Origin of the sequence: Bacteroides sp. AM16-24 (assembly GCF_003471885.1) — a bacterium.
In the GTDB taxonomy this organism is placed as follows: Bacteria; Bacteroidota; Bacteroidia; order Bacteroidales; family Bacteroidaceae; genus Bacteroides.
In genome coordinates, this window is sequence record NZ_QRKI01000001.1 from 173,014 (window position 1) to 230,684 (window position 57,671).

The following is a 57,671-nucleotide window of genomic DNA, read 5'->3' on the forward strand; positions in this document are numbered from 1 at the left end:
ATGCTCAGATAGATGAAACAGGTGGACGCATATACTTGCTTCCGTGGAATGCAAAATCTTTACTGGCTTATGACTTGAAAGGACAAGCTGTACAGAGTATTCCATTGCCTGGTTTGGTGCCGAAAGGTGTCTTCAAGGCAAATACAAAGGATTCCCTTTTGTCTGTATTCCTTCTGCCTTTTGATTATTTGCCGTATGTGGCATGGACTCAGAAATTCAATGGAGAAATACAAGATACGATACGTTCACGCCATTTAGCCATCAAACCGGACTTTAGCAATGAAGTGTATAGCAATAAAAATGGTGCAGACTTTGATGTTTCTCTTTTTGTATTTTGGGAACGTCGTCCGGACAGTCTTTATCACTATGCCAACGGGCGTTTGAATCCTCGTTTCACTATGGATTTTGCTAAGAAAGAAATCCCCATTCATGATTACAAGGAATTGCCGCGTCATTTCCTGGGAAGTACATCTGTAGAGAAGCAGCTGGATGAAAATAATTTTACTACAGAAGTGCCAGCTGATTTTATTATGGATAAAGAATCTTTGAAGGGCGCTTTCTATAAAGTAGAGAATGATTATCTGGGTAATTTGCCGATTCCCTGGTTTCCATACAATTGTTCAAATGGATATTATACAGCTAATATGGAGCCTGTGACTTTGAAGGAAACATTGGAAAAGTATCTGGAAAATGCTAAAGATATTCCGGCTACCGACCGGGAACGCATGCAGAAACTGGCAGATAGTATTCATGAGAATGATAATAACTATATTCTGTACGCTAAGTTGAAATAATAAATGAAACACTTACTTTACATTATATTGCTGTCTCTATTGTTTTTCTCTGCCTGCAAGTCGCGGGCAGAGCAGAAACAGCAGGAGTCGAACGATACGATTGTTGCAGAAACTCCAAAGATGATACAAGATGCTCCTCTGGTGGCTGGATGTGTAACTTTAAAAGACGAGGACTTCGGAGAGCTGATCGAATTGGCTGGTACCCACCAAATATTAGATGAAGAAGGTCCTGTTTTTAAAATGTCAGAACCGGAGATGTTGATTAGAGATGGATATTTCCTTTTACAAAATCGTCCTGCTATGTCTTATATCCGCCGCCAGGATGGAACGGTTGAAATAGTGAAACCGGCAGATGAAGGTCTGGACTGTTTCTTCCACTGGTATCGTTTACCGGATTTCCGTTATATCACTTCTTTCGGAATAGGAGGAAATGGACCTAATGAATTTAACTTTCCTCATTTGGTATCTTCAGGTGTGTCTGCTCCCGGTACGTATGTTTATGAAACGGGTACTATGCAACTGTTTGAAACTGATACGACGGGTGTATTGAGAGCTTTCCCTTTTACCTTTAAATCAATCAAAGGTGCTTCTTATTCAGACCGGCAGATATGTGCAGTTTCCCGGGATACTTTCTATTATGCTGATAATGTGCCGAGGGGAAAGGCGATAATTCGTACTGTTTATCAGGGAGACAGTTTGCAAACGGAGCAAATATATAATCTTGCTTTTAGTAAGAAACATCGTTCCTGGAGTCCGTATATCGGTGATTTTATAGTCTCTCCTTCCGGTAACAGGATGGTATATGCTTATAAATATTTTCGTAAAATCCTGGTAATGGATACATCTGCTCAAACTGTACGGGATATTACTTTTGATGTTGACGGTGTGGAAGCCAAGAATGATGTACTTACATTAGGCCCGGATAATGTGACTTATTATTGGGGAATATCTGCTACTGACGATTACTTCTTCCTGACTTATAGCGGACGTACTCCACTTCAGGTATCGCGTGAAAACGGTAAAGGTGATGGATATATCTTTGTGGAACAATATGATTGGGGTGGTAATCCGGTAGCCCGTTATAAACTTGACCATTGGGGCAGGGTGATATCAGATGGGAAGTTATTATATCAGGTGTGTTATATGTATGACGATCCACTTTTTCTGTATACATTGCCCGGAAAAGAATAAAATAGGTTTGCAAGATAAAGGACTAAAATGATTCATCTCTGAAAAATACTTTTTATATTTGCAGCCGTTATGGCGAAGTATATATTTTTATTTTGCATATTGTTAAGTGTATTCCTTGTATCGGGATTCGAGTCTGTATCCAATGATATGAAGGAGTACAAAGAACTTCGTGTAACAGAACTGCAACAGAGTAGACCAGAATGCAACTTATCCAATGTGAATACAGAGCAATGTAAAAAGATTGTTTATGGAGGAGAATATGCAAGTAAGGCTATTGGCAATATAGCAACATCTGTTTCACGTAGTAATATTCCTTCTTCACAAGTCCTGAGATTCAATGCATTTTCTGTTGTAGCCAAGATTGTTAAATCTATAAAAGTTTTACTTCCTGAAGAAAAGAGGTTTTCTTTTCCATATTATCTTTCTCTTACTCAATATTCCAGTAGATATTATATCTATGCTTTAAGGCGTATTATTATTTAAATCTTCCTTCTCTTATAAGGCATTCTGTGCTTTATATTCTCTTTAATTATATCAATTCATATATATTTCTGTCATAAGGAGTAGCGGGAGAGCTATATTTATGTTGCGGAATATGTATATACTTTATTTCCAATAATCAATATGTAATGGAATTTATATTAGATTTTATTCTCCACATTGATCAATACATGATAGATATTGTGCAGGAATATCATACCTGGACCTATGTAATATTGTTCATAATCATTTTTTGTGAGACAGGGTTGGTGGTTACGCCTTTTCTTCCGGGAGATTCATTACTTTTTGTGGCGGGAGCTATAGCTTCGTTACCTGGAACACCGCTTGAAGTAAATATCCTTGTTCTTATCTTGTTTTTTGCTGCTGTGTTGGGAGATTCTTGTAACTATATGATAGGGCATCTCTTTGGGTGCAAGCTGTTTAATAACCCCAATTCCAGAATATTCAAGCAAAGTCATCTGGATAAGACACATGAATTTTATAAAAAATATGGTGGCAAGACTATAATCATAGCAAGGTTTGTTCCCATTGTGCGCACTTTTGCCCCATTTGTAGCTGGAATGGGGAAGATGCATTATTACTATTTCATGGTATACAATTTGATAGGGGGAGCTGCCTGGGTAGCGCTTTTCTGTTATGCCGGGTATTTCTTCGGAGACCTTCCGGTGGTGCAAGAAAATCTTAAATTGCTGATTGTAGCAATTATAGTAATTTCCATATTACCTGCCATGATAGAAGTGGTACGAGCAAAAATTAAATCAAAGAAACAGAAATAGTCGAAAACATTTAACTAAACTATCTGTTTCTAATTATATATGCCTTATAATTTGAGGTTTCATATCTTTTTATGTAACTTTATATTTTTAATCACAATAAACAGTTTATGCCATGAAATTCTTTATTGACACTGCAAATTTAGACCAGATCAAAGAAGCCTATGATATGGGCGTTCTCGATGGAGTAACCACCAACCCTTCGCTTATGGCGAAAGAGGGCATCAAAGGAGTAGATAATCAGCGGAAACATTATGTGGAAATCTGCAACATCGTACAAGGTGATGTCAGTGCCGAGGTTATTGCTACGGAATATGAAGGTATGATTAAGGAAGGTGAAGAGCTTGCTGCACTCAACCCGCATATCGTAGTAAAAGTTCCCTGTATCGCAGATGGTATCAAGGCTATCAAATATTTCACTTCCAAAGGTATCCGTACCAATTGTACATTGGTATTTTCTGTAGGACAAGCTTTGCTGGCTGCCAAAGCGGGAGCTACTTATGTATCTCCGTTTGTGGGACGTCTGGACGATATCTGTGAGGATGGTATCGCACTGGTAGGTAAGATTGTGGAAATGTATCGGTATTACGGCTATACCACACAAGTTCTTGCGGCTTCTATTCGTCATACAGCACACATTATGCAATGTATTGAAGTAGGTGCCGATGTCGCAACTTGTCCATTGTCTGCCATTAAAGGTCTGCTTAATCATCCATTGACGGATTCCGGACTGAAAAAGTTCCTGGAAGACTATAAACGTGTAAACGGATAATAAAAATACTCTTATAAGCCTATCTTTCACGGTTTTCTTGAACAATATTCGCGAAAAATAGAATAAAACAACTATTTTTGTGCTCAATATAAATATAAAACAAGAAAAAGCTGATGAAAGAAAGGCTTATAGGATTGATAAAGACGTACATCCTTTTCGTCTGTATCTTTATATTGCAGAAACCGTTATTTATACTTTACTACAGTTCTTTGTATGCAGGTACTTCCTGGACAGATCCCTTCCTGGTTATCTGGAATGGTTTACCCATTGACCTCTCGCTGGCTGGCTATCTAACGGCTATCCCCGGATTACTTTTTATTGCGTCCGCCTGGACACTTTCCAAGACGCTCCGCAGCATCTGGAATGGTTATTATTTCTTCATTGCTATTTTACTCGCTGTCATTTTCATTGTTGATTTAGGTTTATATGAGTATTGGGGGTTCCGTCTGGATGCCACGCCGCTTTTCTATTTCTTCTCTTCTCCTAAAGATGCATTTGCAAGTATGAATATATGGCAGATGATAGGTGGAATAATAGCCATGATCGTATATGCATCCTTACTTTATGTCATTTTCCTTTGGGTACAGAGAGGCATTTGGAGGGGGCTGAAGTTACCTTATCGCCGCCTGTCCGTATCGGGTGTCATGTTGTTATTGACTGCCCTGCTTTTTATTCCTATCCGCGGTGGATTCACCGTTTCTACAATGAATACCGGTAAAGCCTATTTCAGTTCTAACCAGCGACTGAACCATGCAGCTATCAATCCGGCATTCAGCTTGATGGAATCTCTTTCCAAGCAAAAAGATTTCAGTAAACAATACCGTTTTATGGAAGCGGCACAGGCAGATGAATTGATGAAGAAGCTGGTAGATCCGCAGGTACTGGATAGTACTGTGGTAGTTCCTGATACTTTGCGCACAGCTTTATTCAAAACAGAACGTCCGAATGTTATTTTCGTCATACTGGAGAGTTTCTCATCCAAGTTGATGACTACTCTGGGTGGCGAGCCGGATATTGCCGTGCAGATGGACAGCCTGGCAAGTGAAGGAGTTCTCTTTACGAACTTTTTTGCCAATAGCTTCCGTACAGACCGTGGATTGGTATCCATTCTGAGCGGTTATCCAGCACAGCCTACCACCAGTATTATGAAGTACCCTCGCAAGACCCAGAATCTTCCTGCTATTGCAGGTAGCCTGCGTGATGCCGGATACCGTACCAAATATTATTATGGGGGTGATGCCGACTTTACGAATATGCGTTCTTACCTGATGTCTTCCGGTTTTGAAAGCATTGTTTCGGATCAGGATTTCTCCGTATCAGAGCGTTTAAGTAAATGGGGCGCACACGATCATCTTGTTTTCAATCGTCTGTTGGAAGATATAAAGGCTGAAGCGGCGGATACAACTATGGCAGATAATGCCCGTCCGTTCTACCGGGTATTGCAGACCTCCAGCAGTCACGAGCCTTTTGAGGTTCCCTATCGTCGTCTGGCGAATGATCGTTTGAATGCTTTTGCCTATACTGATAGTTGTGTAGGTGACTTTGTGAAGCGTTTTCGTGAATTGCCGCAGTGGAAGAATACGGTAATAGTATTTGTGCCCGATCATCTGGGAGCATATCCCGAACAATTGAATAATCAGTCGGTAGACCGCTATCAGATACCTCTGTTATTGGTTGGCGGTGCAATTAGCGAACCAAGACGTATTGATGTGTACGGTTCACAACATGATATTGCTGCTACTCTGTTGGCACAATTATCCTTGCCTCATCAGAAGTTTGTATTCAGCAAAGACATGTTGAATCCTGCTTCTCCTCATTTTGCTTTTTTTGCAGTTCCGGACCTTTTCGGTATGGTAACACCGGAAAACCTGCTGATATTTAACTGTGAAGCAGATGCTGTAGCAGTAGATGAAGGCACTGCGAAAGGAGGGAACTTGCTGCCGGGCAAGGCTTATTTACAGAAATTGTATGATGACATTGCTAAAAGATAAAACAAGATGATGCTATTAGACATTTTGAATCAGGTAGTCGATATTGATACTGATATATTCCTCTCCATCAACCGGATGCACAGTCCGTTCTTTGATTATTTTATGAGTGCATATAGTGGTAAATGGATTTGGGTGCCTATGTATGCTGCTATCTGGTATGTCATGCTGCGCAATTTCCACTGGAAAGTGACTTTGTTCTGTATGATTGGGTTAGCACTCGTCATTACCATTGCTGACCAGACAGGTGCAACGTTGATACGTCCTTATGTGGAGCGCCTTCGTCCGGCTAATCTGGAAAATCCGATATCCAATATGGTGCACATTGTAAATGGTTATCGGGGTGGGCGTTATGGCTTTCCTTCTTGCCACGCAGCCAATACTTTCGGACTGGCATTCTTTATCTGGTTCCTTTTCCGTAAGCGATGGCTCACCGTATTTATAATGGGATGGGCACTGCTGACTTGCTATTCACGCATTTACCTGGGAGTACATTTCCCGGGTGATCTTCTGGCAGGTACACTTATCGGATTGATTGCAGCATATATCGTATATCGCCTTTTTCAGAAAGTCAGCGGACATAAGACAATGGAAAAAGTTCCCCATATTTATGCTCCGATATTGGTTGGAGGATTAACAATATTGGGGATACTCATCTATTCCGCAGTAATGGTATTATAGATTAAAACTGATAATTTACCGTCGCCATGACTTCCCTCGGGCGTATATTCAGTCGCGAAGTATAACTTTGTGTGGCTGAATACGTCGTATAAGCATACTCTTTCTTGTTGAAGAGATTGTTGAGACTTGCTTCCAATCTCCATTTTTTTCTTTTATAGATAAGGGATGCATCTGCAAACACAGTATTGAGATGTGTATGTTCTCCTAAATCATTCCGGTAATGTTCGCCGGAAAGGCGCAGGTCTACTTGTCCAATGCTGAATGTGAGATGTAGCCGTTGTACAAAGTCCAGCAATGGGCTGAGGCGGGTATCGCTTCCTATCTTGCTACCGCCATACCCCAATGTCGCATGATATTCTGCTTCAAAGAGATCTGCGGGCGACCATATAATCTTAGGTTCTGCTTTCAGGTAATCATAACGGTAAGTTTGCAAAAGACTTTGTTGGTCGCTATCAGTCAGGCGCGTAAGTTGCTCCCCGTTGCTACGACTGAGCAGCAGGGTAAGAGAGGTTTTCAGATGCCAGTCGTATATGCCTTTGGACAAGGTACTGCTGAGGTTCCAGCTATCGCTGTGATTCGGCAGCTCACGTTGGGTGTAGACAATTGCATTTTCAGAAACACTTTGCTCAAAGAGGGTATTCCGATTACTGCGACTGTAGGTCAGCGAGGCTGTGACAAAGAATTCTTGCACGGTATTTTTATATTCACCATAGAGATTATAAGTCTGCGTAGTGCTCGTTGGAAAAAGGCCGTTACCGCTTCGCCAGGTACGGTAGTCGGTTTGGTAAAGTCCCGGATATAGGTCGGAGAAATCTCCTGCCGAACGTTTCAGGCTGCCATAGAGAGAGAACGTCCAATGGTAATCCAGTTTGTAACGCAAATACGTGGACGGATTGAATAATAGGAATGATCGTTGCTGTGAGAAGTATCGTTGTGCTTTTAGGGGCAGTGAAAGTGTAGCCAGCCATTTACCCCGTTGCAACTGGAAATAGGGGTTGAAATACAATGACAGGTTAGAGGCGTTGAAGTCATTAGGTTGTGTAGGCGGAATATACTTCATAGTAGCCCGTTCCCCTTGTATTCCTGCTTTGTATTGCTGGGTAAAGCCGTTGTACTTGCGCAGATATGCCGCACTATTATCTGTATAGAAACTGTGCTGATTGAATTTGCTTTTTCCTTCTTCAAGTAATAAAGATGCGGGCTGGTAAGCATACTGCGTTGCCGAGCGGAATTCCCAGGTACTATTTTCCCGGTTCCGGATAAGATTGAAATAATTTCCCGCACTCAGCCGGGAAGTTCGTAGAGTTTGTCTGAGTTCTTCCGAACGACCATGGTTTATTTCCCCATCCATTGTGAAGCGGTTGGATATATAGTTGCGATTGCTGTTATCTTCATAACGAAGTTCCAGATTGGCGGCATCACTTCTCAGGCGATAATGATAAGTTTCATCTATTTGTATGGTATCCGTTGGCTGATAATAGATTTGCGTATTTCCCCGTTGTTGCCGGATCACGTCATGAGTGTATCCAGCTTGCATACGTAAACTGCGATCTTCATTCCATTTGTACATCCGGTTGCCATTCAGGGTGTGCGTCTCATTAAACAATAAGCGTTTTTTATCCAACGGTGCACTGATGCCCGGCTGTGCTAGAAAACCGGAAAGTGGCACTTCCTGCCAACCGCTTCCTGTCAATATTGTCTGTTCGTTGCTGAGGTCCTTGCCATTGTTATTCGTCTTGTAATTGTAGACACTCTGCTTGCCTTTGCCCAGTTGAAGGGCATTCAGCCCGCCTTCCCATAAGAGTTTATCATTGTCATCGCTCCATCCGACGCCCAGTGTAGTGTTAGCTATCCATTGATCCCGCGCTTTCGGATCGAGTTTCAGGTTCAGAGCCACTTCTTCAGAGTTAATCTTTCCTTTCAGGGCCTTTACGGACTGACAGTTTTCCATGATTTCAGCCGTTTTCACAGCTTTGGCACTCAGGTTATTGTTGATCTGGTTGTAGCGTCCGCCAGTGACGTCCATTCCCTCTACAAAGTAGTGGTCGATGGCTTTCCCTTTGTACTTAACTTGTCCATTTTCATCGACATCCACGCCCGGAAGTTTCTTCAATACATCCTTGATATGCACATCTTTAGAGGAAGCAAACTGTGCCAGATCATATCTTACCGTATCTTTTCGGGTATTGATGCGTCCCGGACGTATCTGTACTTCTTTCAGCACAATAGCTTCCGGTTGTAGGCTGAGATTCAGGGTTCCTGCCGCATTGATATTTCGCATTTCTCTTTTATAGCCTAACAAAGAGATATTGAGTTGCAGCGTTCCGCTATGCTTCCACGGTAAAGAAAATTGCCCTTTAGCATCGGTTAGTGCATAGTCTATCATTGTGTTTCCGCGTAATACACTGATCATGACTGCCTCCAGCGGTAGATTGGTTTCTGCATCTGTTATCTTGCCCTTCAATGTCTGGGCGTGGGTAGACGACAAGAAACTAAAGAGAAACAGAAAAAATAGAATAGTAATTTTTTTATTCATACATTACAATAATTGATTATTTGGCAATCGAGGCTTGTTGTAATTTTTATACAAATACGGTGCTTTCGTAATTTGTTGATTATCAGTATGTAAAAAAGAGGTTATTTAAGTATACGACTGAATGGCATTCACTATACGACTGAATAGGGTTCAGTATACGACTGAAATGCATTCAGTATGCAACAGATTTCACGAACGATTACGGGTGTGGAGAAATATTATCGTTCCAACGGGTTATAAGGAACATTCTTCGGGTTCTTGGTTGCATTGCCATGTTCATCTTTTATAGTAACAGTGACGTTCGGCATGCTTCCGGTGATAAATCCTACCGGGTCGGCATAATAACGTTCGTGCACTTTGTTGTATGCTTTGCGGTTCATCGGTTCGTGCTTCTTTCCATCGAAGAGTATGGGTCTGTATGTGTGGCACTGTTCCATACCGGCAGCGGTAAATGAATAATGCCCTTCACTGTCTTCGGCTTTTAGTATCAGTCCGGGTAGTCCGCAAAGCTTCCAGGGACCTTCGCTGACGGGGATTTCTGCAGTAAACCATGCCGTCCATGTCCGGCCTTTGAATTGACATTCGGCTTTGCTGCAAAGGTAGGAGAGGACACTATCGTTTTCTGCCAGTATCTTCCACTGTGGATGTTCTTCCGCTTCTTCGCAACGCAGGCGTGTCATGCCTGCCACTTCGTCGAGGGTTGTTACTTTTCCACTGGGATAGCCTTTGAAGGTACGTTCACCCAATTTGCTTTGCCCATATTGCTTCAGGTGTTCATTGATGGTTTCCTGTGAGGCTTTGTTGGCAAAATCCACTGCCAGTACGGAGTCGCATACATACTTGGTGTAACTGTAGAATTTGGAGAGATTTTTGCCTACTTCCAGCATCATGGTTTCTTCCGTAACATTTTCCGGTTTCTCCGGATTGATGATGCAGCGCGTTTCATATTGCACAAGGAGTTGTGCTTCGCCGATGGTATCATTCTGTATTTTCGTTCCATCAGAAACAATAATTTGTGCCTTTGCTTGTGATGCGCATAGCATGGCGAGACACAGATTGAGGAAAATAATTCTTGCACTCATAGTTTTTACATTTTTAGAAGTTTGACATACTGCTTCCAGCGATTATTGTACTGCAAAACTATGCGGATTTTGCTTCAGAAGAGGGCGAAAGTTATTACTGAAATATTACGCGGCGTATAATATCTGCCTCGCACGTACTTATATTTGCAAGCTAACTTCTACCTTTGCCGGTACCAAATGAAGGTCCTTTTGAAAGAGGCCTTAAAAAGAGGAACAATTATGGAACGACGGATTAAGATAGTTTGGATATTCTCCATTGTAGCGATGCTGCTCATTACATGCGGACAGGCTTACTGGCTACGTAACCAATACCAGTACATGAATGATGAACAGATCAATGATATCTATGATCGCATCTTGCAGACTACCCAACAGTATGACTCTATCCGTGCTCCCCAGCCCAAGAAGGTGCTTAGTAGTAGTAATATGTTTTTCTATCAACTGAGTAAATCTATTGATTTGGAAGCGCGGACCACTATCGACGAATTAATTTTAGGGGTTCTGAAAGGACGGGAGCTAGAGAGCGTGGGACAGGTGAATATAGAAACCCTCAAAATAGAGCAGCAGGATTCTGCCAGTACGGATGATAAAGAGAGAGAGGCAAAGCGCAGAGAATGGGCATTGGCGTTAGATACCCTTTTGCCGGAAGAACGGATTATTGTGAAGGATTCATTCAAGATCAATATGTCCGATAAAGATGCTCCTAACTTGAACTCTATTATTAATCTTTATCGTTTAGAGTTGGATATACCTTTTGCATTGCAGCAATTTGATTCCTTGCTTGCCATACGTTTGGACGAACAAATGTTTACTACGCATCTGGTCGTTTCTGAAGATTCCACTTACCAGTGGAATGCCGAACTGAAGCGGCAAGGCACTTTATTCAATCCGTACATCGAAGTAAGCTATCCCTATAATCCCCTGAAACATCAGTTGCTTCTTGTTACTGTGAAGGTTTCGCCTCATGCAGTACTTGTGCGTATGGGGTGGCAGTTATCCGGCAGTATCTGCCTGATTTTCCTATTAGGGCTTTGCTTGCTGTTTCAGATAAAAACCATCCTGAAGCAACGCCGGATCGACGAATTGCGAAAAAGCTTTGTAAACACCATGATACATGAATTGAAACGGCCTGTACAGGCTCTGAAAATGTGTATTGCTTTCCTGAATGACAAGTCTTTGCGAATGGATGAGAAAGCAATGGACGAAGTGATCCATGATTCTATGTCCGAACTGGATAATCTGTCGGCCTATCTCTCAAAGTTGCGTGATATGACGCGTGCCGATGATGAACATACACAACTTTCTGTTCGTACGTTCGATATAAAAGCGAGTCTGGAAAAGCTTGTCCGACTTTGTCATATTCCGGAGGATAAAGATGTTTCTATTGAGACACATTTCAGTACGGAGACTTTGGTGACGGCAGATCCGGTACACGTTTCCAACATCATCAGTAATCTGATAGAGAATGCTGTGAAGTATTCAGGTACTTCTGTGCACGTCGTTGTAGATTGTCTTTTGCAAGATCATCAGTTGATGATACGGGTATCTGATGATGGTATCGGCATTCCGGTTTCCGAACAGAATCGTGTATTCGATAAATTCTACCGGGGCAGTAATCTTCCTGACCGCTCATTGCCGGGTATCGGTCTGGGTCTGAGTTATGTAAAATTGCTGGTAGAGGCACACCATGGGACTATCTCTTTAAATAGTCAGGCGGGTAAGGGAACGACAATAGAAATTAATATACCTCAATAAGATGAAACCTTTGAAGATACTTTTTGCTGACGATGATTTGAAATACTCAATGCTGCTGAAGCGCTTTCTTGAAAAAGAAGGTTACGAGGTAACTTATGCCGGGAATGGAAGCATTGCTATCGAGCAATTTCCTCTTGTGAAACCAGATTTGGTGCTACTTGATATTAATATGCCCGGTCACAATGGCTTTGAAGTTGCCGAACGTATCCGCGAGACGGATAAGCATGTACTCATATTCTTTCTTTCCGACCGTAGTGATAAGGCCGACCGTCTGCAAGGTTTCCAGCTTCGTGCGAATGATTATCTTGCCAAACCGTTTTATCCGGAAGAACTTATAGCCCGTATTCGTGAACGTTTCACTTCACAGCTTTCCGATACGGTGGAGGAGGAGACTTATCATTTCGGCCAGTCTGTCTTCAATTACAGTACCAATGAAATACGAACGGGAAATAATAAAGTGCTTATTACTTCCCGTCAGGCAGAGATTCTCCGCTTGTTGGCGAAGAACCTTAATTTGTCTGTAGACCGTGACTTGTTGTTGAATACAGTCTGGAGCAGTACCTCTTATGCAAACTCTCTGGCGCTGAACGTGCAGATTACTTATTTGCGCAAGGCACTTCGCAACGACTCTTCGGTGAAGATAGAATCGTTGATGAAGAAAGGCTATGTATTGAAAGGCTGACATGAATCAGCCTTTGATGACTGCAATCGGTGATAAAGTCGTACGAATCTGTACCAAGTCTGCTTGGTTAGCCATTAAGGCATTTGTAGTTCATTAAAAATATAAGGTGTCAAAAAGATAATATATAAAGGAAGTTTTATTGAATATTCCCTAACTATATGGATTGTTTATTTTATTTCTTCAATTCTTATTACACTTTCATTATTTCTGTAAAAAGTACCCTTCCACTTACCTGTTATTTCAATCCGTTCATTGGTTTCATCACCAATGAAATAAGCTCGGTATGTAGCAGTTACTTCACGTTTAATAATAGTAGCATCATAGTATAGAGTACAGTGTGGAGGCACTGTTATACTCTCCTCAACATGATTGTCGGAAAGATAGGCATACTCTTCAAGTGTAAAAGGTACTGTTTGTCCTCCAGAGAGATAGCGGAAATCATCAAAAATTAAGTTACCGGTAGGGATGCTTACTTCATTGACTGTTTGGTTCAAAAGTTGGAAGTATTTTGGATCATCATAATAAAATTGAGAGACTTGTTCATAGTCCATGGCTGGATCCATTGTAACAGTTATTGTAGATGAACTCCCATTTTCATAAATTTCCGGCGTTACATCTATTATTGTTTCTTCAACTTTATCATCATAAAGCATAGCCCATTGTATGCCATCAAATGTGTAGCTTGTATCTTTGATCTCATTATCATTGCTGCATGCTACACTACTGCAGAGTACTATTATTGCAAATAGTCCTGTCTTTAGAATTTCTTTAATTTGTGTCATATCTTTCAGTCTTTAGTTAGTCCATATTGTGAATAGAACTCCAAATGTATGATAATTATTTGGAATGAAGGCTGTTATTACTGTTAAAAGTTCAGCCATAGCTTGAAAGAAGACACTTTTTCTTCGCTCACCGTTATCTTATCCTTATGAGGAGGTTTCACGTGAAGTATTATTTTCCCGTTAAAATAGGGTGCTGCATGCACTATGGCATCAATACAGACAATAACCTGACGATTGGCACGGAAAAAACGTTGAGGGTCCAATTGTTCTTCAAGTCGGGTAAGGGAAAGGTCTATAATATGTTCCTGTCCGCTTTTTGTGACGGCAAAGGTGATCTTATTTTCTGAATAGAAATAGGCAATATCACTGACTTGCAAAGCCCAGAATTTATCTACTCCGGCAATGAGGAAGCGGGTACGGTAACTCTTTTCCTGCTTTTGCAGACTTTGAATCAAGTCTCCTATGTAATTCTCTTGTTTATAGTCTTTTCCTTTCAAGGTTTCATATTTCACAATGGCATCCAGTAGACGTTTCTCATCTACAGGTTTCAATATATAGTCTATGCTGTTCACGGTGAAGGCACGGATGGCATATTGATCATAGGCTGTTGTGAAGATAATCAATGAAGAAGGTTGTGCGGCAGTGAGGAAGTCGAATGAATTGCCATCCGATAGCTGAATATCCAGAAACAGGATATCCGGATGAGGCTGTGTCTTGAACCAGGCGATGGCATCTTCCACACTTCCGGGTAATACGGTAACCTCCCAGTCGGGACGCAACCGTGTGATGATAGAAGATAGCAGGCGGGCGGCGGGTACTTCATCTTCTATAATGGCAGCAGTCAGTTTACTCATAGATTAAAGGGACTTTTACAGTGAATATTTGGTTCTCGTTATTGATAAGAATGTCGGTACCTATCATTAGTTTGCAACGGTTCGATAGATTCTGCAGGCCTACTCCCGAACTTATGTCGCTCTTCTTGATATGTATCGGATTGCTGACCACCAGAAAGTGATCGGTGATGTATACCGTAATCTCCATAGGTTTATTGCTGTTGATGGAGTTGTGCTTAATGACATTTTCCACTAATAGCTGCAGGGTGAGTGGGGGAAGTTGATATTCCATAGCTTCGGTTGGTATTGTGATGTTGCAGGTGATACAATTGCCTAATCTGACTTCGTGCAGGAAAAGATAGGAGTGAATAAATTCTAATTCTTCACCTAATGTAATCAGGGTTTTATCCTGCGATTGAAGTACATAGCGATATACATCCGAAAGATTTCGTGTGAAGCGTACGGCATTTGCCGGATTATATTCTATCTCGGCTATCAACGTATTCAGACTATTAAAGAGAAAGTGAGGGTTCAGTTGATTTTGCAAGGCGGTATATCGGGCTGCGTTATTCTCTTTCTGTAATTGTGCTGCTTTTTGTTGCAGCCGGAGGGCGTTCTTAATGGAGCGATTGGCAAGTAACAATCCCAGGATAACAAGTTCTACCAACCACACCACTAATAAAATACGTACTCCTCCTATCTGGAAAGTGAATGGATTATCAGCTCTTCCTATTAACTTGGCAGTCACTAACAGACCATAATTCAGCAGTAGAAACAATAGCATTACAGATATATATACCGCTATGAACTTCCACTTCCAGCGCAAATTGTTGGAATATAGGCGGTTCATCCATGAACTGATACGAAGGGTGCAATATCCCAATATATTGAAAGTGGCAACGACAAAAAAGAATGCACCCGGTGTGTGGATTATATTCGTAACTTGCGGAGTCAGATTTGTATAATTAGCCAACAGCAGAAATGAGAAAATTCCCAATCCTGAAAAGAGTAGGCTGTATAAAAGAGTGTTCCACTTCATAAGTACAAAGTTACGAATTTCCACTTATCATTTATATTGGTTCAATGCTTTTATTAATGCCGAGTACTGTCCTTGTGCGGAAGCTTTGGCTTGTACATGGTTTATTTCAGCGTTTTGCCGGTAAGTCTGCGCTTCAATAACCTCTACAATGGATATCTCGCCTTCATTATAGCGTTCCATGGCTTGGCGTTCGTTTTCGTGAGCTTTCTTCAGCGATTGCTGGCTTAGCTGTACCTGACTTAATGCCTGTGACAGGGAGAGACGGGCAGTTTGTATTTCCAGATCGACTTTATCCTGAATCTGATTTAGATTGTCTCTTGCCATACCTATCTTTTGGTTGGAAGCCCGTTTCTCATTCCGTCGCTTTCCCCATTCAAACAAAGGTACGCTGATCTTGGCATACACTGCATAGTTGGGATCCAGATCGGCACGCAAGTCATAACCCGGAGAAGAATAACTGCCATCTACTCCTACATATAGCTGCGGCTTATACCTTGAATCGTTCAGCTTTCGTGAACTCTCCGCCATCTTAATCTGGTCATGAGCTATCTTGATTTCGGGACGTGGAATAGCAAGTGCCAACCGCGAACTGTCCGAAGTATCTACTTGTGGAATAATTGTATCTATAGGAGTAGCTTCCTCCAGAGGTAACCCGATCAGGGAATTGAAAGCCATTAATCCGGTATCAAATTCTTTTTGTGCTTGAAGCAATTGAAATTCAGCATCGTTTAGTTTCACCTCAGCCATTAGCAGGTCCTGGGGATTAACCAGCGAGACTTCCACCCGTTCACGGATTGTTTGAGTCAGTGAGGCAATAGAGTTCCGATAGTCTGCAACAATGCCTACGATCTCTTGGCGGGCTACGGTATTCCAGTATTGAATATCCGTTTGAAAACAGACTTCGGATAAGAGCTGTTCCTTCTGGTGTGAGGCCAGAGAGTGTTGATGCTGTGCCATGCGGATGCTTTCAAGTAAGTGCCCGCCTGTATATATAGGTTGCAGTAGGGTAAGGGAAGCGCCATATTTGGTATCGCGCCCTTGTATATGGAGTGGGTTATCCATACCCGGCAGGTTCAGGTTGAGTTCCAACGGATTTCCGGTATATTGAAAATTGGCATTGCCTGATAGTTTTGGTTTCAGGTCTGCACGGGCAGATTTCTCCAGTTCAATGCTGGCTGCCAGATTTTTCTCCGCCGCTTTCAGGTCGTGGCTGTATTCAAGAGCCATCGACCTGTATTTCTCCAGCATCGCACTTTGCTGGCCAAAAGCGAACGGATCACACAACGATAGAATAAAAAGGATATATAATTTCTTCATAATCTATTTCTTTTTTACTTGATAAAACAGTGAATAGAGTGCCGGAGTGACGAACAGAGTCAGCAACGTTGCAAACGTCAATCCAAAGATAATAGTAGCCGCCATACCACCGAAAGCCACGTCGAACAATAGGGGAACCATACCTAGGATCGTAGTAGTGGCCGCCATCAGTACAGGTCGGGTACGCGATACGGTAGATTCGATAATGGCAGTGTAGGCAGGTACTTCCGCCCGGCGTTGTACCTGTATCTCATCCAATAGTACAATCACATTTTTGATAATCATTCCTAGCAAACCCAGCCACCCGGCAATGGGGAAGAAGCCAAATTCAAACCCTGTCATCAGCATACCTACAGCAACACCGATCAGGGATAATGGTAGCACACACAGAATGATTAGCGGATCGCGGAAGTTACCGAACAAAGCAACAAGAATGACTACCAATGCAAGGAATGCCAACGGGAAGAATTTGGCTATGGCTTGCATGGCTTCGCGCTGGTCCTTGTATTGGGCGTCCCAGAAGAAAGTGTAGCCTTCGGGAAGCTGGATCGATTCTATTTCCTGACGAATTTCACCGTGCACTTCTGCCATGGTATGTCCGGCTTTTACCCCACACATAGCTGCCATGGAGAGTTGTCGGTTGTAGGTACGCATCTGCGGCCATTCCCAAGCAGTTTCAATCTTTTCGGTGACTTGCGACAAAGGAGCAGAGTTCTGCCCGTTCCATACAGAAAAGTCCCCCAATCCCTGTGCGTCGGTAATATCAGTATCTGCAGATTTAAGTTGTACGGGAACTTTCTTCTCATTGTCACGGTAGACTCCCACAGTCAGCCCGTCATTGATAGATTTAACGGACTCTATCATGGTCGACTTTGTGATACCCAATGCACCAGCTTTTACCGGATCATAGACAGGGCGGATAATAGGTGTCATATTGCCCCACTCATTGCGTGCATCCGCTACTTTGGGATTTCTACGCATAATCTCGATAGCCATACCTGCCAGTGAATCGAGTACTGCAGGATCAGGACCCAGGAAACGGGCTTCGATGACAGCTTCCGTCAGCGGACTCAGTTCGAATTTGTTCACCTTGATAAGTGGTCCCGGGAAAAGCGTACGAATGGAATCTTGCAATCTGGAGCGTAGTGCTTTGGTTTCTTTGGAAGACCGTGCTTTTACCAGCAATTGTGCATAATTGGATTGTGGACCGAAAGATACATTAGACAGATAATATCTGGGCGGCGTCCGTCCTATGTAAGTGGATATCATTTCTGTTTCTTCCTGATTACGAATATAATCAGCCATTTCCGAAGCAAAACGATCGGTTTCTGCAATATCCGTGCCTTCGGGTAACCATACGTCTAATGTAAAATAAGGTTTCTCCAGCGCAGGTACAAAGACTTTTGGGATGAACTTGAAACTCCAGGCGGAAACAACGAGTAATACAATCATCAGTCCTACTGTGGCATAGCGGTGACGAATAACGAAATGCAGCGCTTTTCGGAAAGAATCGTATGCCCGGCCTGAGAATAGTTCACTCTTTAATTCCGAAGGTCGCGGACGACGTACAAATTCCTGAATAAAGAATGGTGTTTGTGTCAGTGCAAATACCCAACTGAACATGAGTGATACACCGATAACAATTACCAAAGAGGATAACAATTCACCTGTGATATGCGGTGAATAATAAATAGGCAGGAATGTTAGGATAGCTATGACTGTAGCTGCCAATAGGGGTAAAGCGGTAGCAGAACATGCTTTCATGATGGATGTACGTTTTCGCATTCCCCGTTGCATATTCACCAGTGCAGAGTCGGAGACTACAATGGCATTGTCTACCAGCATTCCCATAGCAATGATGATGGCCGCCAATGACATACGTTGCAGGGCAATTCCCCCCGCCAGCATCACAATTAGTGTAGCAAAAATGGAGAATACCAATCCGCTGCCTACTAATAAACCATTCTTGAAACCAATAAAGAAAAGCAGGATGGCCACTACAGTAATAACAGATACTATCAGGTTGATAATAAAACCTTGATTGGCTACGGCAGACTCATGTCCTTGATCATAGATAGAGGTGAGTTCGAAATCTTCCGGTATGTTCTTTTTTAATTCTTTGATGCGTGTTTCAACCGCCTTTGCCATATCTACCACATTACCGGTAGGTACAGTGGAAATGGCAATGCCTACGGCTGGTTTCCCATCTATGCGCATCAGGTTGCTGGCAGGAGTCTGGTAACTTTCGTTGATGTCGGCAATATCTCCCAGACGGAAATGCTCTCCACTACGTGAAACAATGGTGAGTTGGCGTATCTCGTCCAGCGAATAGAAATTACCTGTGGACTCGATACGGATACGTCCTGTACCAGCCGTAATTCCACCTGCATCCACTACCTTGTTCTGGGCATTGAATGCATTGGCTATGTCCGCTGTAGTGATGCCACTGTGGGACATCACTGCCGGACTGACTACTACATCTATCGTAGGTGTTTGCGTTCCGTAGATTTCGATACGGGCAACATCCTTTACTTTTAATAACTCATTCTTGATAAGCTTTGCCTGATCTTCCAGTTCACGATAGCTGCGGCCTTCGCTTGTCAGTCCATAGAAAACACCCAATACATCGCCGAAGTCATCATTCACAACTGATGGACCGGCACCGGCGGGAAGCTTGCTTTGTGCATCTCCTACTTTACGTCGCAGTTTATCCCAAAGCTGTTGCATCTCATCGGCACGTGTCTCTTTCTTTACATATACGGTGATTTTGGAAAGCCCCGCACGGTTTTCCGTTTTCAGGTAATACAGTTCGCCTAAAGACTGGATGGCTTCTTCCAATACATCCGTCACTTGGCTTTGTACCTCTGAGGGAGAGGCACCGGGATAAGGAGTCAGTACCAATGCCTGTTTGATGGTGAAAGGAGCATCTTCCAGTTTCCCCATCTTGATGTATGAAAAGAGTCCGCCGGCAAGTACCAGTACCAACAGGAGAATGGTAACCGAGCGGCGTTGCAGGAAATATTTGATTAGTTTCATGATGCTTACTGTTTCATTGGGTTTTTACTTTCATACCATCCGACAGGAAACGCAGGCTGCTTGTGGCTACTATTTCACCGGGTTGTAATCCGGCAGTGATACCTGCATTGCCGTGTGGCAGTAAACTACTGACGGTTACTTTGCGTTGGCTGACTATGCCGCTTTCAGGATGGATTGCCCACACATAACTACCCACTGTGGGACGGTTGCATAAGGCTGTTTGTGGAATACAAACCAACTGGGTGGCAGTACTATCTGATAATTCCGGGAAAGTTTCTTCAAAACGCACCTTACCTGACATACCAGCCAGTAACCGGGCTTCCTTATTGGGCAACAGTGCCGTCACCAGATAAGAAAGATTGTTCTGTGTCGTTCCTTTGGAAACTTCTGCAATCTGCGCTTTTAACTTCATGTTCGGTTGTACGTCCAGGGTCAGTTGTACGTTTTGCCTGGGCTGAACACGGTAGGCAATATCTTGCGTCACGTATGCTTCTATTTTCAGTTGGTCTATATCGATAAATGTTAATACGGGCTGACTGGCTTTAACCTCCTGGAATTTCTCTACATAGACTTCACCTACATATCCGTTGAAGGGGGCTATCAGCCGGGTATCTTCCAGTTCGTTGACCGCTGTATCAAAAGCTGTCTTGGCAGAAGTATATTCCGCCCGTGCTTTCTCGTAAGTACTGGCAGAAAGATTGTTTTTCTGGTAAAGCGCACTGATACGTTCGTACTCTGCCTTTGCCTGGCGGTAGACGGCTTCGGCACGTTCACGTCGGATGCGATAATCCCGCGGGTCGATTTCTGCAATAATATCTCCACGGCGGTAATAGTTTCCGGCATAGACATCCAGCCGGTCGATGGGGCCACTGACACGGAAAGAAAGTTCTGTGGTACGGAACGGTTGGGTGATGATGGGGAACTCTTTGACAGTTTCGTTACTGTAGGTGCTGGCAGTAGCAGTTTTCACAATTAAAGTCTCTTCCTGTGAAGAAGAGTTATTGCTACAAGCGCCCAACAGGAGTCCGAGGCTAAGAATACTGATAAATGTTACGTTTCGGTTCATACTTTTTTCGTTTAATCCGGGAACGAAAGTAAACTGTTTCAGACAGATGTATCGGGACTTTTTTGCCGAAGCCGGAAAACTAAAAGATGAAGCCGGAAAAATGTTTCATTAAACAACCTGCCCCCTTTATCTGTTATTATTCTTAATAAGCAACTAAAATCGGAGGAATATATGACGACATTAGGAGGGTGGATGAATAAAACCCTTGTAGGTTGGGGAGTAGATCCCAAATTTGCGAATACATTTGATGAGACTATCATCGCCATATTGATTATTGCTATAGCTGTAGGACTAGACTATCTATTCCAAGCCATATTTGTGGGTGGTATGAAGCATTATACAAATCGTTCACCTCACCGTTGGAATACCTTATTAATGAAGCGGAAGGTCGTTCCTCACCTGATACATACCTTGCCGGGCATTCTGATTTATTTTCTGTTGCCCCATACTTTTGTGCATGGAGTAGAGCTGTTGGACTTGGCTCAGAAGGTGTGTGCCGTGTATATTGTAGCTGCATTAGCCTTTGCGCTGAACGGACTGTTACTGGTTTTTCTGGATTTTCATAATCAAAAAGACAATAGTAAGAATCACCCGATGAAAGGTTTTGTCCAGGTATTGCAAGTACTACTGTTCTTTGTGGCTGCTATCATTGCCATATCTATTCTTATCGATAAATCTCCCGCAACCCTTTTTGCCGGATTGGGTGCTTCGGCAGCAGTATTGATGTTGGTATTTAAAGATAGTATTTTGGGGTTTGTGGCCGGAGTGCAACTCTCTGCCAATGAAATGCTGCGTATCGGCGACTGGATTGCTTTACCCAACGGATCTGCCAATGGTATTGTGAAAGAGATCACTCTCAACACCGTGAAGATACAGAACTGGGATAACACAATTTCTACCATTCCGCCTTATACCTTAGTGAACGGTTCTTTTCAGAACTGGCGTGGCATGCAGGAGAGTGGTGGCCGGCGTGTGGACAAGAATATCTATCTGGACATGACCACATTGAAGTTCTGTACTCCTGAGATGTTGGATACCATTCGCAAGGAAGTTCCTTTGATGGCGGACTATCAGCCGGCGGAAGGGGAGGTGCCTACCAATGCGCAACTCTACCGCATTTACATCGAACGCTATCTTTGTAGCCTACCTGTTGTAAATCAGGATCTGGACTTGATTATCAGTCAGAAGGAAATGACAACTTACGGAGTTCCTATTCAGGTCTATTTCTTTTCCCGGAACAAGGTATGGAAAGAATATGAGCGCATTCAGTCCGATATATTCGATCATTTGCTGGTAATGGTACAGAAGTTTGATTTGAAATTGTATCAGTATTCGGATTAATAAATGAGCCGGAAATCTGCCCATACAGGCAGGTGATCGCTGTAACCGTTCTGGTACTTCATTCCGTAGTAAGTGCGGAATGGCTGTACACCGCCATACTTTTTATCATCCGTCAATAGGAAAGAAGGACGAAAGATATCGGCTTTGTTTTCACTGGTGCAAAAGTCTGTATCCGGCTGGAGAAGCGTGCCGGAGACAATGATATGATCCAGTAATCCCCATTCGCCTTGATATTTATAACTGCCGAAGTTTTTTTGTGTAGTGGCCTTACGGGCAAGCAAGTGATAGAATCTTTGTGGTTGCAAACTATTTTTGTCTTGGGGCGGTGCTTTTGCTGAGACTATTTTGCTGACCGATGCATTATCGGGATAATCGTTGAAGTCTCCCATGATAAGAATTTGCGGATGATACCGATGGAGGTAGATACTGTCTGCCGTAGCTTTCAATTGCCGGGCAGCATGTAGACGGTAAGGCTCGCTTTCTTTGGCACCTCCTGAACGGGACGGAAGATGAACTACAAAAACATCCAGTGTATCGTGGTTTAATAACATCCCGCAAACGTGTAGTATATCCCGTGTAGGGCGAAATTTCTTTTTACCGGATATATAAGGTATGGAGATTCCTTGATAGGAAATCAGTTTGAAACGGTCCCGTTGGTAAAGCAATGCCACATCAATACCTCGCTGGTCGGGTGAGTTGGTCGTCACATAGCGGTATCCGGCTTCCCGAAGAACCGAGCGCCGAGTCAGGTCGCGTAATACACTGTCATTTTCCACTTCACAAAGGGCAACAAGTGCAGGTGGAGTCCAACCGCCTGCGGCTGTGATGGTGCGGGCTATGTTATCCAACTTCATTTTATATTTCGTATAATTCCAGTGGCGTACTGCGTCGGGCAGGAATTCATAGTCGTTTTTTAGCGTATCGTGGCGGCAGTCGAATAAGTTTTCAACATTATAACTGACAACGCGAAAAGAGAGGGTGTCTTTTTTCGTTTGTCCGCAAAGGAAGACAAAAGGAGCGAACAGAAATGAAAAAGTAATATATAGTTTAATGTTCATTGAGAACCATTTTTAGTATGATGGTAAGATCATAGATTCATAACATCCTGCATCCGGTGCTACATCCTGTAGGCGGGAGTGTCCATTTCTGTCAATAGGGTAGGTGTTTGCATCTTCTTTTCTTCCCCAATTAATGGCTTTGGATTTTTCACCAAGATTAAGATTGTATTCCTGTGTATGGTTATCCATCAGCATGAAATTATCATCCTTCTCCCAGATAACATTGACTATCTTGTCATTCTCTTCTTCTATCGAGTTGATGAGGCAGTGTGAGAAGTAATAATTGAAAGCTATATTCTCATTTTTAGAGCGTCCTCCGTTAATTTCGTCCGTGCCCGAACCCGCGATAATACAATTACGGAAAATAGCCGATGAAAGCGGATATGCAGTATCATCCAGTTCATTCCGCACTTGCAATGCCACCCCTTTCCGTACATTCCAACTAAAGTAATTTGCCAGTGTACAGTGGGTAAATGTATAATCTCCCCCTAACAGGCTGACGCAGTTTTCTCCCGCATTACTGATCTCACTGTTTCCTACCACTACCTGACACGATGTCAACTCCAGTCCATTGCCCGATACTTGTCGTATGAGAGAGGATTCCAATGTCAACTTCCTGCGGTCTGTCATCGAAGAATCGCAACGAATGCCGAAACTACCACCGTGAATATCTGCATAAACCAGATGATTCTCATAGCTGGTTTTGTAAAAACGTAAGCCTCCCCATTGTCCCGGTAACCGGTCATAAGGAAGATAGGGGAACATCCGGTCTGTACGATCTCCCCGGAAAATAACCGGAGCGGAAAGGGTACCTTCTGCTGACAGGCGTCCGTGTATCTGCATTCCTGCCTTGCCGTGGAAATACAAGCGGGTGCCTGCCGCGAGTGTTAAGTGTACATCCGGGGCAATACTGATACTGTCATAAATCAGTATCGGACGTTGGGATGTAATCAAGGTATCTTTTTCAATTACTTTTCCCCGGAAAGTAAAAGCGTCTTGTGCATATGCCTGCAGCTTTACTTCCTGTCGGATGCCATTCAGTTGAAAAAGAATGGAGTCTTTTATTAATCTGATGTCGGCATTGTCTTGCTGATGCAGGGTCGCTTCTACAAAAATATACAAGCTGTCTTCGCCTGCAATTTCTATATCGGAGAATTGATTTTCCTTTATGCCATCCACATTGATGCGAAAACCGGATTTCCCGGCATCGGCAAGGACTATGGAAGATATTAACAATGCTTTCTTATTCGGGTTGTATACTTTCAGTTGACGGGTGGATGTGGGAATACCGGTGAGAACGGTATCCATGCATAGCGTATCTTGCGAGAAACAAAGTGTATGCTTCGGGTCGGACGAATAATCGTCCATGTCGTCACAAGCGGTAAAGGGCAACAGGAAAAGTACCGGGAATATATATATAAGGTATAGTGCTTTTGATTTCATACCGTACGTTCTGCAAGTTTTACTAAATAACGGTATTCCTGTCGCTTTATTATATCGTTCGCTTTAATCTTACTACCTTGATGAGGCGATGTTATATTGAAAGGAGTACATCGCTATAGGGCATTATGCATAAGATAGCATTTTGCGTTACGAAAGATGGCATCTTATGTTACACAAGATGCCATCTTATACATGCTTCCCTTTAACCATCCGTATAAGAGGAATAAGGGATGTAAGTTACTTCTTTACGGGAACATTAGCCAGAATCTCCAGCAAGTGTTTCCAGAATTTATCCACTGTAGGAATCAGCATCCGTTCATCGGGGGAATGTACGCCTTGCAAAGTCGGACCAAAGGATATCATATCCAGTGAAGGATACTTATCGAGGAACAGACCGCATTCCAGTCCGGCATGAATTGCTTTCACTTTAGCATCTATACCGAATAAACGTTTGTAAGATTCGACTGCAATTTCCAGTATTTCGGAGTGAGGGTTGGGCTTCCAACCCGGATAGCCGTCACCGAAACTAACTTTGGCTCCACTCATATCGAATACGGTACGTACCATATTGGCGATGTCTTGTTTGGAAGAGGCGGTAGAACTGCGCTGGCTGGTTTCGATGCGAATCACATTGTCCGGCTTCATCTTGACAGATGCAAGATTGGTAGAAGTTTCCACCAGTCCGGGGATGTCCTGACTCATAGCATAAACTCCGTGGGGACAAGCATAGAGGCTTTGCAGCAAACGTTTGGTGGTATCTTTATCGATAGCTTTCGCACAAGCATTTTCCGATTCTAAAACGAGCTGCAGAGTCGGATCGACTACGGCATACTCGGTCTGTACTTCGGCTGCGAATATATTCAGGTCGGCACGCAGATCATGTTTATTGTCTTCCGGTATAGCGATAATGGCGTGTGCTTCGCGAGCAATGGCATTGCGCAGATTACCACCATCGATTTCGCACAGGTACATATCGTACTTCCGGAAAGTCTGGCTCAGGAAGCGGTTCAGTATCTTATTGGCATTGCCAAGCCCCAGATGGATATCTCCCCCGGAATGTCCGCCTTTTAAACCTTTCACTTGTACCTTGCAACAGAAATATCCGGCAGGTACATCCACCTCTTTATATGTAAACTCTGCAACGGAGTCGATTCCTCCTGCACAGCCGATAAAGAGTTCACCTTCATCTTCCGAGTCGAGGTTCAGCAAAATATCCCCGTTCATGAAACCTTCTTTTAGGGCAAAAGCACCGGTCAATCCGGTTTCTTCGTCCACTGTAAACAGGCATTCCAGAGGTCCGTGCTGAATACTGTCATCAGCAAGGATAGCCAGTTCGGTAGCTACACCGATACCGTTGTCGGCTCCCAGTGTTGTACCTTTGGCTTTCATCCATTCACCTTCAATCACAGTCTCTATCGGGTCGGTGAGGAAATCGTGCTGCACATCATTGTTCTTTTCGCACACCATGTCGATGTGAGATTGCAGTACAACGGTTTTACGATTCTCCATGCCCGGTGTAGCGGGCTTTTTGATGAGGACGTTGCCAGCTTCGTCCACCAGCGTTTCCAACTTATGTTTCTCACCGAATGCTTTCAGATAAGCAATCATTTTCTCTTCCTTCTTTGAAGGACGCGGCACTTGGCAGATTTCATCGAAATAATGAAAAACGCCTGCCGGTTTCAGTTCATTCTTTTCCATATTAATTCCTTTATGAATGTTCGTATTTAACCTCTTATTGCTAAATATGGTTAAATCAATTGGCTATTTTATAACCGCTTCTCTTTTTTTATGGTAAAAAAAGCGGGTTAGTCCATACAAAGCCCTATATTTGCACCCACAAAAATAGAGCAAATTGAATGCAAAAGAAAATTTTATTTTCATTTTGCTGAAATGTAGCCTGTTTTCGTATTACAAAAATAGTAGAAATGCTCGATACAGTATTGATAAGTTTGTTAATAGTTGCTATTTGCATTGCATTATTAGGTGTAAAAGTCTTTTTTGTGAAAGGCGGAAAGTTCCCTAACGGGCACGTCAGCGGTAATAAAGCAATGCGGGAGAGAGGTATTGGGTGTGCCCAATCGCAAGACAGGGAAGCACAGAAAAAGCCGCGTTTTTCTATTGATGAACTGGAGAAAGCCTTAAATGATAGTATGAATTAATAATTTTAAAACTATATTTTTTACAAGTTATGAAGAGATTGAACTACCTCGTAAACGGTTTGGCTGCCCTTGCACTTATCGTTTTATTTTCTCAATGTACAGGTAAAGCTGAAAATCAAACGGCAACTACGTCAGGCCAAGCTTCAGGTGAACTTACTGGAATGAAGATTGCTTATGTTGAAATAGACACGCTTCTGGCACAATATAATTTCTGCATCGACCTGAATGAAGGTATGGTAAAGAAGAGTGAAAATGTTCGTTTGACGCTGAACCAGAAAGCTCGTGAATTGGATAAGCAGAAACAGGATTTCCAGACGAAGTATCAGAATAATGCTTATCTGTCTCCGGAAAGAGCACAGCAGGAGTACAACCGCATTGCCAAGTTGGAACAGGATTTGCAGACATTGAGCAACAAACTGCAATCAGAGTTGATGAGCGAAAACGAAAAGAATAGCCTGCAATTGCGCGATTCTATCAATGCTTTCCTGAAAGAGTATAATAAGACAAAAGGATATAGTATGATTATCAGTAATACAGGTTTCGACAATCTGTTGTACGCTGACAGCATCTATAACATTACGAAAGAAATCGTAGAAGGATTGAACGCAAGATATTCTTCTCCGGCAGCTAAGAAATAAAATAAGGTTTTCTAATTTTAGTAATGCTTTAATAATCGTAAAAGAAGAACTTGGTACATAAATGTCGGTTTATCTTCCAATTTATTATTAGTTTATTACTAAATCATTTTTCTCCTATTGGGAAAAAATATTTCTCTAACCGGAAAAATAAAATGCCCATTTATACCAGGTTATTTTTTAGTGTTACTTAATGAGATAAAAAATATCCCCTTGCATAAAGCAAGGGGATATTTTTTTACTTGCTGATTATTTCTTCACTTGAATAATATCGTAGTTTAGGTCGCTGACAGCTTCTTGCAGACTATCGTTAACCAAACGTAAAGTGGTATCGTTCACTACTACAAAGTAGACGGGAGCGTCACCATCATTCGGTGTCAGTTTGTAGGCTGTCTTCTGTTTGTTATCTACTGTTTTCTTGATGACTTGCTTCTTGCCTTTGGAAGTAAAGCTCTTATTTTTTCCTTGACCTTCCGCATCCAGATAAGTCGTAACCAAAGTATAACCACTTTCTCCGTCAGGACCTACACTGTCCACGCTCAATACGTATTGGATACCCGGGCCGTCGGCAGCAGGAAGAAGACCTTCGTATACGGCTACGGCAGAAGAATCATTCCCGGCAACTGTCAACACTCCTTCATCTACGGTGGAATCATTGTTCTGGGTTCCTTTTGATTGGCAGGATACCAATGCAGCTGCGATGGCTGCAATCATCATTACTTTTTTCATTGCTTTAATGGTTTAAGTTAATATATAATGCAAATTCACACTATTCTTCCTCTTCTTTTTTGATAACGAGTAGTTTATCCACTCGTCCACGATCCATGTCCACAACTTCAAACTGTAGGTTCTTGTAGTTGAACAAGTCTCCTGCTTTAGGTACCCGCCCGATGAGGAACATGGCGAGACCGCTTAGTGTGGTAAAGTCTTCCACCTTCAGATCATCATAACTCAGGATGCCCATCTCTTCCATAAAATCATCTATATTCATAGAAGCTTCTACGAGCATCGAGCCATCTTGCCGTGTGACGATTTCTTCTTCTTCTGTTTCGTTCTCTTCAAGGATGTCTCCGAAGATACTTTCCGTCAAATCGTGCAAGGTGATAATGCCGGCTGTATTACCATACTCGTCTACAACAACTCCGAACTTATTTTTGTTCTTCTTAAATAGCTCTAAAACTTTCTTGGCATATAAACTTTCCGGAATAAACAGGGGAGGGCGGGCAATACCACGTAAATCGAAAGGGTGATCATTGCCTAACATTAGAATAATATCCTTGACGGACACTACTCCGATAATATCATCTTTTCCTTTCTCTACCAACAGATATTTGCTGAAATGTTGTTCGCGGATAATGTGTAGTACCTCATCACGTGTGTATGTGGGATATAGTACGACAAGATCGCGGCGGTAAGTCATCAATTCATTGGCACGCTTATCTGAGAAGCGGAATACATCCCGTAACATTTCTGTTTCCTCCTTATCGATAACACCCTGTTCTGAACTTTGATGCAGAATCATTTTCAATTCTTCCTGTGTCATGGGACGTTCTTCTCCATTGTTCAATCCGATTAGTTTATTCACTATCTTGGTTGAGAAACTGAGCAGGCAGACGAACGGATAAGATACTTTGGTCAGTAAAATCATGACCGGACTCAGTAGAGTTGCATATCGCTCCGGATTACTCAGTGCTATGGATTTGGGCACCAATTCACCAATGATGAGTGAGAGGTACGTAATGATTGCCACTGTTGTAATCATGGCAAGGTCTTTTGCATAGGGGGCGGCCCCAGGAATGGAGGCGAATAATGGTGCTACATTGTCGGCAATGGCTACACCACCGAAAGCACCGGATACAATACCGATGAGCGTGATGCCGATTTGGATGGTAGAAAGAAATTTCTCGGGTTCTTCTAACTGTTTCAATACTCCTTTGGCTCTTTTGTTTCCCTTTCCTGCAAGGGTTTCAAGTCGTGCTTTGCTGGACGACACCAATGCTATTTCATACATGGCAAAGACGCCGTTCAACACTAATAAAAATAGAATAATTATAAATTCCATATAGGTTACGAATAGTTTATGTTGCAAACTTACTAATTTTTTGAATTTTATTACTAATATTGCTGCCTATTTATAGAGATTATTAAAGAATGAAAGACATGAAAAGAAAACAAATTTTATTCAGTGTTCTATTACTGTTTTCGGTTGTTGCCACACAGGCTGCACGAGTAGATACTATAATGGTGAAAAGTCCCTCCATGAATAAGGAGGTACAGGTAGTGTATGTACTTCCTGATAAAGCATTGGGAGAGAAAGCTGAGGCTTGCCCGGTCGTTTATCTGTTGCATGGTTATGGTGGCAATGCACGTACCTGGGTAGGTGTTAAGCCGGAATTGCCTAAGATTGCGGATGAAAAAGGAATCATCTTTGTATGTCCTGATGGTAAAAACAGTTGGTACTGGGATAGTCCTAAGAATCCGGCTTACCGCTATGAAACTTTTGTAGCTTCAGAACTGGTGAATTATACAGATAAAAACTATTCCACAATTCCGGAGAAAAAAGGAAGGGCCATTACCGGATTGAGCATGGGTGGTCATGGTGCTTTGTGGCTTGCAATCCGTCATAAAGATGTATTTGGTGCCGGAGGAAGTACCAGTGGTGGAGTGGATATCCGCCCATTCCCGAAGAATTGGGAGATGAGCAAACAACTCGGTGAATACGAGGCCGACAGCGCTTTATGGGACCAGCACACTGTCATTACCCAGATTGATAAGATTACAGATGGTGATTTGGCATTAATTATCGATTGTGGCGAAAAAGATTTCTTCCTGGAAGTAAATAAAGCATTGCATAAAGCTTTATTGGAAAAGAATATTAGTCATGACTTTATTACTCGTCCTGGTGCACATAACGGGCAATACTGGAATAACTCTATTGATTACCAAATTCTTTTCTTTGATAAATTCTTCAGGAAATAATATTTCAATTTATTCGATTGTGTACTTTATGGTACGCTCGTAGTTGTCTCCGTAACTCTTGGTCACCTCATCACAGGAAGTAACGATACCTCGTCCGTCGAATTTATATTTATAAGTCGTGGTTTCGTTACTTTCACTGTTATCTTCGGGTCTGAGGTTAGTAATCAGAGTATTGTATGCATCTCCCAAGAACTTCCCGTAAATGGCTACCGAGTGGAATGAAAGGGGATATAGATCTGTCAAGAATAGATATGGAATCTCTGACGTGTTGGCAATTTCATTATCAGCAGGTGTGCTGGCTATATACGTTTGCTCATAAACATCAATCTGCTGGGTGATGCGTAATGCTCTATAATTGTTATAATCAATATTGATTGTGGAATAAATTCGATCTCCATTCAGTGTTTCTGTTATGTTCTTAAGAAAATATTTTCCGGCTGTATTGGTGAGATAACTGAATGTGTAAGAGCGTACTTTCCCATCCATTTCCTGACGTACACAACTTACGGCATATCCTTTATCATTCAGTGTATATGTAGATACATTGTTGATTTCATCTGTAACTATTACTTTGTGATCTTCATAAACAACATCGGTAATATTCTCTATTTCAAAGGATTCTCCTCCGGCTGCAAACTTCTGTAGAGATGTAAATCTTGCTATCCGACCAGCTTCATAGTCATAAGTTTGAGTGAGAGTAACCGGCTGTGCGTCTCCTGTCTTAATCTCCGATAATTTTATTTGTGAGAAATTAGTTATAGGATATCCAAGGGCATTTGGTATTGCTAATTCGTCACTACAGACAAAGATGTTTACGGATTCTAAGTTCTTCGGTTGTTCGTTATCATTATCATTACAAGCCGTCAATCCTCCTATGAATAGCAATGCTATGAGAATATTTTTCTTCATTCTGGTTTATTTAACGATAAGACCGCTGCGGAAAGTGCGTTTTACTTTCACACTTTTCACCGCTTTCATTTGGGTTTCGGGCTCCGGTTCTGGCTCCGGTTTCGGAAGTACGATGCTACCATCAATGATTCCTAATGCTGCACTCAACATTTCTTCATTAGGATTACCTAAGGGCAGTACTTTTGCAAAGTCTTGTAGGGAATTGACTGCATAGTCTGCAGTAAAGCCAGTGGAATAATCAGCCTTGCCTTCGGAATTGAATACCTCGCATACAACGGGGCGAAGAATCCACTGGAACTTATCACTGGAGAAACTGGCTGTTGCTACGTTTTCTCCCTTAGTTGTGGCACCCACAAGTACTACGGTCATATAAGGCTTCAGGCAGTTGATCAGCATTTCTGCGGCGCCTGCAGTAGTACTGCTTGTCAGGATATATACTTTCGATAGATTTAAATTGTTACCTCCTTGCAAAAGCTGGTTGTCGAAAGTGAGTTCCCGGTCTTTGGACATCTGCTTTTGGCTGTATTCCAGTGAAGCGAGGGTACTGCCTAATTTATCTGCAGGTGCTAATATCGTTGCCAGAAGTTGTACACAATCCATTGCTCCACCGGCATTGTAGCGTAAGTCGAGAACAAACTCTTTCACATTGTTCTCTTTATAGTATTGGGAGAGTCGAAGCAATTCACTATTATCTTCTGCACTGAAACTATTGTATGCCAGATAACCTACACCACCGGTGAGAACATCATAGGCGGGTATCGTAACGTCTTCCACGGGGCGGGAAGCGGGTAGGTTGGCTTCACCATAGGAAGTAATGACACCTTCTGTTTCCCCTGCTTCATTTTCCTGTGCACTATATTCTCCCATTAATAACTTCCGGCTTTCACCTTCTTTCAATAATTCTTCAGTTTTCTTGGTGATAAAGTCATCGTTGACTTTCATAATCCACTCACCCCGTTTTAAACCAACTTCGGCGGCAGGAGAACCGGGTATTACATAAGTAATCAGCGCATTAAAAGCAGTGTCATTACCAACTATACTATACAGCGTATAGTCGAAACCATAACTTGGCAATGGGGTAGCATACAGCGTATCTACGCTGGAGTATCCTTTATCGAGTGGGGATATTATTTTCTTCAAAAAAGCATCTGGTTCAAGGAAGTAGTTCAGGTCCTTTGTGTTGGGGATGTCTTCAAACCACAGATATTCTTCTCTCATGACGCTGTCTATCCATAGATCACGCCCGGTCCATTTGTAATATTCCGGCCAACGGTCTACTCCACAAGAGAATAAACTTGTCATTGCGAGGACTCCCAATAGTAGGAAAAGCTGTATATTCCTTCTTCTCATCTGTATCTATCGTTTGGTTTTCGTTGCAAATTTAGCGAATAGTTTGTTTATCTACCATAAATGTGGTATAAAATTCCCTATCTTATGTCATTGCCCATATCAGGACATCCCATTATCTTTGCGCTCAATCAATTAATCCTAAAAATACAAAGACAATGGAAACAAAGAAATTGCATTTTGAAACGCTTCAACTCCATGTAGGACAAGAACAGCCCGACCCGGCTACCGATGCGCGCGCCGTGCCCATTTACCAAACTACTTCATACGTATTCCGTGACTCAGCCCATGCTGCCGCACGCTTCGGTCTGCAAGATGCGGGTAATATTTACGGTCGGCTGACAAACTCCACACAAGGCGTGTTTGAGGCTCGTGTGGCTGCACTGGAAGGTGGCGTTGCTGCATTGGCGGTTGCTTCAGGAGCTGCTGCCGTTACTTATGCTTTTGAGAATATCACCCGTGCCGGAGATCATATTGTCTCAGCCAAGACTATCTACGGAGGTACCTATAATCTGTTGGCGCATACTTTGCCGGCCTACGGAGTGACTACCACTTTTGTAGACCCTACGGAGCTTTCAAACTTTGAGAATGCGATACAGGAGAATACGAAAGCCGTATTTATCGAAACCCTGGGCAATCCCAATTCCAATATCATTGATATTGATGCCATTGCCGAAATTGCCCATCGCCACCGGATTCCATTGATTATTGATAATACGTTCGGTACTCCTTACCTGATACGTCCCATAGAGCACGGGGCGGATATCGTAGTCCACTCCGCTACGAAGTTCATCGGCGGTCATGGCACGTCATTGGGCGGTGTGATTGTGGATAGCGGTAAGTTCGACTGGGTGGCTTCCGGTAAGTTCCCCCAACTCACGGAACCGGAACCTTGTTATCATGGTGTACGGTTTACGGATGCTGCGGGGCCTGCGGCTTATGTCACACGTATCCGCGCCGTACTGCTTCGTGACACGGGGGCTACTATTAGCCCGTTCAACGCATTCATTCTGTTGCAGGGACTGGAAACGCTGTCCCTCCGTGTGGAACGCCATGTGGAAAATGCCTTGAAAGTGGTTGATTTCCTGAAGAAGCATCCTAAAGTGGCGGCGGTCAATCATCCGTCATTGCCGGAACATCCGGACCATGCTTTGTATGAGAAGTATTTCCCCAATGGTGCCGGTTCCATCTTTACCTTTGAAGTGAAGGGCGGAGTGAAAGAGGCGCATACTTTTATTGATAACTTGCAGATATTCTCGCTTCTGGCGAATGTGGCGGATGTCAAATCTCTCGTCATTCATCCCGCCACCACCACCCACTCACAACTGAATGAGCGGGAACTGGAAGAACAAGGCATCAAGCCGGGAACTATCCGTCTGTCCATCGGCACGGAACACATTGCCGATTTGCTGGACGACTTGTCTCAGGCATTAGATAAAATTTGAAAGAACAATAACTACTCCTTAACTAAATGAATATTGCTGTTTTATTATCAGGAGGTGTCGACAGTTCTGTTGTCGTACACCTTCTTTGTGAACAAGGTTACCGTCCGTCCCTCTTTTACATTAAGATAGGAATGGACGGTGCCGAATTTATGGATTGTTCGGCCGAAGAAGATTGGGAGATGGCTTCGGCTGTTGCCCGCCGTTATGGCTTGCCTTTGGAGATGATAGATTTGCAGAATGAATATTGGGAACAGGTGGCTGCATACGCCATTGATAAAATCCGTCGCGGCTTGACTCCCAATCCTGATGTGATGTGCAACCGGTTCATCAAATTCGGCTGTTTCGAGCAGAAGGTAGGGAAGGAATTTGACTTTACCGCTACCGGGCATTATGCCACTACCGTCAGTAAAGACGGGAAGATATGGCTGGGTACAGCCGTAGACCCGGTAAAAGACCAAACCGATTTCCTTGCCCAGATTGATTACCTGCAAGTTTCCAAACTAATGTTCCCCTTGGGTGGGCTGATGAAACAGGAAGTACGGGACATTGCCCGCACGGCAGGATTGCCCACTGCCCGCCGCCGTGACAGCCAAGGCATCTGCTTTTTGGGCAAGATTAACTATAATGACTTTGTCCGCCGTTTCCTTGGCGAGCGTGAAGGGGACATTGTGGAGTGGGAAAGCGGTAAGAAGATTGGTACGCATCGCGGATATTGGTTCCATACTATCGGGCAGCGTAAAGGTCTGGGGTTGAGTGGCGGTCCCTGGTTTGTTATTCGGAAGGATATTGAAGAAAATGTGCTTTATGTTTCTCGCGGATATGACACACAATGGCAATACGGTCGTGAATTCCGAATGCACGATTTCCATTTTATAACGGAAAATCCCTGGCAGGAGGCTGAAGAAGTGGATGTTACTTTTAAAATCAGGCATACGCCGGAGTTTATGAAAGGAAAATTAGTACAGGAAGGAGGGAACTACCGTATCATTTCTTCTGATAATCTGCAAGGCATAGCTCCGGGACAATTCGGCGTAGTTTATGACGAGGCTTCCCGGATATGTATCGGTAGCGGAGAAATCTGTGTCTGAAAACTCCCTTATATATAGTATTCCACCAAGTCGACAATTCCCGCTTTCATCGCATATTTTGTAGCTTCGTGGGCATTGTTCACCCCTAACTTGCGGAATATATTTTTGCGGTGGCTGTTTACGGTGTGGAAACTGAGATTTCTTTCCGCCGCAATCTCTTTGGTTGTTTTTCCTAAAGCTATTTCTTTCAGTATGCTACGTTCCGCCGGGGTCAGTAAATCATCTTTCGGCACGGGGCGGGCCGGAGCAGCATTGCTGCCGGACAGCAACAGGTTACTTACATGATTGCAGATGAACCGTTCCTTCCTTGAGGCGCATTGCAGTGCAGACAGTATTTCTTCTTTTGAATTATCTTTCAATACTACCCCGAACGACATGCTGCTGAACAGCACTTGCCGCAAAAACTCTACGCTCAACTCGTCCGAGAAAAGCAACCAGTCGGCTTCCTTAAATCGTTCGTGCAATACAATCAGCTCGTCTGCTCCGGAAAAGTCAAACAAGGTATAGTCCAGTATAACCACTGCTTGCGGATGCAGGCGCAGTTGCTGAACCAATTCTCCTTTGTTGTCCGCTTCCAGCAACAAGGCAGTGTCTTTTTGCTTGCTAAGCAAGAACATCATACCTGCTTTGGTGATGTCCTGATTGTCGGCGATGATAAATTCTCTCATATCGGGTACAAAGATAATGCAAACAGAGGCAGAATGAAATGAACTACTCCTTTTTTTGTTCGGATGGGCTGGAAGCCGGGCTGTAATGGTCAAGGTATATGACAAAGACAGGATAAGGATATAGATTGGAATACCATCATTGGCATTGATGATAGTCATCATCGGCATTGATGATAGTCATCATCCGTATTGATGGTAGTCATCATCCGTATTGATGATAGTCATCATCCGTATTGATGATAGGAATCATTGGCATTGATTCTATGCTTATCTATAACCTTATCCTGCCTCTCTCATATATCTTGACCATTACAGTCCGGCTTTCGTCCCTTTCCGGTCCTATGGGGAGCTGTCTGCTGATTCGTATTTATCACAAAAAACTCCGCTGCAAATAATCCCTAAAAGGCACCTTTGCAGCGGAGTGGAAATATATATATTGTAAAGGGCTTTACCAGGAACGTCCTTTGAAGATACTGGATTGGTCTAACGGAACCAGATTACCGCTCAACGTCATAGTGTTGGAGTTGAAGTTCGGGCTGATGGTTACACTGGCATTGTTGCCACCGTTGGTCAGCGTAATGAAAATCTGTGCCGAAATACCGATACCCTGAATACTGAACTGGCAATTTACATTACCTTTTTTATCAGTAGTAATCTTCATATCCGAGGTTGTTCCGTCCACAGTTACACCACCGATACCGTTAGGACCGGGATATACAGTGTTGAATGCTACCTGCACGGTACCACGTCCTTGGTTCACTAATACGAAGTTGGTGTTGGAGTTTACAAAAGCCGTCTGTCCGTTGCGAAACATCACCTGGTCAGCTTCCAGTACAAACTGGTGGGCTTTCAATGCTGCCACAGCGTCATCATACGAAATGGCGTCGGCCACTTGTTCTTCAGCTTTCATGCGGGCGCGTTCTGCGTCTCTCTGAGCTTTACGGTCTGCGCGGCGTTCCGCTCTACTTTCTTGTGCATACATGGCGGTCGTTGCCGCACTCATCATTACTAATGCTACTAATGCAATAAACTTTTTCATAATTCTTTAATGTTTAGGTTTTACGATTCTTGTTCGTTTATTGCAAAACAACCTTTATTCGGGATTGTTCACGGGACGCTTCACAATTTTATATCCGATGGCTGCAACCAGGATGCTCATCAGCGGGCTGATAATGTTGAAAAAGCAATAGGGAAGGTACGTCAGCGTAGATACGTTCAATATCGTCGCCTGCGTCATTCCACAGGTATTCCAGGGTATCAGAGGCGAAGTGACGGTGACGGCATCTTCCGTTGTGCGGCTCAGCAACCGGTTCTCATATCCTTTTTTCTCATAAATGTTGCGGAACATATTTCCGGTAAGGATGATACTGATATACTGGTCGGCAGTGGTGAGATTGAGAAACAATCCCGAACAAACGGTGGAGGCCACCACACTCACCCTGCCTTTCATGAAGCGTACGAAGACGGATGTAATGCTGCCCAGCATGCCGCTTGCCGTCATTGCGCCGCCGAAACACATGGCACAAAGTATCAGCCAGACCGTATCCATCATGCCCGCCATGCCACGGGTGGAAACAAGGTCGGTCAGCATCGTGTTTCCCGTGTCCAGGCTGGTGTTTCCGTAGAATGTCATCATTATGCCTTTAAATATATTACTCTCTCCGGCAATTTCCCGAAGCAATTCCGGCTGGAAGATGATAGCGCATATCCCTGCCAGCAGAGTAGAGAGGAACAAGGTGATGATGGACGGAGTCTTCCGTGCAATAAGTATTCCGGTCACTATGGGGACAATCAGCAGCCAGGGAGTGATGGTGAATGTATCTTTCAGCGAAACGGCAAAGTCGGCCATGTGTTCCGTAGAGTGCGTTTCGATGACGAAACCCATCACGGTGAAGATAACGAGTGTGATAATCAATGACGGCGTGGTCGTAATCAGCATATAACGTATATGCCGGAACAAAGGTACATCCGTTATGGAAGAAGCGAGTATGGTGGTTTCTGACAATGGAGAAATCTTATCACCGAAGTAGGCGCCGGAGATGATGGCTCCCGCTATCCAACCCTCATTGAAGCCCTGTGCTTTGCCGATGCCCATCAAGGCAATACCGATAGTGGCGATTGTGGTCCACGAGCTACCCGTCATCACGGAAATCAGTGCGCAGATGATGCAGGTGGATGCCAGGAAGAAATCGGGATGGATAATCTGCATACCATAATATATAAGGGTAGGGACGATGCCGCTTATCATCCATGCACCGCTCAGTGCACCGATAATCAGCAGAATGATGATGGCAGTGGCAACTCCGGCAATATTATTCGTAATGGCGAGTTCGTAATCTTTCCAGGGAACCCGGTAAAAAGCTATTCCTATAAATACGCAGAAAGCTGTTGTGGTCAGCAGGGAAATCTGGCTTCCTCCTCCCAAGGCATCGCTTCCGAATGTATGTATTGTGGCAAATAACATTCCTACCAACAGTGCGATGGGCAGGAGAGATACTATAGGAGAGGGAATTTTCTTCAATGAACTCATTCTGTTTGTTATATCAGTTAAAACTTTGCAAAGTTACAACAAATCTGATGATTCTATTTTATCCCTGCTTTTCCGCCAATAAATATTATTATATCTTTGCGTTTGCTTGGAATAAAAATACAACTTTGCTGTTTAGTTAATCTTTATTATTGACATCGTATGAACAAGAAACAAATTACCACAAATAAGAAAGTAGTCACCTTTGGTGAAGTAATGCTGAGGCTTACTGCTCCTGATTTCCTACGTTTTTCACAAACCAATCAGATGATAGCCACTTACGGTGGCAGTGAAGCAAATGTGGCCGTTTCGTTGGCTAACTTTGGTATTTCCACAGAATTCGTAACCCGCCTGCCGGACAATGCTGTGGCACGTGCCTGTATAGCTTCGCTCCGTGCTAACGGTTTAGGTACGGAAGGTATTGTTTTTGGTGGTAAGCGCATGGGGCTTTATTTCCTGGAAAGTGGTGCGGCATTCCGTAATTCTAATGTGGTTTACGACCGTGAAGGCTCTTCTTTTGCTACTTTGCGTCCGGGCATGATTGATTGGGAAAAGATATTCTCTGATGCCGGTTGGTTTCATTGGTCGGGTATTGCTGCTGCTTTGTCACAAGATGGTGCCAATGCATGTCGTGAGGCTCTTGAAATAGCTGACCGTATGGGATTGACTATCTCCTGTGACCTGAATTTCCGTAAGAAACTTTGGAACTATGGGAGTTCTGCTGCCGAAGTCATGCAACCTTTAGTACAATATAGTGATGTTATTTTCGGTGCCGAACCGGAATATAAAGAGATACTTGGCATACAGCCTGTCGGTTTCAAAGCGGTAGATGCTGCGGATACTACATTTGAGGCAAATTTTCCTGCCTTTGAAGAGTTCGGTCGTCGGGTGGTGGAACTTGTTCCTCGTTGCCAGAAGGCATTTCTGGAACTTCGTAATTCCATTACTTCCAATCATAATTTGCTGGCTGCCGTTCTCTATTCAGATAGCACATTGAAACATACAGGTATTTATGATATCGAATGCGAAGTGGACCGCGTGGGTGCCGGTGATGCTTTTGTCGGTGGCATGATTTATGGTCTCATAATGTATCCGGATAATGATCAGAAAGCATTGGAATATGCTCTGGCAGCCTCTGCATTAAAGAATACCGTATACGGTGATTTTAATCATGTGACGGTGGAGGAAGTAGAGAGCCTGATGCAAGGAAATACATCGGGAAGGGTATCACGATAAAAATGCTTTTCCGATGAGGTTGTGTCGAAACTCTGATAAGCGTATCATTTCGTCATCCTGAGCTTGTCGAAGGATCTCTTCTCTGCGCTTCAGGGGAGTAGATCCTTCACTATGTTCAGGATGACAGAGCAAAATGATAGTAATTCTTACTTTTGACACAACCTCATCGGAAAAAGAATACAATTAGATAACCTCTTTTGCAAGTGCCTCGGCAGTAGAGGCGTTTATCGATTCATCCAGCACATAGATCCGATAAGAAAGACGCAATTCCTGATCGGGATGCAAAGTAAATGACTGGCGTTTGGTTGGAGAGAAGTTCCACATCAGGTCGCCCCGGGAATTATTGGCTTTATCATCCCATACGCGTATCGGTTCGGGATAGTTTAGATTGGAAGGGTAAGGAACAATCAGGATACAGGCATCGTCCTTGCCGGGTTTCTTTTGAAAGTAGCACCAACGGGCCAGTGATCCATCGGCATTGTTACGGTCGAGCCTTTCGGATGTGAGCATCTCGGCTGTCTGCCCATTCCAACTTTCGCATACACGGATACAAATGCCTCCATAGCGGTAGCTTTCCAATACTACCGGGGCAGAAGTGGCACAACGAAGCGTGGTGTGATAGTCAATGTAATATCCCCGTTGTTTGGGTTTTCCCACACGGATTTTCAGTTGCTCGGTCATCGCTATTTTTTCTTTCGTGGAGTCGGGATATACCACATGGTCGAGTACGGCGGAAAAGCCATCGGGTTGCACTTCAACGAATTGCCGAAAACGAACCGTACCTTGTTTCTTATAGAGATTCCAGAAGTCAATTTCATTTTCTTCGAATGTGGTTTTTGTCCAGGCATACCACAAGCCGAAATGGTGATAATGGTCGGATGGGGAACAATTGGTCAGTACCTCACCTTCCAACGTACGTAAAGGATGGATGAATCCGCTTCGTTTATAGACAGTATCTACACCCTGTGGAGGATAAGTTACTGCATAATTGTAAGTAAACAAGTGTTTTCCATCCATTGTGTACTCCAATGCTTTATTTGTATCTACCACAGCAAACGGAGTGTGGGTAGAAGAGCATGAGCTGAAAAGTACGAAAAAACTTAAATGGAATAGAGATAAAATGATGCTCTTTATTTCAGTGTATTTATGCATGGCTATCAATGTTTTGTTGGCAGTGCAAATTTATCAACTACAATGTTATAGAAGATTTTCTTTAGCACTGGGAGTATGCTGAAAAATAGGACTAACTATCTGGCAGTTATCCAATTCTTTACAGTCACCACAGGTGTTAAATCCTTTTTCGTTTACGCATTTGCGAATTGCGCACATATCGCTGCAATACATCGTTTTCACCCCATCCACACGACAGCCCATACAATTAATGGTATCTGCCGTAATCTCCGGTATGTTATTCAACTCACTCCACAGTTGGGCTGTTTTTTCTCTTAATTCATTGTCATCTCTGACAGTAGCTATGCGGGCATCGCAACTTTCGCAATCTAATCCGCAACAAGCAATTAATTGTTTCATCATTAGGCTATGACTGTTGATATTTGGTTGATTGCAAATATAGTAATTCTTATGCGGCTTAATCTTCATTGAATATATTTTTTCTCGATATTCTTTGTTCCTTTCATTTTTTATATTTTACTTTGCATCACAAAGTACTTTTTGTATATGGATAAGAATAAAGCAATAGAATCAGTAAATGAGATAAAAGAATTGATGGAAAGATCTTCCAAGTTCGTATCTCTCAGTGGAATGACGGCTGTCTTGGCCGGAGTGTATGCATTAGCCGGTGCTTATGTGGCCGGTCAGTTATTAAGATCAGGAGATAATAGGGAAGGACTAATAATGGTTGCTTCACTGGTTTTGACTGTTTCAGTTGTTACCGCCTGTATCTTGTCTTGGTATAAGGCCAAGAAGATGCAACAAAAGCTATTCAGTAAATTAACCTATCGCATTGCATGGAATTTTTCATTGCCGTTGTTGACGGGAGGGTTGTTCTGTATAGCCTTATTGCTACATGAACATTACGGACTGGTATCTTCTGTGATGTTACTTTTCTATGGACTTTCTTTGGTCAATGTGTCTAAGTTCACTTACTCCAATGTAGCATGGTTAGGATATGCTTTTCTTTGTCTGGGTATTGCAGACTGTTTCTTTGAAGGACATGGCTTAATGTTTTGGACAATTGGTTTTGGTGGATTCCATATTTTGTATGGCATGTTGTTTTATTTACAGTACGAAAGGAAAAAATAATAGATGATAGAAGCATTTCAAAATATAAATAAGGCATTTGAAAGTAAAGTTCGTCTGGGTATTATGGCAGTTCTCATGGTAAATGAAGATGTCGATTTCAATACTTTGAAGGAATTACTTTCACTGACGGACGGTAACCTGGCAAGCCATACAAGGGCTTTGGAAGAGTTGGGGTATATCGTTTGCCAGAAGAGCTTTGTGGGTAGGAAGCCGAAAACATCTTTCCAAGCCACTGCGGAAGGGAAAAAGGCTTTCAAAACTCATATTGAAGCATTGGAGAATTTTCTGAAATCAACGTAGATGTTTGGCTTCACACAAAACCGGACAATACTAAATATCTTACTTAATACTATTCTATTATGGACAATTTGAATGACAATTTGAACGAAGATTTCAATGTAGATTTCACAGAGAATCTGAATGAAACAAAGAAACAGGCAAGCGGCTGTCTACACCGTTTCTCTAAATCAATTAAAGTGGTAGTTATCGCTTTTCTAATTTTATTGCTGTTGATCCCGATGTTTATGATCGAAGACATGATTTCGGAACGCGGGCGAACACAGACGGATGCTATTGCCGAAGTCGGTCAGAAGTGGAGTCTGGCGCAGACAATTACAGGACCTTACATCAATCTGAAGTATCCTATCACACAGGAAGATAATGGTGCGAAGAAGGTGACTATGGGAAATGTTACATTGCTTCCTGACGAATTGTCAATAGACGGACAGTTGAGTACGGAGATTCTTCAGCGAGGAATTTATAAGGTGAATGTATATCAGTCGGAGTTGGTTATCAAAGGATTTTTTAGTTCGGAAGAACTTCGCAAGAGTAATGTGGACATGGATGCACTTCAATATCAAAGAGCGGCAATATGCTTGAACCTGACTGATATGCGTGGTCTCAGCGAACAGGTTAGCATAACTTTAAACGATTCCGTCTATATGTTTGAGCCGGGGATGGATGGACGCGGCATTGAAAGCATGGGTGTTCATGCCATTGTCGACCTTTCCGCCCTGAAAGAAGACAGGAAATTGCCTTATGAAATGAAAATTAAATTGAAAGGTTCCCAGTCTATCTACTTTACTCCATTGGGCAAAACTACCAAAGTTGTCTTGAAAGCAAATTGGAATACTCCAAGTTTTGATGGCAATTACCTACCGGAGAAACGGGAGATTACTGAGAAAGACTTCTCTGCGCAATGGCAAGTGCTGAACTTGAACAGGAATTATCCGCAAGTGTTTATAAATTATCAGAATGCTAGTATCAAGGACATTCAAAATTCTAATTTTGGAGTCAATCTGAAAATGCCGGTAGAACAGTATCAGCAGTCCATGCGTTCCACTAAATATGCTATCCTGATTATTCTACTGACTTTTACAGTAATATTCTTCACAGAGATAATGGAGAAAACCCGTATTCATGCTTTGCAATATCTGTTAGTCGGTTTGGCGCTTTGTCTGTTCTATAGTTTGTTGTTGTCCATGTCCGAGCATATAGGTTTCAGCATGGCATATCTGGTGTCATCAGTACTTACGATTGTGCTGGTAGGAGGGTATATGCTGGGGATTATTAAAAGAAAGAAACCGGCGTTTATAATGGTAGGTCTGCTCAGTGTGCTCTATGTTTATGTTTTCATTCTTATACAGTTGGAGACTTTTGCCCTACTTGCCGGTAGTCTCGGATTGTTTGTGATATTGGCTATGGTGATGTATTTCTCTAAAAAGATTGATTGGTTTAATGAATAAGCCAGGCTGAAATAAAGAATGTCCTTCGGGGAATTCATGATTTGTATAAATAAAAAGAGAGTGTCTGCTAGCTGGCACTCTCTTTATACTTTCTAATATCTTCTCAGTTGCTTCTTTGAGATATACTGAGCAATTCTTCTTTAGATTTTTTTATTTCTTATACCAGTCTTTGTTCTTTTCGCCATTACTGCTTACCCAGCCGTCATATCCACTATATAACAGATTGATAGCTGTTTTTTCATTAGTACCGTCCAGCAATTTGCTTAAATCGCTTTCTGTTGCCCGGCTCAGGAAAAATGCAAATGGGTAATTACCTTTACGTACATAGTATATACTCTGATTGGGCTTAGATGCATCGTCTCCCTGACCAAAATACTTCGTGTTTATTTTGGATGTCGGTATTTCCTGAGGAACATGCACTTCCCATCGCAATCCGTCCGCATCATTTTTGAAAATAAAGGCTTGGGCTTCAGATTGCTTAGAAATGGGTTTACTGTAATTAACGGTAACCTTGTATTCTGCTCCCATATTTTCTTTCACATTGGTGGTCAAAAGGTATACATTATCCTGAGGTTCGTATTCAAATGTGGTTTCTGTAAATTCCTTTTCACCTTGTTGGCGAATGGAGTAGGAAGTAGATTCTATATTTCCTTCCGTGTTGAGATGGAATGCTAAACCGTTCTGATTACTGGCTATATTTTGGAAAGTCTTGAAAGTAAATGATTCGGAATATATCAGATTCTTTTCATCGAAAGTGCTGCCATAGTTATATCTTACGACTACATCATTCATATCATAATCTCCCTGGCTTGGCCAAAGGTCTTCGAATGCGTATGTACCTTTCAGAAAATCAATACTTGTCTTATCCTCATCAGGATTAGTTACAGGAATATCGTCAATGGCGTCTACCGGATTCGATTTTAAAGCAATGACTACATCGCTGAAATTCTCGTCAGTCATATAATCTTCAAAAGAAGTCAATATCCAGTCACCATATCTATAAACAGCAGTACGTGGCTCTTCAAACTTCACACCTTTGTCGCTTAAACTCAAACCACTTGAGGTGGCGGCGCGATATTTTTTGTATCCGCTAAAGTCGCCAACATGATTGTTCCAACCATTGGTTGCCAGAACAAAACCTATTCTGTAACCTGCCGGGAAGGTTGTTGTTGCTCCTTCTTTACTTCCGGTCGCAATGTTAGGATAATACATCAGTTGTACTGCAGTCAACGGATTAATACCTGCACTTTTATATGCTGTCCAACCTTTCCAACTACCATCCTGAGTATTGGGAAACAACATGATAACATGGGCATCATTTAAGTCCTTTGGTTGTTCCTTGTCTTTATAATAGTAATATCCCAGTGAACAGGTCCAACAAGTATTTTGTCCCAGAAATGTAACTACTACTTCAGCGTCCTTGTTGACGTACATATCTGAATAACCGCGATATTCTTGTGGGCAAGTTGTATGAGAGTTTATAATACGAGTGTGCGCAGTATATAATCCATCATCTTTGGTTGCTGCCAAATTGCCATTATACTTATAATTGATATCCCCGTTTTTGTACATATTGTATGTACCTAACCAGGTTTTCCAGACCTCATTTCCGTATTTATTACTTACTAGATAACTGTCGTATGGATACTTGGTGGTGGTAATTGCACGAGTATCAGTACCGGCATTATCTGTTGCTTCGATACTTCCATTCACAACATTTGCCTCCATCAGAGTTTGTGCAAAGAAAGCGGGAGAATAGATATATACTTTTGTCAGGTATGAAGGCAATTCCAGTTTACCTTGGTAGGTACCGTCTTCTTTGGTGTAGGCTGCAAACAGATAATTTACATCCTGACGCTTGATGTAAGTACCGTATTCACTTTCAGTAACAGGCATTTCATCATATACTTCAAAATACACATTTGATTTTACAGTACCATTTACGTAATTCACACTTAAGTTTACGTCCTTTTGTACAGTAGAAAAGGAGAAATTGTTGAATTCTTTTTCATCCTCCTTAGGCCCCTTATAGACGTCATTGTCCGTACAGCTGCTTAATACGAGTGCAGCGCATAAAGTAGTTCTTAATAATTTTTTCCACATATTATTTAGTATTTATAGATAGTCTCGCGTTCCTTTTTCAGGTCTATGTGTGATCCTTACAAATGCAAGATAAGTCTGTGCTCGGTTGACATTTGTAGAAAATGATCATAATAAACAACTACAAAGATATTGTGTTATTATCGAATATACAACTGAATATTTGATTTTTTGTTCAAAAACTCTTATTTGTAGTCAAATTCTGCAATTTTATTGTGTACCTTTAGAAAAACTCTAGTTAAAAAATACAAGAATTTTATTCGCTTGTTATAAGTTCTTAGGGATATTATCATTTTATTCTTCTTATGTTTTGAATTATGGAGTGGGGCAGTTTATAAATATCTTGTATCTGTGTAGATGAAATAAAAATCCCCATAACCTTATCAGTTACAGGGATTTATTATTTTGATTAAGTAATTACTTACTTGCTCAAAGCCTGAGCTACGTCAACCGCGCAAGCCACTGTACATCCTACCATCGGGTTGTTACCGATACCGAGGAATCCCATCATTTCCACGTGAGCAGGAACTGATGAAGAACCGGCGAACTGAGCATCTGAGTGCATACGACCCATTGTATCGGTCATACCATAAGAAGCCGGACCGGCTGCCATGTTATCCGGGTGAAGGGTACGACCTGTACCACCACCGGAAGCTACTGAGAAATAAGGCTTACCAGCAAGCATACGCTCTTTCTTGTAAGTACCTGCAACCGGGTGTTGGAAACGAGTCGGGTTAGTAGAGTTACCAGTGATAGAAACGTCTACACCTTCTTTCCACATAACAGCTACACCTTCACGAACGTCGTCGCAACCATAGCATTTTACTTTGGCACGCTCACCGTCAGAGTAAGCGATTTCGCGAACAACTTTCAGTTCAGAAGTATAGTAGTCGAATTGAGTTTGTACGTAAGTAAAGCCATTGATACGAGAGATGATCTGTGCAGCATCCTTACCCAAACCGTTCAGGATACAACGCAGAGGTTCTTTACGTACTTTGTCAGCTTTAGCAGCAATTTTGATAGCACCTTCTGCAGCAGCAAATGACTCGTGACCTGCCAGGAAAGCAAAACACTTAGTCTCTTCGCGCAGCAACATAGCTGCCAGGTTACCATGACCGATACCAACCTTACGGTCGTCGGCTACAGAACCCGGGATACAGAAAGCTTGCAGACCGATACCGATAGCTTCGGCAGCGTCAGCAGCATTCTTGCAACCTTTCTTCAATGCAATAGCTGCACCTACTACGTAAGCCCATTTTGCATTTTCAAAACAGATCGGCTGAGTTTCTTCACACGTTTTATAAGGATCAAGTCCGGCAGCTTCGCAGATTTCGTTTGCTTCCTCGATGTCTTTGATGCCGTTAGCGTTCAAGGCAGCAATGATACCTTTGATACGACGGTCTTGACTTTCAAATTTTACTTCTCTAATCATAATTTCTTTCCTCCTTATATTATTCGTGACGTGGATCAATATGTTTAACTGCTCCCTGCTCAGGTGTTACGCGACCGTAAGTACCGGTAACCTTCTTCAATGCTTCGTTAGCATCTGTACCCTTCTTGATTTCATCCATGAATTTACCCATGTGAACGAATTCGTATCCGCAGATCTCGTCATTCTTATCCAAGAAGATATTCTTGATGTAACCTTCGGCCATTTCCAGGTAACGAGGACCTTTGGCCAGAGTACCGTACAGTGTACCTACCTGGCTACGCAGACCTTTACCCAAGTCTTCCAAACCTGCACCGATAATCAAACCACCTTCAGAGAAAGCAGACTGAGTACGTCCGTAAACGATTTGCAGGAAAAGTTCGCGCATTGCTGTATTGATAGCGTCACAAACAAGGTCAGTGTTCAATGCTTCGAGTACTGTCTTGCCCGGAAGGATTTCGGCAGCCATAGCAGCTGAGTGAGTCATACCGGAGCAGCCGATTGTTTCAACCAATGCTTCCTGAATGATACCTTCTTTTACGTTCAAAGTCAGTTTACAAGCACCTTGTTGAGGAGCACACCAACCTACACCATGTGTTAAACCTGAAATATCAACTATTTCTTTTGATTTTACCCATTTGCCTTCTTCGGGTATGGGAGCCGGTCCGTGGTTAGGACCTTTCTTTACAACACACATGTGTTCCACTTCGTGTGAATAAGTCATAATTAGCTCTTTTTTTAAGTTATATAAATTAAAAAACGTAATCTACTTTCTAAAATCGCTCGCAAAGTTACTCCTTTTCTTTATTTATGCAAATCGAGTTATCTGACTTTTTTTATAAAAATAAATAATAAGAGACAGTGGTTCTGTGTATTGCAATCTCCACATTACAATAAAATTAACGAGGACTTTTGAAACTGTACTTTTTCCCTCCCGATAGGATGTTAATAATGGCAGGTTGGGTGAGGGGGTATACAGCCTGTTCGTCAGAGCTTTGATAGGAAGCCATGATTCTTCCCGATAAATCGTAAATTTCGATGCGTGCCCCTGCGCAAAGTCCCTTAAGGACAATTTGCTTATCCTGCCGGAAACATTTTACCGCATCTGTTTCTTGGGCAGAAGGAGAAGAAATCCCTGTGGTAGTGCCATATAAACCGAAATCGTGGTTGCTTGGGGAATTACTGCTGTTTTCGTAACAGGCTTTCATCAAGTCGTCAACGAGGCTATTGATGTAAAGTTCCAGATAAGAGTAACCGGTAGATGGTTCTATGTCCTTATAGGTTTTGCCGACGGGAAGATACTGGGTAGCCCAAGTGTCAGGAATACCGTCCCCATTGGAATCTGCAGGCTTTTCTTCATTATTGTACAGAGGCCACCCTTCCACATCGGCTTGTGAATCAATCAGTCCGTTACTACTGCCGTTGCTACCTTCATAAGTGTAATTCCCATTCTTAACTTCAGAGATGATCCGTTCATCGACGGCGTCACGCTTCAGGCTGGCGCCTACTTGTGCCAGTACTTTTTCATAAGCCTGTGCTGCAGCATGCGTACTAACGGATGCGACTTCAAATTCTGTCTTACTTTTTATGCCGTCTTTACTTCCTCCCGGCAGTTCACCGTTACCCAGATGCGGATGAATGCCTTCCCAGTTATCTGCATTGGTTTCACTCACCAGTTTTTTCATGTCATTACTCAATTTGGAGCAAGTATCGTCAAAGTAGTTACCATCCACATAAAAGCTTCCCCATATACCTGCAGGATTGCTTTGTGTACCATCATCGGCATTGGGCTGAAAGATACGGTTGACGATACTCTTCTTTGTGGCAGTAGAGGGGCCTGGTTTATAATAATTGTTCACAAAGTTATACCGTCCGCCTTCTCCGGCATATCCTCCGTTGGTAGGGCCCCAGTTATAGAATACATTGTTGCGCAGATCGGTGAGCTCCTCTTCCCATCTTCCTATGGATCGGCTGCCATCCAGACGAGGAGTGCGGCTACTGTGATGAGCCAGTAGATTATGGTGAAAACTTGCTCCCTCACCTCCCCAAATGGCTCCATATCCGTGGTTTCCTTTGACGTGTACCGATTTGGTTAGGCTTTCACTCAAGATACACCACTGCATAGTAAAGTTCTTATTACTATAAAAAGAAGCGCATTCGTCCGTACTCCAGCTCATACTACAATGATCTATGATGATATCCGAGGTATAACGTCCCCACATGGCATCATCTTCCGCTTTTTGTTCATCTCCCATACGGCAGCGAATGAAGCGGATGATAATATTAGTGGCGCATTGATCCTTTTTATCTTCTTCCTTGTATCCGGCAATGTGCAGGGTGTAGTTCTTGATACAAATCCCATCTCCCGGAGCTGTTTGTCCGGCGATAGTAAGATCCCCGTTTTTTATGACCAGCCTGCTTTTCAGTTCAATAATACCCGACACATCAAAAACAATGGTACGGGGAACTTTCATATCAATTCCTGCACGCAGTGATCCTTCGCCGCTGTCATTAAGGTTGGTGACGTGATATACGATACCTCCGCGCCCTCCGGTTACGGTGTAGCGGGCAAAACCTTCGGCACCTGGGAAGGCTGGAGTGGTTTGAGCTTGTGCAAAAACGGCACATAAAAGCATGATAAATAGAAGTGTGTAGTTTTTCTTCATGGTCTTAAGATTAATATTCTGATGGGACAAAAGTATGGGTTTCCTGAGTGACGGATGTCGACAAATTCTTTTTCTATGTGGAAGTTTAGGTCTTACTGTGTTATTTTTTAATATTTTTTTTCTATTTTCGCATTAGAATAGAGAAAAAAGAATGCTGGTGGTTACAGAAACTTCTCATATACTCATTAGTATTAGGCTTAATGAACGGGAGTTCCATAATGTTTTTGATAAATATTATGTGGCACTTTGTTTATTTGCGAACCAATATACAGAAAATGAAGAAACTTCTGCTGACATCGTACAAGATTCCTTTGCTAAATTATGGCAAATCAGAGATGATTTTTTCTATTTGCATCAAGTCAAAGCTTTCCTTTATACAGCCGTGCGCAATAAGGCGTTGAATGAATTGGAGCATTCTAAGGTAGTATTTGAATATGCTCAAAAAGTTATTGAAAAGAAAAAGGATTCTTTCTTCCATGATGCAGTAGTAGAAGAAGAGACTTATCGGATTCTGGCAGAGGCTATTGACAAACTTCCTGATCAGATGCGGGCTATTATGCGATTGGCTATGGAAGGAAAAAAGAATGCTGAAATAGCTGAGCAATTAAATGTATCTGTTGAAACTGTACATACTCTTAAAAAGATTGCATACAAAAAGCTTCGTATATATCTGAAAGAGTATTACTATTTCCTTATACTTTTTTATTTATAAACGTGCAACCTGTCACTTTGATTTCTCTCTATAGCATTAGAGGAAAACAGAATTTTAGACTAATTTCTTATCACCTCCATACCCTCTCCCTGTCTGCTCCATACCAAGCCCATACCAACTCCTTCTGTATAGGTACGGAGCAAACACGGACTTGATGCGGTTTTAATCATAAGGAACAGGAAAAATAGAACAAATTATCTTTTTTCCGCGAGAGTACTATGCCTCTTATTCTTTTGTGGATAATTGTAACACAACCATTTCACTTTCCGTTCCTATCCTGAAAGGAGGTCCCCAAAGAGATAATCCACTGGAAACATATATATGGCTGTTTCCCCACTGGCGATAGCCATGACTTTGTTCGTAGATGTAGTCTGTTACCAAGCTCATAGGCCATACTTGTCCTCGATGGGTATGTCCACTAAATTGCAGGTCGACACCGGTTGTTTCACTTTCAGTCAGTTTATAGGGCTGATGGTCTAACAAGATAATAGGCTTGTTTTTATCTACATTTGCCATCAGCTCTTGCAATGAACGGCGGGCAGTGTTCGATCGGTCATCGCGTCCTATCAATTGTATACCACTGGGGAGTGTGACTATTGAATCGCGCAACAACTGTATGGGAGTGCCTTGTATAAATCGTGCACTTGCATTCATGCCACTGATATATTCGTGATTACCGGGAACCATGTAAATACCTAACGGTGCTTTTAATTCGGACAGTTCCTCCATCATGTTTTCAGCATAAAGAGGCACTACACTGTTGTCAATCAAGTCACCTCCGATCAGAATCAAATCCGGATTTTGCTCGTTAATCATCTTCACGTATCGCTTTAAAGCCGTTTTTCCGGTTCCATATCCGAGATGTAGGTCACTCACGGCGGCTATTTTAATAGGTTGTCGGTCACCGGTCAAAGGTTTGTTGAGGGCGATATTGACTATGTTCGTTTTTGGGTGGCGATAATTATAGTATCCATATCCTAATAAGATGACTGTAAATAGCAAAGAGACGACGAAGCTGTAGTTGAAAGGGATACGGCATAGTTTCAACAGATCGAATGCGAGTAGGAATAAGACCATATATAAGGTGAATATCAGCCAGCCAGTGCCTATTTCATACATTGTATGAGATAAGAAAACCGGCATTTTTATGTTACGGGTCAGCATCGTCCCCACGATGGATAGAGCTGCGAGCCAAAACAAAATAGCCAACGGGATTTTGATTCCAACAGGAAGTCCGGATAACGCTTGTGCACCTCTATAGAATACATAGGTGTTTCCGCCAAGATATATGGTGATGAGGATAATGAAGAATATCGGCATAAAATAGATGTATTAAAATTGAGTGGCAAAAGTAGTTTAATTCTTGATAAAGAAGGAATAAACTACTGATATAAACCTAAAAAATGCATAATAAGATCGGCATTTTGAATTTTCTTAGGAAAAAAATGCTTTTCGATTCACCATGATTTTAATTATGCCTGTTTTATTATAAAAGACAACGAAAAAAGTTCAATTTATGATAAAACAGGATTTTCATATATCTAATATTATTGCCAGACACTTATCGGGTGAAATCACTCCTGAAGAAAACGCTCAACTGGAGAAATGGCGAAAAGCAGATTCCGCTCACGAAGCACTCTTTCAGAAAATTTGCAGTAAAGAGAATTTGAAAAAGCATGTGGAAAGTGGTACGTCTTTCAACACTGCAACCGGTTGGATGGAGGTGCAAAAGCGCATCAGAAAGAGTAATAACCGGGAACGGATGATAAAAATCCTCAGTTATGCCGCTGCTGTTTTAGTACCGGTCTTTTTTGTTGGCATCTCACTAAAATACACTACTCACGACTATTCTTCTAACAAGTCCGTGCTGATAGCCCAACCTATATTGCCGGGAGCGGCCAAAGCTATATTGACTTTAGATAATGGGGAGACTATCAATCTGAATAAAGAAACGGCAGATGCTTTACAAACAATAGAGGGAACGAACATTCAGATAGATTCAACCACCCTGAATTATCAGTTGGCACAGAGTACATCTGTCTCTCCAAAACCTGTATATAATAAGGTGGAGATTCCCCGTGGCGGTGAGTATGCATTAGTGTTGAGTGATGGAACAAAGGTGCATTTAAATTCAATGAGTAGCCTCCGTTTTCCGGTAGCATTTACTACGGGTAAGAGAGAAGTCGAGCTACAAGGTGAAGCCTATTTTGAAGTGAGTAAAACTGGGCAGCCTTTTATTGTAAATGCCAATGGCATGCAGGTTGAAGTATTGGGTACGACTTTCAATATCTCCGCTTATCCCGATGAGGAGTACCAGACCACCCTAGTAAACGGATCTGTAAAGGTCAGTGCCGAAAAGGGTGAAAGCCTTATACTGAAACCGTCGCAACAAGCTACCATCGCTTTGGGAAGTAATTCCATACAGGTGCGAACGGTAGATACTTCATTCTATACTTCATGGGTGAAGGGGAAGATCAACTTCAAAGATCAACGCTTGGAAGATATCATGAAGACACTTTCACGTTGGTATGACATGAACGTAGTTTACGAAAATGAAAAACTCAAGAATATACGTTTCGGTTGTAATCTGAATCGTTATGAAGAAATAACTCCTTTCGTCAAGTTACTGGAAAAGACAGAAGAAGTACACGTGAAAATCGAAGGTAATACAATAACATTCCATAATTAACCCAAAAAAGATTACTATGAACAAGAAAGAACACAAGAATCAAGCTGAAAGAAGTAGTAGACGTTTATGGATAACGTTACTATTTTTTTGTTTCACAGTTACCGGTTTTATGCAGGCTGCCAATGCAGTGTTTGCACAAGCCACTGTCACAGCAACTTTTAAGAATGCCACTCTTAACGAAGTGCTGTGGGAAGTTCAGAGACAAACTGATTTCACCTTTGTGTATAGCACTGAAGAGGTGAAAAATGTAAAAGTAGAAAAGTTGATTGTGAATCATGAAAAGATTGCTGATGTGCTGGATAAATGCCTGAAAGGTAGTGGGCTGACTTATACGGTTCATGAAGGTGTCATCGCTATTAAGCCTGCTTCTAAGGTTGAAGCTGTAGCTGCTCCCCAGCAAGAGGTTAAAGTGAGTGGAAGCGTTGTAGATGAGACGGGTGAATCTGTTATCGGAGCCAATGTACTGGTAAAAGGTACTACCAACGGTTGTACCACCGATCTGGACGGGCATTTTTCTCTTGATGTGGATCATCTGCCTGTTACTTTGATTGTTTCTTATGTAGGCTATATCCGTCAGGAAGTTAAAGTTATTTCTGCAAAGATGGTTAAAGTGGAAATGGTACCGGATAACAATTTGATGGATGAAGTGGTCGTTACCGGTTATGGTACCTTCAAGAAATCTGCTTATGCCGGTTCTGCTTCCAGTGTAAAAGGAGAGACACTGAAAGATGTTCCTGCTATTTCTTTCAAGGACCTGTTGCAAGGCAATGCGCCGGGTGTGCAGTTCACATCATCTTCCGGCCAGCCAGGTGCCTCTTCTTCATTGAGGATTCGTGGTATGGGGTCTTTTAACGCCAGTAATTCTCCTCTTTATGTGATAGACGGAGTACCGATGCGCTCAGGTACTATCAATACGATGAGTTCGGATGCGGGGCTTGATATCATGTCGACTATCAATAGCTCCGACATCGAGAGTGTTACAGTCATTAAAGATGCCGCTGCCGCTTCTCTTTACGGTTCGCGTGCTGCCAACGGCGTTGTATTGATTACGACAAAGAAAGGTAAGGCGGGCAAAGCCTCCATCTCATTGAAAGCTGATTGGGGTAGTTCTGATTTTGCTATGGATTATCGTCCTGTCATGGGTGGAGAGGAACGTCGCCAATATATTTATGACGGTTTGGTGGCAGGTCAGATAAAGAAAGGTAAGAGCGAAGCTGATGCAATGGCTTATGCCGACGGAAAGATTGATAACTATGCTCCGGTTCCCTGGTGTGGATATGTGGACTGGGATGATATTATGTTTCAGAAAGGAAATCATCAGTCCTATGAAGCCTCTCTTTCAGGAGGTACGGACAGATTTAAGTACTACTCTTCGCTTTCTTATTTGAAACAGGACGGTATTGCCATCAATTCCGGTCTGGAACGTATCAGTGGAAGACTGAATGTTGATTTTCGAGCTACTGACAAGCTTAAGTTAGGTGCCAATGTTCTGTTTGCCACTGTCAATCAGGATGTGTATAGCGAAGGTACTTCTTATTCTTCTCCTTTCTATACTTCACGTAACGCCGTTGTCCCTTCCGATCCTGTTTACAATGAAGATGGTAGTTGGAACCGTGATTTTATCCGCAACAGTGACCGTAATCCGGCATTGGCGGCAACTTATGATTATCAGCGCGAATATGTGACCCGCACGTTCAATACCATCTACGGTGAATATGAGTTCATCAAGGATCTGAAGTTCAAGTCTACCTTGAGCTATGATTATGTTAACACGAAAGGCAATGACTGGAAGGACCCGCGTACCTCTAACGGCGATGACATCAATGGTGGCATGAGCAAGAAGTTCTATGAGTACAAGAAAATGGTATGGGCCAACCAGTTGAGTTATAAAATGTCTATAGCCGCGGATCATCATCTTGATGCATTGGCAGGATATGAGATTGATGACCAGTATCGCGACTACTTATCCGGTTATGCCACTAATTTTGCCACTTACGACAAAAACCAGATCAGTAATGGTATGAAGACCGAATCGGTGGGTGGCAGCGATACGCGTACCCGTATGGTATCTTATCTGTTCCGCCTGAATTACGACTATAAAAACAAATATTATCTGGGTGGCAGTTTCCGTATGGATGGCAGTTCCCGTTTTCTCAAAGATAATCGTTGGGGTAGCTTCTGGTCGATATCTGCCGCATGGCGTGTGATTGAGGAAAGCTTTATGGACTCTGTCAAGGATTGGCTGACTGACCTGAAGATACGTGCTTCTTATGGTGTGAATGGTACTCTTCCTACTGACTATTTCGGATACAGAGGACTGAGCAGTCTGACCAATGGATATTTGGAACAGCCGGGCATTATTCAGTCGCAACTTAAGAACGATGATTTGCAATGGGAAACCAACTATAACCTGAATCTGGGGTTGGATTTCAGTCTGTGGAACCGTCTGAATGTTACGTTGGAATATTACACCCGTACCACTAAAAATCTGTTGATGGACCGTCCTATCTCTATGACAACCGGTTTCGGCAGTTATCTGATGAATATCGGTAAAGTTTCGAATAAAGGAGTGGAACTGGAAATTAATTCTACTAATATCCGGACAAAAGATTTCTCATGGAACACCACATTCAATATTTCACACAATAAGAATGAGATTGTGACACTCGATGGCATGCAAACAGAAATTATTAAAGGAACTCAGATTCGCAAAGTCGGCAAATCATTCCGTACGTTCTATATGAAAGAATTTGCCGGTATCAATCCGGAAACCGGTGCTCCGCAGTTCTATACGAATGACGTGGACGAGAATGGTAACTATAAAAAAGAGATTACTGAAGTTATAGATGAGGCACATGCCATTGTGTTGGACAAGCATGCGGAGCCTAATGTGATAGGCGGCTTGTCAAATACTTTACGCTATAAATGGTTTGATTTCAACTTTATGTTCTCTTACCAGTTTGGTGGTTACTCTTATGATACTTGGGCACAAAAGACCGAACACGGAGGTAACGATCTGGAGGCTAATATTCCGACTTACTATAAGAACAGTTGGAGGAAGCCGGGAGATGTTACCAAGTATGAATTATTTTACGAAAAGCCGAATGTAGCTATGAATAAGGTGACAACGACGCGCAGACTGCACAGTACTGATTTTATCCGTCTGAAGACTTTGACATTCGGCGTGACCATCCCGAAAGAGTGGACCCGTACAATCGGTATTGAGAATGTACGCTTGTATGCATCAGCCAATAATCTTTGGACTTGGGCAGCATACGATTATTACGATCCGGAAGCCGTCAGCGGTGGTACTGCTATCTGGGGAACCCCTCCTTTAAAGACTGTGACTTTCGGCGTAAACATTAATTTCTAACCGTTAAAAAACTTGATATTATGAAGCTATTAAAATATTTATTTATCAGTTCTGTATTGTTCTTCGTAAGTTCTTGCGGAAACGATTGGTTGGATCTGGATCCTTCCACTTCGATAGATACTGAAACCAGTATTAAGATATTGTCGGATGTTGAGTTTACCTTGAATGGTATTTATAGCACGATGCAAAGCTCGGATGCCTACTCCGGCCGGCTGGTATATTATGGAGACGTGACGGGAGATGATATGCAGGCGGTTAGTTCTACCAAACGTGTGGCCGACTATTATCGTTTCAATTTTACAAAAGATAATGGCCCCACTTCTCACTGGTCTTATCTTTATTCTATCATTCAGAATTGTAATCTGATTCTGATGAACATTGACAAACTTGTCATTGATGAAGAAGATACCGAATACAGAGATGACCTGAAAGGCGAAGCTTTGGCAATCCGTGGGCTGGCCTTATTCGACTTGACCCGTATCTTCGGCTATCCCTATACCAAAGATAACGGAGCATCATTGGGGGTGCCCATTGTGGAAGGATTGTCCACTATTGAAAGTAAACCCTCCCGAAACACCGTAGCTCAGTGCTATACGAAGGTGATTTCCGATCTTACCGAAAGCATTGGTTTGCTGAGCGGTGATTTTAATAAGGGTAAAATTAATAAATGGGGAGCAATGGCATTACTCAGCCGCGTATATCTCTACAAGAATGATAACACTAATGCACTGAAAATGGCGAAAGATGCCATTAAGGGAGCGGAAAAAGAAGGCTATGCCTTGTGGACCAATGAAGAATATCCCACAGCATGGAGTAATGATGCGTCTGCCTCCAATCCGGGTGAAGTCTTGTTCGAAATCGTGAACCTTACTACTGATAGCCCGGGTAAGGAGAGTATGGGCTATCTGAATTCTAAGGATGGTTATGATGACATGTGCATCACTTGTTCCTTCTATCAGTTCCTGAAGAAAGATCCTAAAGATATACGTCTTAAATTGTTGAGTTTCGATAAGAAATATTATGCTTATGTCT

At 42.5% G+C, this 57,671-nt stretch carries 48 protein-coding genes (2 of these 48 only partly in view); 23 read left to right on the forward strand and 25 right to left on the reverse strand.

The genetic code is table 11. The features are described from left to right. The 7 genes from DW182_RS00635 to DW182_RS00665 form a co-directional block, all read left to right on the forward strand. Positions 1–794, forward strand: partial view of a 6-bladed beta-propeller gene (locus DW182_RS00635; RefSeq protein ID WP_118294323.1) — the 3' portion only. Its footprint begins 415 nt before the window's first position; only the last 794 of its 1,209 coding nucleotides appear in the window; the start codon falls outside the window, past its left edge; the stop codon is at positions 792–794. A gap of 3 nt (positions 795–797) precedes the next feature. Beyond that, a complete protein-coding gene (locus DW182_RS00640; RefSeq protein WP_115501589.1) occupies positions 798–1,985 on the forward strand; it encodes a BF3164 family lipoprotein in 1,188 nt (395 codons plus the stop codon). Positions 1,986–2,132: 147 nt separating this feature from the next. Further along, complete coding sequence (locus DW182_RS00645; RefSeq protein WP_225663086.1) at positions 2,133–2,468, forward strand: hypothetical protein; 336 nt, start codon at positions 2,133–2,135, stop codon at positions 2,466–2,468. Positions 2,469–2,614: 146 nt separating this feature from the next. Then, positions 2,615–3,262 (forward strand): DedA family protein, encoded by a 648-nt coding sequence (locus tag DW182_RS00650; RefSeq protein WP_021968285.1) that lies wholly within the window; start codon positions 2,615–2,617, stop codon positions 3,260–3,262. A gap of 112 nt (positions 3,263–3,374) precedes the next feature. Beyond that, positions 3,375–4,031, forward strand: coding sequence for a fructose-6-phosphate aldolase (gene fsa / locus DW182_RS00655; protein WP_007664365.1), 657 nt, complete (start codon positions 3,375–3,377; stop codon positions 4,029–4,031). Between the two features lie 113 nt (positions 4,032–4,144). Beyond that, positions 4,145–6,022, forward strand: coding sequence for an LTA synthase family protein (locus tag DW182_RS00660; protein ID WP_118294324.1), 1,878 nt, complete (start codon positions 4,145–4,147; stop codon positions 6,020–6,022). Between the two features lie 6 nt (positions 6,023–6,028). Further along, on the forward strand, positions 6,029–6,700 hold the full coding sequence (locus DW182_RS00665) for a phosphatase PAP2 family protein (RefSeq protein ID WP_115501592.1): 672 nt from the start codon (positions 6,029–6,031) through the stop codon (positions 6,698–6,700). A 1-nt stretch (position 6,701) separates the two neighbouring features. Here the strand turns inward: DW182_RS00665 and DW182_RS00670 are convergent, their stop codons facing one another. Beyond that, entirely contained in the window at positions 6,702–9,236 is a 2,535-nt protein-coding gene (locus DW182_RS00670) for a carboxypeptidase-like regulatory domain-containing protein (RefSeq protein WP_118294325.1), read from the reverse strand. Between the two features lie 218 nt (positions 9,237–9,454). Further along, positions 9,455–10,318 carry a GLPGLI family protein gene (locus DW182_RS00675; RefSeq protein WP_117691474.1) on the reverse strand — a complete coding sequence of 288 codons (864 nt, stop codon included), beginning with the start codon at positions 10,316–10,318 and terminating at the stop codon, positions 9,455–9,457. 219 nt (positions 10,319–10,537) lie between these two features. Between DW182_RS00675 and DW182_RS00680 the strand changes: the two genes are divergently transcribed. Beyond that, a complete protein-coding gene (locus DW182_RS00680; RefSeq protein ID WP_044533307.1) occupies positions 10,538–12,073 on the forward strand; it encodes a HAMP domain-containing sensor histidine kinase in 1,536 nt (511 codons plus the stop codon). 1 nt (position 12,074) lies between these two features. Then, positions 12,075–12,755 (forward strand): response regulator transcription factor, encoded by a 681-nt coding sequence (locus tag DW182_RS00685; RefSeq protein ID WP_118294326.1) that lies wholly within the window; start codon positions 12,075–12,077, stop codon positions 12,753–12,755. Between the two features lie 167 nt (positions 12,756–12,922). Here the strand turns inward: DW182_RS00685 and DW182_RS00690 are convergent, their stop codons facing one another. From DW182_RS00690 to DW182_RS00715, 6 genes are all read right to left on the reverse strand, one after another. Next, positions 12,923–13,537 carry a hypothetical protein gene (locus DW182_RS00690; protein ID WP_118216454.1) on the reverse strand — a complete coding sequence of 205 codons (615 nt, stop codon included), beginning with the start codon at positions 13,535–13,537 and terminating at the stop codon, positions 12,923–12,925. 83 nt (positions 13,538–13,620) lie between these two features. Continuing rightward, positions 13,621–14,391: a LytTR family DNA-binding domain-containing protein gene (locus tag DW182_RS00695; RefSeq protein WP_118216455.1), complete on the reverse strand. Its 771-nt coding sequence runs from the start codon at positions 14,389–14,391 to the stop codon at positions 13,621–13,623. Then, positions 14,384–15,409 carry a sensor histidine kinase gene (locus DW182_RS00700; protein WP_118294523.1) on the reverse strand — a complete coding sequence of 342 codons (1,026 nt, stop codon included), beginning with the start codon at positions 15,407–15,409 and terminating at the stop codon, positions 14,384–14,386. The genes DW182_RS00695 and DW182_RS00700 overlap by 8 nt, the downstream gene beginning before the upstream one ends. 27 nt (positions 15,410–15,436) lie before the next feature. Further along, positions 15,437–16,726, reverse strand: coding sequence for a TolC family protein (locus DW182_RS00705; RefSeq protein ID WP_118294327.1), 1,290 nt, complete (start codon positions 16,724–16,726; stop codon positions 15,437–15,439). A gap of 3 nt (positions 16,727–16,729) precedes the next feature. Further along, positions 16,730–19,762 carry an efflux RND transporter permease subunit gene (locus DW182_RS00710; RefSeq protein WP_118294328.1) on the reverse strand — a complete coding sequence of 1,011 codons (3,033 nt, stop codon included), beginning with the start codon at positions 19,760–19,762 and terminating at the stop codon, positions 16,730–16,732. Positions 19,763–19,775: 13 nt separating this feature from the next. Then, the gene (locus DW182_RS00715) at positions 19,776–20,828 is read right to left on the reverse strand and encodes an efflux RND transporter periplasmic adaptor subunit (RefSeq protein ID WP_118294329.1); all 1,053 of its coding nucleotides are present in this window, start codon (positions 20,826–20,828) and stop codon (positions 19,776–19,778) included. A 171-nt stretch (positions 20,829–20,999) separates the two neighbouring features. On the opposite strand from DW182_RS00715, the gene DW182_RS00720 reads away from it, so the two are divergent. Further along, on the forward strand, positions 21,000–22,169 hold the full coding sequence (locus DW182_RS00720; protein WP_118294330.1) for a mechanosensitive ion channel family protein: 1,170 nt from the start codon (positions 21,000–21,002) through the stop codon (positions 22,167–22,169). Here DW182_RS00720 and DW182_RS00725 read toward each other — a convergent pair. From DW182_RS00725 to DW182_RS00735, 3 genes are all read right to left on the reverse strand, one after another. Continuing rightward, positions 22,166–23,227, reverse strand: a complete 1,062-nt coding sequence (locus tag DW182_RS00725) for an endonuclease/exonuclease/phosphatase family protein (protein ID WP_118294331.1) — start codon at positions 23,225–23,227, stop codon at positions 22,166–22,168. The genes DW182_RS00720 and DW182_RS00725 overlap by 4 nt on opposite strands. Before the next feature lie 12 nt (positions 23,228–23,239). Then, positions 23,240–24,670 carry a hypothetical protein gene (locus tag DW182_RS00730; protein ID WP_118294332.1) on the reverse strand — a complete coding sequence of 477 codons (1,431 nt, stop codon included), beginning with the start codon at positions 24,668–24,670 and terminating at the stop codon, positions 23,240–23,242. 237 nt (positions 24,671–24,907) lie between these two features. Further along, positions 24,908–26,368 (reverse strand): aminoacyl-histidine dipeptidase, encoded by a 1,461-nt coding sequence (locus tag DW182_RS00735; RefSeq protein ID WP_118294333.1) that lies wholly within the window; start codon positions 26,366–26,368, stop codon positions 24,908–24,910. A 227-nt stretch (positions 26,369–26,595) separates the two neighbouring features. On the opposite strand from DW182_RS00735, the gene DW182_RS00740 reads away from it, so the two are divergent. Both DW182_RS00740 and DW182_RS00745 read left to right on the forward strand, forming a co-directional pair. Then, entirely contained in the window at positions 26,596–26,829 is a 234-nt protein-coding gene (locus DW182_RS00740) for a hypothetical protein (RefSeq protein WP_007214686.1), read from the forward strand. A 29-nt stretch (positions 26,830–26,858) separates the two neighbouring features. After that, positions 26,859–27,467, forward strand: a complete 609-nt coding sequence (locus DW182_RS00745) for an OmpH family outer membrane protein (protein WP_118294334.1) — start codon at positions 26,859–26,861, stop codon at positions 27,465–27,467. 246 nt (positions 27,468–27,713) lie between these two features. Here DW182_RS00745 and DW182_RS00750 read toward each other — a convergent pair whose 3' ends face one another. Together DW182_RS00750 and DW182_RS00755 are read right to left on the reverse strand one after the other, a co-directional pair. Further along, entirely contained in the window at positions 27,714–28,193 is a 480-nt protein-coding gene (locus tag DW182_RS00750; RefSeq protein ID WP_007664207.1) for a copper resistance protein NlpE N-terminal domain-containing protein, read from the reverse strand. 40 nt (positions 28,194–28,233) lie between these two features. Further along, the gene (locus DW182_RS00755; RefSeq protein ID WP_118294335.1) at positions 28,234–29,526 is read right to left on the reverse strand and encodes a hemolysin family protein; all 1,293 of its coding nucleotides are present in this window, start codon (positions 29,524–29,526) and stop codon (positions 28,234–28,236) included. Between the two features lie 98 nt (positions 29,527–29,624). On the opposite strand from DW182_RS00755, the gene DW182_RS00760 reads away from it, so the two are divergent. Continuing rightward, the gene (locus DW182_RS00760; RefSeq protein WP_118294336.1) at positions 29,625–30,443 is read left to right on the forward strand and encodes an alpha/beta hydrolase family protein; all 819 of its coding nucleotides are present in this window, start codon (positions 29,625–29,627) and stop codon (positions 30,441–30,443) included. 9 nt (positions 30,444–30,452) lie between these two features. On the opposite strand, the gene DW182_RS00765 is transcribed toward DW182_RS00760, so the two are convergent. Then, complete coding sequence (locus tag DW182_RS00765; protein WP_118294337.1) at positions 30,453–31,352, reverse strand: DUF4595 domain-containing protein; 900 nt, start codon at positions 31,350–31,352, stop codon at positions 30,453–30,455. Between the two features lie 6 nt (positions 31,353–31,358). Beyond that, positions 31,359–32,702, reverse strand: coding sequence for a S41 family peptidase (locus tag DW182_RS00770; protein WP_118294338.1), 1,344 nt, complete (start codon positions 32,700–32,702; stop codon positions 31,359–31,361). A 155-nt stretch (positions 32,703–32,857) separates the two neighbouring features. Between DW182_RS00770 and DW182_RS00775 the strand changes: the two genes are divergently transcribed. Both DW182_RS00775 and mnmA read left to right on the forward strand, forming a co-directional pair. Next, positions 32,858–34,144, forward strand: coding sequence for an O-acetylhomoserine aminocarboxypropyltransferase/cysteine synthase family protein (locus DW182_RS00775; RefSeq protein WP_118294339.1), 1,287 nt, complete (start codon positions 32,858–32,860; stop codon positions 34,142–34,144). Positions 34,145–34,170: 26 nt separating this feature from the next. Further along, on the forward strand, positions 34,171–35,232 hold the full coding sequence (mnmA, locus tag DW182_RS00780; protein ID WP_118294340.1) for a tRNA 2-thiouridine(34) synthase MnmA: 1,062 nt from the start codon (positions 34,171–34,173) through the stop codon (positions 35,230–35,232). A gap of 8 nt (positions 35,233–35,240) precedes the next feature. On the opposite strand, the gene DW182_RS00785 is transcribed toward mnmA, so the two are convergent. The 3 genes from DW182_RS00785 to nhaC form a co-directional block, all read right to left on the reverse strand. Next, positions 35,241–35,900, reverse strand: coding sequence for a response regulator transcription factor (locus DW182_RS00785; protein WP_118294524.1), 660 nt, complete (start codon positions 35,898–35,900; stop codon positions 35,241–35,243). Positions 35,901–36,348: 448 nt separating this feature from the next. Beyond that, positions 36,349–36,939, reverse strand: coding sequence for a DUF4251 domain-containing protein (locus DW182_RS00790; protein ID WP_007664192.1), 591 nt, complete (start codon positions 36,937–36,939; stop codon positions 36,349–36,351). 54 nt (positions 36,940–36,993) lie between these two features. Further along, a complete protein-coding gene (gene nhaC / locus DW182_RS00795; protein WP_118294341.1) occupies positions 36,994–38,421 on the reverse strand; it encodes a Na+/H+ antiporter NhaC in 1,428 nt (475 codons plus the stop codon). Positions 38,422–38,589: 168 nt separating this feature from the next. Here nhaC and DW182_RS00800 point away from each other — a divergent pair, with 168 nt between their 5' ends. Further along, a complete protein-coding gene (locus tag DW182_RS00800; RefSeq protein ID WP_044533894.1) occupies positions 38,590–39,663 on the forward strand; it encodes a sugar kinase in 1,074 nt (357 codons plus the stop codon). A gap of 183 nt (positions 39,664–39,846) precedes the next feature. Here the strand turns inward: DW182_RS00800 and DW182_RS00810 are convergent, their stop codons facing one another. Then, positions 39,847–40,815 (reverse strand): PmoA family protein, encoded by a 969-nt coding sequence (locus tag DW182_RS00810; RefSeq protein WP_233564049.1) that lies wholly within the window; start codon positions 40,813–40,815, stop codon positions 39,847–39,849. A gap of 45 nt (positions 40,816–40,860) precedes the next feature. Continuing rightward, positions 40,861–41,193 carry a DUF3795 domain-containing protein gene (locus DW182_RS00815; protein WP_044155264.1) on the reverse strand — a complete coding sequence of 111 codons (333 nt, stop codon included), beginning with the start codon at positions 41,191–41,193 and terminating at the stop codon, positions 40,861–40,863. A gap of 147 nt (positions 41,194–41,340) precedes the next feature. Here DW182_RS00815 and DW182_RS00820 point away from each other — a divergent pair, with 147 nt between their 5' ends. Genes DW182_RS00820 through creD form a run of 3 tightly spaced genes read left to right on the forward strand, consistent with a single transcriptional unit; the run spans position 41,341 to position 43,670 of the window. Beyond that, on the forward strand, positions 41,341–41,925 hold the full coding sequence (locus tag DW182_RS00820; RefSeq protein ID WP_007664179.1) for a hypothetical protein: 585 nt from the start codon (positions 41,341–41,343) through the stop codon (positions 41,923–41,925). 3 nt (positions 41,926–41,928) lie between these two features. After that, complete coding sequence (locus tag DW182_RS00825; protein ID WP_007664177.1) at positions 41,929–42,225, forward strand: transcriptional regulator; 297 nt, start codon at positions 41,929–41,931, stop codon at positions 42,223–42,225. Between the two features lie 59 nt (positions 42,226–42,284). Then, positions 42,285–43,670, forward strand: coding sequence for a cell envelope integrity protein CreD (creD, locus tag DW182_RS00830; RefSeq protein WP_118294343.1), 1,386 nt, complete (start codon positions 42,285–42,287; stop codon positions 43,668–43,670). Between the two features lie 150 nt (positions 43,671–43,820). Here the strand turns inward: creD and DW182_RS00835 are convergent, their stop codons facing one another. The 4 genes from DW182_RS00835 to DW182_RS00850 form a co-directional block, all read right to left on the reverse strand. Further along, positions 43,821–45,773, reverse strand: coding sequence for an LruC domain-containing protein (locus DW182_RS00835; RefSeq protein ID WP_118294344.1), 1,953 nt, complete (start codon positions 45,771–45,773; stop codon positions 43,821–43,823). Between the two features lie 418 nt (positions 45,774–46,191). Then, positions 46,192–47,202 (reverse strand): GGGtGRT protein, encoded by a 1,011-nt coding sequence (locus tag DW182_RS00840; RefSeq protein WP_118294345.1) that lies wholly within the window; start codon positions 47,200–47,202, stop codon positions 46,192–46,194. 19 nt (positions 47,203–47,221) lie between these two features. Next, a complete protein-coding gene (locus tag DW182_RS00845; protein ID WP_007664170.1) occupies positions 47,222–47,923 on the reverse strand; it encodes an iron-sulfur cluster assembly scaffold protein in 702 nt (233 codons plus the stop codon). 175 nt (positions 47,924–48,098) lie between these two features. Continuing rightward, on the reverse strand, positions 48,099–49,865 hold the full coding sequence (locus DW182_RS00850) for a pectate lyase (protein ID WP_118294526.1): 1,767 nt from the start codon (positions 49,863–49,865) through the stop codon (positions 48,099–48,101). A 157-nt stretch (positions 49,866–50,022) separates the two neighbouring features. Between DW182_RS00850 and DW182_RS00855 the strand changes: the two genes are divergently transcribed. Continuing rightward, positions 50,023–50,577: an RNA polymerase sigma-70 factor gene (locus tag DW182_RS00855; protein ID WP_118294527.1), complete on the forward strand. Its 555-nt coding sequence runs from the start codon at positions 50,023–50,025 to the stop codon at positions 50,575–50,577. Positions 50,578–50,802: 225 nt separating this feature from the next. Here DW182_RS00855 and DW182_RS00860 read toward each other — a convergent pair whose 3' ends face one another. Further along, positions 50,803–51,897, reverse strand: a complete 1,095-nt coding sequence (locus DW182_RS00860) for a metallophosphoesterase (RefSeq protein ID WP_118294346.1) — start codon at positions 51,895–51,897, stop codon at positions 50,803–50,805. A 196-nt stretch (positions 51,898–52,093) separates the two neighbouring features. Here DW182_RS00860 and DW182_RS00865 point away from each other — a divergent pair, with 196 nt between their 5' ends. The 3 genes in view from DW182_RS00865 to DW182_RS00875 are tightly spaced (at most 20 nt apart) and all read left to right on the forward strand, a layout consistent with a single transcriptional unit that may run on beyond the window. Further along, positions 52,094–53,266 carry a FecR family protein gene (locus tag DW182_RS00865; protein ID WP_118294347.1) on the forward strand — a complete coding sequence of 391 codons (1,173 nt, stop codon included), beginning with the start codon at positions 52,094–52,096 and terminating at the stop codon, positions 53,264–53,266. Positions 53,267–53,282: 16 nt separating this feature from the next. Beyond that, a complete protein-coding gene (locus tag DW182_RS00870; RefSeq protein WP_118294348.1) occupies positions 53,283–56,639 on the forward strand; it encodes a TonB-dependent receptor in 3,357 nt (1,118 codons plus the stop codon). 20 nt (positions 56,640–56,659) lie between these two features. After that, on the forward strand, positions 56,660–57,671 hold the 5' portion of the coding sequence (locus DW182_RS00875) for a RagB/SusD family nutrient uptake outer membrane protein (RefSeq protein WP_118294349.1). Its footprint extends 440 nt past the window's final position; only the first 1,012 of its 1,452 coding nucleotides appear in the window; the start codon lies at positions 56,660–56,662; its stop codon lies off the right edge, out of view.

What these genes read in the sequence shown, in the direction of transcription:
- fsa (WP_007664365.1), top strand. Translation starts at nt 3,375, where the DNA reads ATGAAATTCTTTATTGACACTGCAAATTTAGACCAGATCAAAGAAGCC.
- DW182_RS00800 (WP_044533894.1), top strand. Translation starts at nt 38,590, where the DNA reads ATGAACAAGAAACAAATTACCACAAATAAGAAAGTAGTCACCTTTGGT.
- DW182_RS00690 (WP_118216454.1), bottom strand. Translation starts at nt 13,537, where the DNA reads ATGACACAAATTAAAGAAATTCTAAAGACAGGACTATTTGCAATAATA.
- DW182_RS00650 (WP_021968285.1), top strand. Translation starts at nt 2,615, where the DNA reads ATGGAATTTATATTAGATTTTATTCTCCACATTGATCAATACATGATA.
- DW182_RS00715 (WP_118294329.1), bottom strand. Translation starts at nt 20,828, where the DNA reads ATGAACCGAAACGTAACATTTATCAGTATTCTTAGCCTCGGACTCCTG.
- DW182_RS00680 (WP_044533307.1), top strand. Translation starts at nt 10,538, where the DNA reads ATGGAACGACGGATTAAGATAGTTTGGATATTCTCCATTGTAGCGATG.
- DW182_RS00745 (WP_118294334.1), top strand. Translation starts at nt 26,859, where the DNA reads ATGAAGAGATTGAACTACCTCGTAAACGGTTTGGCTGCCCTTGCACTT.
- DW182_RS00835 (WP_118294344.1), bottom strand. Translation starts at nt 45,773, where the DNA reads ATGTGGAAAAAATTATTAAGAACTACTTTATGCGCTGCACTCGTATTA.
- DW182_RS00665 (WP_115501592.1), top strand. Translation starts at nt 6,029, where the DNA reads ATGATGCTATTAGACATTTTGAATCAGGTAGTCGATATTGATACTGAT.
- mnmA (WP_118294340.1), top strand. Translation starts at nt 34,171, where the DNA reads ATGAATATTGCTGTTTTATTATCAGGAGGTGTCGACAGTTCTGTTGTC.
- DW182_RS00730 (WP_118294332.1), bottom strand. Translation starts at nt 24,670, where the DNA reads ATGAAATCAAAAGCACTATACCTTATATATATATTCCCGGTACTTTTC.
- DW182_RS00670 (WP_118294325.1), bottom strand. Translation starts at nt 9,236, where the DNA reads ATGAATAAAAAAATTACTATTCTATTTTTTCTGTTTCTCTTTAGTTTC.
- DW182_RS00860 (WP_118294346.1), bottom strand. Translation starts at nt 51,897, where the DNA reads ATGCCGATATTCTTCATTATCCTCATCACCATATATCTTGGCGGAAAC.
- DW182_RS00710 (WP_118294328.1), bottom strand. Translation starts at nt 19,762, where the DNA reads ATGAAACTAATCAAATATTTCCTGCAACGCCGCTCGGTTACCATTCTC.
- DW182_RS00720 (WP_118294330.1), top strand. Translation starts at nt 21,000, where the DNA reads ATGACGACATTAGGAGGGTGGATGAATAAAACCCTTGTAGGTTGGGGA.
- DW182_RS00790 (WP_007664192.1), bottom strand. Translation starts at nt 36,939, where the DNA reads ATGAAAAAGTTTATTGCATTAGTAGCATTAGTAATGATGAGTGCGGCA.
- DW182_RS00815 (WP_044155264.1), bottom strand. Translation starts at nt 41,193, where the DNA reads ATGAAACAATTAATTGCTTGTTGCGGATTAGATTGCGAAAGTTGCGAT.
- DW182_RS00820 (WP_007664179.1), top strand. Translation starts at nt 41,341, where the DNA reads ATGGATAAGAATAAAGCAATAGAATCAGTAAATGAGATAAAAGAATTG.
- DW182_RS00850 (WP_118294526.1), bottom strand. Translation starts at nt 49,865, where the DNA reads ATGAAGAAAAACTACACACTTCTATTTATCATGCTTTTATGTGCCGTT.
- DW182_RS00785 (WP_118294524.1), bottom strand. Translation starts at nt 35,900, where the DNA reads ATGAGAGAATTTATCATCGCCGACAATCAGGACATCACCAAAGCAGGT.
- DW182_RS00760 (WP_118294336.1), top strand. Translation starts at nt 29,625, where the DNA reads ATGAAAAGAAAACAAATTTTATTCAGTGTTCTATTACTGTTTTCGGTT.
- DW182_RS00825 (WP_007664177.1), top strand. Translation starts at nt 41,929, where the DNA reads ATGATAGAAGCATTTCAAAATATAAATAAGGCATTTGAAAGTAAAGTT.
- DW182_RS00695 (WP_118216455.1), bottom strand. Translation starts at nt 14,391, where the DNA reads ATGAGTAAACTGACTGCTGCCATTATAGAAGATGAAGTACCCGCCGCC.
- DW182_RS00740 (WP_007214686.1), top strand. Translation starts at nt 26,596, where the DNA reads ATGCTCGATACAGTATTGATAAGTTTGTTAATAGTTGCTATTTGCATT.
- DW182_RS00735 (WP_118294333.1), bottom strand. Translation starts at nt 26,368, where the DNA reads ATGGAAAAGAATGAACTGAAACCGGCAGGCGTTTTTCATTATTTCGAT.
- DW182_RS00840 (WP_118294345.1), bottom strand. Translation starts at nt 47,202, where the DNA reads ATGATTAGAGAAGTAAAATTTGAAAGTCAAGACCGTCGTATCAAAGGT.
- DW182_RS00725 (WP_118294331.1), bottom strand. Translation starts at nt 23,227, where the DNA reads ATGAACATTAAACTATATATTACTTTTTCATTTCTGTTCGCTCCTTTT.
- DW182_RS00755 (WP_118294335.1), bottom strand. Translation starts at nt 29,526, where the DNA reads ATGGAATTTATAATTATTCTATTTTTATTAGTGTTGAACGGCGTCTTT.
- DW182_RS00675 (WP_117691474.1), bottom strand. Translation starts at nt 10,318, where the DNA reads ATGAGTGCAAGAATTATTTTCCTCAATCTGTGTCTCGCCATGCTATGC.
- DW182_RS00845 (WP_007664170.1), bottom strand. Translation starts at nt 47,923, where the DNA reads ATGACTTATTCACACGAAGTGGAACACATGTGTGTTGTAAAGAAAGGT.
- DW182_RS00640 (WP_115501589.1), top strand. Translation starts at nt 798, where the DNA reads ATGAAACACTTACTTTACATTATATTGCTGTCTCTATTGTTTTTCTCT.
- DW182_RS00750 (WP_007664207.1), bottom strand. Translation starts at nt 28,193, where the DNA reads ATGAAAAAAGTAATGATGATTGCAGCCATCGCAGCTGCATTGGTATCC.
- DW182_RS00685 (WP_118294326.1), top strand. Translation starts at nt 12,075, where the DNA reads ATGAAACCTTTGAAGATACTTTTTGCTGACGATGATTTGAAATACTCA.
- DW182_RS00765 (WP_118294337.1), bottom strand. Translation starts at nt 31,352, where the DNA reads ATGAAGAAAAATATTCTCATAGCATTGCTATTCATAGGAGGATTGACG.
- DW182_RS00865 (WP_118294347.1), top strand. Translation starts at nt 52,094, where the DNA reads ATGATAAAACAGGATTTTCATATATCTAATATTATTGCCAGACACTTA.
- creD (WP_118294343.1), top strand. Translation starts at nt 42,285, where the DNA reads ATGGACAATTTGAATGACAATTTGAACGAAGATTTCAATGTAGATTTC.
- DW182_RS00705 (WP_118294327.1), bottom strand. Translation starts at nt 16,726, where the DNA reads ATGAAGAAATTATATATCCTTTTTATTCTATCGTTGTGTGATCCGTTC.
- DW182_RS00700 (WP_118294523.1), bottom strand. Translation starts at nt 15,409, where the DNA reads ATGAAGTGGAACACTCTTTTATACAGCCTACTCTTTTCAGGATTGGGA.
- DW182_RS00645 (WP_225663086.1), top strand. Translation starts at nt 2,133, where the DNA reads ATGAAGGAGTACAAAGAACTTCGTGTAACAGAACTGCAACAGAGTAGA.
- DW182_RS00870 (WP_118294348.1), top strand. Translation starts at nt 53,283, where the DNA reads ATGAACAAGAAAGAACACAAGAATCAAGCTGAAAGAAGTAGTAGACGT.
- DW182_RS00775 (WP_118294339.1), top strand. Translation starts at nt 32,858, where the DNA reads ATGGAAACAAAGAAATTGCATTTTGAAACGCTTCAACTCCATGTAGGA.
- DW182_RS00810 (WP_233564049.1), bottom strand. Translation starts at nt 40,815, where the DNA reads ATGCATAAATACACTGAAATAAAGAGCATCATTTTATCTCTATTCCAT.
- DW182_RS00770 (WP_118294338.1), bottom strand. Translation starts at nt 32,702, where the DNA reads ATGAGAAGAAGGAATATACAGCTTTTCCTACTATTGGGAGTCCTCGCA.
- DW182_RS00660 (WP_118294324.1), top strand. Translation starts at nt 4,145, where the DNA reads ATGAAAGAAAGGCTTATAGGATTGATAAAGACGTACATCCTTTTCGTC.